At 43.4% G+C, this 57,671-nt stretch carries 45 protein-coding genes and 3 pseudogenes (1 of these 48 running past the window's edge); 16 read left to right on the forward strand and 32 right to left on the reverse strand.

Features of this window, described 5'->3' with window-relative positions; genetic code table 11:
• The 7 genes and pseudogenes from IQ457_RS08080 to IQ457_RS08110 form a co-directional block, all read left to right on the forward strand.
• Positions 1-199, forward strand: a 199-nt coding sequence (locus IQ457_RS08080) for a hypothetical protein (RefSeq protein ID WP_200662761.1), incomplete at its 5' end; no start/stop codon positions are given.
• A 755-nt stretch (positions 200-954) separates the two neighbouring features.
• Positions 955-2,180 (forward strand): annotated as a pseudogene (locus IQ457_RS08085) (IS3 family transposase).
• A 224-nt stretch (positions 2,181-2,404) separates the two neighbouring features.
• Positions 2,405-5,338 (forward strand): nuclease-related domain-containing protein, encoded by a 2,934-nt coding sequence (locus IQ457_RS08090; protein WP_200662762.1) that lies wholly within the window; start codon positions 2,405-2,407, stop codon positions 5,336-5,338.
• Between the two features lie 8 nt (positions 5,339-5,346).
• Complete coding sequence (locus tag IQ457_RS08095; protein ID WP_200662763.1) at positions 5,347-7,704, forward strand: tetratricopeptide repeat protein; 2,358 nt, start codon at positions 5,347-5,349, stop codon at positions 7,702-7,704.
• Positions 7,705-8,025: 321 nt separating this feature from the next.
• Positions 8,026-9,307 (forward strand): annotated as a pseudogene (locus IQ457_RS08100) (IS256 family transposase).
• A 105-nt stretch (positions 9,308-9,412) separates the two neighbouring features.
• A complete protein-coding gene (locus IQ457_RS08105; RefSeq protein WP_200662764.1) occupies positions 9,413-10,165 on the forward strand; it encodes an HNH endonuclease domain-containing protein in 753 nt (250 codons plus the stop codon).
• 23 nt (positions 10,166-10,188) lie between these two features.
• A complete protein-coding gene (locus IQ457_RS08110; protein WP_200662765.1) occupies positions 10,189-10,824 on the forward strand; it encodes a methyltransferase domain-containing protein in 636 nt (211 codons plus the stop codon).
• A 130-nt stretch (positions 10,825-10,954) separates the two neighbouring features.
• Here IQ457_RS08110 and ppiC read toward each other — a convergent pair whose 3' ends face one another.
• On the reverse strand, positions 10,955-11,233 hold the full coding sequence (gene ppiC / locus IQ457_RS08115; RefSeq protein ID WP_191692123.1) for a peptidylprolyl isomerase PpiC: 279 nt from the start codon (positions 11,231-11,233) through the stop codon (positions 10,955-10,957).
• 110 nt (positions 11,234-11,343) lie between these two features.
• Positions 11,344-12,336 (reverse strand): 23S rRNA pseudouridine(2604) synthase RluF, encoded by a 993-nt coding sequence (rluF, locus tag IQ457_RS08120; protein WP_191692121.1) that lies wholly within the window; start codon positions 12,334-12,336, stop codon positions 11,344-11,346.
• 415 nt (positions 12,337-12,751) lie between these two features.
• Here rluF and IQ457_RS08125 point away from each other — a divergent pair, with 415 nt between their 5' ends.
• Positions 12,752-13,747, forward strand: a complete 996-nt coding sequence (locus IQ457_RS08125) for a diaminopimelate dehydrogenase (RefSeq protein WP_200662766.1) — start codon at positions 12,752-12,754, stop codon at positions 13,745-13,747.
• A 136-nt stretch (positions 13,748-13,883) separates the two neighbouring features.
• On the opposite strand, the gene IQ457_RS08130 is transcribed toward IQ457_RS08125, so the two are convergent.
• The 9 genes from IQ457_RS08130 to IQ457_RS08170 form a co-directional block, all read right to left on the reverse strand.
• The gene (locus IQ457_RS08130; RefSeq protein ID WP_200662837.1) at positions 13,884-14,588 is read right to left on the reverse strand and encodes a DarT1-associated NADAR antitoxin family protein; all 705 of its coding nucleotides are present in this window, start codon (positions 14,586-14,588) and stop codon (positions 13,884-13,886) included.
• 248 nt (positions 14,589-14,836) lie between these two features.
• Positions 14,837-16,156: a short-chain fatty acid transporter gene (locus IQ457_RS08135; protein ID WP_200662767.1), complete on the reverse strand. Its 1,320-nt coding sequence runs from the start codon at positions 16,154-16,156 to the stop codon at positions 14,837-14,839.
• A 233-nt stretch (positions 16,157-16,389) separates the two neighbouring features.
• Entirely contained in the window at positions 16,390-17,643 is a 1,254-nt protein-coding gene (locus IQ457_RS08140) for an NAD(P)/FAD-dependent oxidoreductase (protein ID WP_200662768.1), read from the reverse strand.
• Between the two features lie 91 nt (positions 17,644-17,734).
• Positions 17,735-18,763 (reverse strand): ornithine cyclodeaminase family protein, encoded by a 1,029-nt coding sequence (locus IQ457_RS08145; protein ID WP_200662769.1) that lies wholly within the window; start codon positions 18,761-18,763, stop codon positions 17,735-17,737.
• Positions 18,764-19,031: 268 nt separating this feature from the next.
• Positions 19,032-20,318 (reverse strand): L-pipecolate oxidase, encoded by a 1,287-nt coding sequence (gene amaA / locus IQ457_RS08150; protein WP_200662770.1) that lies wholly within the window; start codon positions 20,316-20,318, stop codon positions 19,032-19,034.
• A gap of 14 nt (positions 20,319-20,332) precedes the next feature.
• A complete protein-coding gene (nhaC, locus tag IQ457_RS08155; RefSeq protein ID WP_068408917.1) occupies positions 20,333-21,793 on the reverse strand; it encodes a Na+/H+ antiporter NhaC in 1,461 nt (486 codons plus the stop codon).
• A 151-nt stretch (positions 21,794-21,944) separates the two neighbouring features.
• Positions 21,945-23,435 (reverse strand): L-piperidine-6-carboxylate dehydrogenase, encoded by a 1,491-nt coding sequence (gene amaB / locus IQ457_RS08160; protein WP_193031949.1) that lies wholly within the window; start codon positions 23,433-23,435, stop codon positions 21,945-21,947.
• Between the two features lie 141 nt (positions 23,436-23,576).
• Positions 23,577-25,082, reverse strand: coding sequence for a 2-oxoadipate dioxygenase/decarboxylase HglS (hglS, locus tag IQ457_RS08165; protein ID WP_200662771.1), 1,506 nt, complete (start codon positions 25,080-25,082; stop codon positions 23,577-23,579).
• A gap of 108 nt (positions 25,083-25,190) precedes the next feature.
• Positions 25,191-26,462, reverse strand: a complete 1,272-nt coding sequence (locus IQ457_RS08170) for a 2-aminoadipate transaminase (protein ID WP_200662772.1) — start codon at positions 26,460-26,462, stop codon at positions 25,191-25,193.
• Between the two features lie 74 nt (positions 26,463-26,536).
• Here IQ457_RS08170 and IQ457_RS08175 point away from each other — a divergent pair, with 74 nt between their 5' ends.
• Positions 26,537-26,752 carry a hypothetical protein gene (locus tag IQ457_RS08175; protein WP_200662773.1) on the forward strand — a complete coding sequence of 72 codons (216 nt, stop codon included), beginning with the start codon at positions 26,537-26,539 and terminating at the stop codon, positions 26,750-26,752.
• A 68-nt stretch (positions 26,753-26,820) separates the two neighbouring features.
• On the opposite strand, the gene IQ457_RS08180 is transcribed toward IQ457_RS08175, so the two are convergent.
• Positions 26,821-27,777, reverse strand: coding sequence for a LysR substrate-binding domain-containing protein (locus IQ457_RS08180; protein WP_200662774.1), 957 nt, complete (start codon positions 27,775-27,777; stop codon positions 26,821-26,823).
• A 229-nt stretch (positions 27,778-28,006) separates the two neighbouring features.
• Between IQ457_RS08180 and IQ457_RS08185 the strand changes: the two genes are divergently transcribed.
• Positions 28,007-28,420, forward strand: coding sequence for a hypothetical protein (locus IQ457_RS08185; protein WP_102076691.1), 414 nt, complete (start codon positions 28,007-28,009; stop codon positions 28,418-28,420).
• A 112-nt stretch (positions 28,421-28,532) separates the two neighbouring features.
• Here IQ457_RS08185 and IQ457_RS08190 read toward each other — a convergent pair whose 3' ends face one another.
• A complete protein-coding gene (locus tag IQ457_RS08190) occupies positions 28,533-28,973 on the reverse strand; it encodes an MgtC/SapB family protein (protein ID WP_102076692.1) in 441 nt (146 codons plus the stop codon).
• A gap of 291 nt (positions 28,974-29,264) precedes the next feature.
• Here IQ457_RS08190 and IQ457_RS08195 point away from each other — a divergent pair, with 291 nt between their 5' ends.
• Entirely contained in the window at positions 29,265-29,741 is a 477-nt protein-coding gene (locus IQ457_RS08195; protein WP_200662775.1) for a nicotinamide-nucleotide amidohydrolase family protein, read from the forward strand.
• Here the strand turns inward: IQ457_RS08195 and IQ457_RS08200 are convergent.
• The 11 genes and pseudogenes from IQ457_RS08200 to IQ457_RS08250 form a co-directional block, all read right to left on the reverse strand.
• Positions 29,738-30,418, reverse strand: a complete 681-nt coding sequence (locus tag IQ457_RS08200) for a DUF421 domain-containing protein (RefSeq protein WP_200662776.1) — start codon at positions 30,416-30,418, stop codon at positions 29,738-29,740. The two genes, IQ457_RS08195 and IQ457_RS08200, sit on opposite strands and share 4 nt — an antisense overlap.
• A gap of 387 nt (positions 30,419-30,805) precedes the next feature.
• The gene (gene tehB, locus IQ457_RS08205) at positions 30,806-31,372 is read right to left on the reverse strand and encodes a tellurite resistance methyltransferase TehB (protein ID WP_200662777.1); all 567 of its coding nucleotides are present in this window, start codon (positions 31,370-31,372) and stop codon (positions 30,806-30,808) included.
• A 40-nt stretch (positions 31,373-31,412) separates the two neighbouring features.
• Positions 31,413-32,087, reverse strand: coding sequence for a glutathione S-transferase (locus IQ457_RS08210; protein WP_200662778.1), 675 nt, complete (start codon positions 32,085-32,087; stop codon positions 31,413-31,415).
• Positions 32,088-32,395: 308 nt separating this feature from the next.
• On the reverse strand, positions 32,396-33,031 hold the full coding sequence (locus IQ457_RS08215) for a hypothetical protein (RefSeq protein WP_200662779.1): 636 nt from the start codon (positions 33,029-33,031) through the stop codon (positions 32,396-32,398).
• A gap of 281 nt (positions 33,032-33,312) precedes the next feature.
• Positions 33,313-33,897 carry an alpha/beta hydrolase gene (locus IQ457_RS08220; RefSeq protein WP_200662780.1) on the reverse strand — a complete coding sequence of 195 codons (585 nt, stop codon included), beginning with the start codon at positions 33,895-33,897 and terminating at the stop codon, positions 33,313-33,315.
• A gap of 57 nt (positions 33,898-33,954) precedes the next feature.
• The gene (locus IQ457_RS08225) at positions 33,955-34,884 is read right to left on the reverse strand and encodes a hypothetical protein (RefSeq protein ID WP_200662781.1); all 930 of its coding nucleotides are present in this window, start codon (positions 34,882-34,884) and stop codon (positions 33,955-33,957) included.
• A 751-nt stretch (positions 34,885-35,635) separates the two neighbouring features.
• Positions 35,636-37,681: a choline BCCT transporter BetT gene (gene betT, locus IQ457_RS08230; protein ID WP_200662782.1), complete on the reverse strand. Its 2,046-nt coding sequence runs from the start codon at positions 37,679-37,681 to the stop codon at positions 35,636-35,638.
• 330 nt (positions 37,682-38,011) lie between these two features.
• A complete protein-coding gene (gene betA, locus IQ457_RS08235; RefSeq protein ID WP_200662783.1) occupies positions 38,012-39,712 on the reverse strand; it encodes a choline dehydrogenase in 1,701 nt (566 codons plus the stop codon).
• Between the two features lie 145 nt (positions 39,713-39,857).
• Positions 39,858-41,372: a betaine-aldehyde dehydrogenase gene (betB, locus tag IQ457_RS08240; protein ID WP_207161720.1), complete on the reverse strand. Its 1,515-nt coding sequence runs from the start codon at positions 41,370-41,372 to the stop codon at positions 39,858-39,860.
• A gap of 112 nt (positions 41,373-41,484) precedes the next feature.
• On the reverse strand, positions 41,485-42,060 hold the full coding sequence (locus tag IQ457_RS08245; RefSeq protein WP_191692074.1) for a TetR/AcrR family transcriptional regulator: 576 nt from the start codon (positions 42,058-42,060) through the stop codon (positions 41,485-41,487).
• 332 nt (positions 42,061-42,392) lie between these two features.
• Positions 42,393-43,121: pseudogene (locus IQ457_RS08250) on the reverse strand (cupin domain-containing protein).
• Between the two features lie 323 nt (positions 43,122-43,444).
• On the opposite strand from IQ457_RS08250, the gene IQ457_RS08255 reads away from it, so the two are divergent.
• Complete coding sequence (locus IQ457_RS08255) at positions 43,445-44,644, forward strand: sugar transporter (RefSeq protein WP_200662784.1); 1,200 nt, start codon at positions 43,445-43,447, stop codon at positions 44,642-44,644.
• A 94-nt stretch (positions 44,645-44,738) separates the two neighbouring features.
• Here the strand turns inward: IQ457_RS08255 and arfB are convergent, their stop codons facing one another.
• Positions 44,739-45,152 (reverse strand): alternative ribosome rescue aminoacyl-tRNA hydrolase ArfB, encoded by a 414-nt coding sequence (gene arfB, locus IQ457_RS08260; RefSeq protein WP_200662785.1) that lies wholly within the window; start codon positions 45,150-45,152, stop codon positions 44,739-44,741.
• Between the two features lie 329 nt (positions 45,153-45,481).
• Between arfB and uvrA the strand changes: the two genes are divergently transcribed.
• A complete protein-coding gene (uvrA, locus tag IQ457_RS08265) occupies positions 45,482-48,049 on the forward strand; it encodes an excinuclease ABC subunit UvrA (protein ID WP_200662786.1) in 2,568 nt (855 codons plus the stop codon).
• A 139-nt stretch (positions 48,050-48,188) separates the two neighbouring features.
• Here uvrA and IQ457_RS08270 read toward each other — a convergent pair whose 3' ends face one another.
• The 4 genes from IQ457_RS08270 to IQ457_RS08285 all read right to left on the reverse strand — a co-directional run bounded on the left by IQ457_RS08270 (position 48,189) and on the right by IQ457_RS08285 (position 52,828).
• A complete protein-coding gene (locus tag IQ457_RS08270) occupies positions 48,189-48,953 on the reverse strand; it encodes an SDR family oxidoreductase (protein WP_242465392.1) in 765 nt (254 codons plus the stop codon).
• A 42-nt stretch (positions 48,954-48,995) separates the two neighbouring features.
• The gene (locus IQ457_RS08275; RefSeq protein WP_200662788.1) at positions 48,996-49,778 is read right to left on the reverse strand and encodes an SDR family NAD(P)-dependent oxidoreductase; all 783 of its coding nucleotides are present in this window, start codon (positions 49,776-49,778) and stop codon (positions 48,996-48,998) included.
• Between the two features lie 3 nt (positions 49,779-49,781).
• The gene (locus tag IQ457_RS08280) at positions 49,782-50,801 is read right to left on the reverse strand and encodes an NADP-dependent oxidoreductase (RefSeq protein WP_200662789.1); all 1,020 of its coding nucleotides are present in this window, start codon (positions 50,799-50,801) and stop codon (positions 49,782-49,784) included.
• Between the two features lie 221 nt (positions 50,802-51,022).
• Positions 51,023-52,828, reverse strand: coding sequence for an acyl-CoA dehydrogenase (locus IQ457_RS08285; protein ID WP_200662790.1), 1,806 nt, complete (start codon positions 52,826-52,828; stop codon positions 51,023-51,025).
• A 201-nt stretch (positions 52,829-53,029) separates the two neighbouring features.
• On the opposite strand from IQ457_RS08285, the gene IQ457_RS08290 reads away from it, so the two are divergent.
• Entirely contained in the window at positions 53,030-54,052 is a 1,023-nt protein-coding gene (locus tag IQ457_RS08290; RefSeq protein ID WP_200662791.1) for a GlxA family transcriptional regulator, read from the forward strand.
• A gap of 207 nt (positions 54,053-54,259) precedes the next feature.
• On the opposite strand, the gene IQ457_RS08295 is transcribed toward IQ457_RS08290, so the two are convergent.
• Entirely contained in the window at positions 54,260-55,498 is a 1,239-nt protein-coding gene (locus IQ457_RS08295; protein WP_200662792.1) for an LD-carboxypeptidase, read from the reverse strand.
• 260 nt (positions 55,499-55,758) lie between these two features.
• Between IQ457_RS08295 and IQ457_RS08300 the strand changes: the two genes are divergently transcribed.
• The gene (locus tag IQ457_RS08300; RefSeq protein ID WP_191691353.1) at positions 55,759-56,211 is read left to right on the forward strand and encodes a YkvA family protein; all 453 of its coding nucleotides are present in this window, start codon (positions 55,759-55,761) and stop codon (positions 56,209-56,211) included.
• Between the two features lie 116 nt (positions 56,212-56,327).
• Here the strand turns inward: IQ457_RS08300 and IQ457_RS08305 are convergent, their stop codons facing one another.
• Both IQ457_RS08305 and IQ457_RS08310 read right to left on the reverse strand, forming a co-directional pair.
• Positions 56,328-56,633 carry a hypothetical protein gene (locus IQ457_RS08305; RefSeq protein ID WP_191691355.1) on the reverse strand — a complete coding sequence of 102 codons (306 nt, stop codon included), beginning with the start codon at positions 56,631-56,633 and terminating at the stop codon, positions 56,328-56,330.
• 57 nt (positions 56,634-56,690) lie between these two features.
• Positions 56,691-57,248 (reverse strand): hypothetical protein, encoded by a 558-nt coding sequence (locus tag IQ457_RS08310; protein WP_200662793.1) that lies wholly within the window; start codon positions 57,246-57,248, stop codon positions 56,691-56,693.
• A gap of 286 nt (positions 57,249-57,534) precedes the next feature.
• Between IQ457_RS08310 and dnaQ the strand changes: the two genes are divergently transcribed.
• A protein-coding gene (gene dnaQ / locus IQ457_RS08315) for a DNA polymerase III subunit epsilon (RefSeq protein ID WP_200662794.1) crosses the window boundary here: on the forward strand, positions 57,535-57,671 show its 5' end (the start). It continues 1,468 nt past the right edge of the window; only the first 137 of its 1,605 coding nucleotides appear in the window; the start codon lies at positions 57,535-57,537; its stop codon lies off the right edge, out of view.

A 57,671-nucleotide genomic window follows, 5' to 3' on the forward strand; every position in this document is an offset into this window, starting at 1 on the left:
TAAATCAGCCTCCGATAAAGTCGGGGCGGTTCATAATGTAGATTATGACTACTTTTCAAACTTACTATCAACTATTAAACGTAAGTTTAAAAAAGCTTTTGGTAAAAATTTAGCTGATAAAACAGTTATTCAAAAAGATAATGACTATGAAGGCTTTGGACTTATAGTAATTCCTAATAGTATAGATTTAGATAGCTAATAATATATTGGTTATTAAACCTCTTACGGAAGCCTTACTATAAGCTCAATCAAAGTTAACCAATCCTGTGAACAGAGCTATTCTCAGACTATAAGGTACTATCTAGCATTTAGACACTGCCTATTTGAGCATAACCAATAAGGTTAAAGTCTACTTTATCGAAAGTAATGAAAACGACTATGGAGTCTAGCTAACCTGCACAGTACTGAGGAATAATTCAAGCGCCATTATTATGTTATCAATATATTTGATGAAATAGTATATATATGTCAGGATAGCAGATGTCGCAGTCGCGCACTCAAAGACTCTCAGCAATTTAACGGGTAATTTTAAGCATAGAATTAAGCAAACCAAAATACAATCACACTATTAACTTCCACAAACCTAATCCTACGGGATTTCAAGGGCTAACAATAATGAGTAAAAGATATACCGACGGTAATATCAAACGTGATTGGGGCTACATGCGTGATATGGCCAGTCAGAACGGTTTGACACTTAGGTATCATAATAAGAAGGGTGAATACCCACGTACCTTCGAGTTAGTAATTGCTCGTACCCCAGTGGGTACGGATTGTATACTTAAAAACTTATCTGTTCCTGATATTGAAGGTATCCTCAGTAATGGTCTGACTATGGAACAAACCATTATAGGTAACGCCATACGATCTAAGAAGTAACAATAATAGATGAGCTATGCTGAAGAAACCGTATAAGTAAACTTGGTAAACTAAGCACAATAATAAGAGTTTACCATGACCAAGAAAATGAGAACTTACAGCACAGAATTTAAAGCAGAAGCCGTCAAGAAGATAGCAGATAATAACGGCAATATCTCAGCGACTGCAAAGCAGCTTGGCATCGCCATGCAAACCTTATCAAACTGGCATAATAAAGCCAATCAAGGCAAGCTTGAAGGGACTGAGCAATATGATCCTGAGCTTATGAGTGCTCTTCAAGAAATAAAGCAGCTCAAGCGTCAGCTCAAAGTGGCTGAAGAGGAGCGCGAGATCTTAAATGAGGAGGGATAAAGCGAAGCACTGCTTCGCCCCGACGCAAGATGAGAGCTATGCTCGAATGAGGCGACGGCGTACTTCGCGAAAAACAGCCCGTAAAGTACGCCTTTATTAAAGACAATCAGCAGATATTTAGCGTCACTACTATGTGCCGTGTATTGAGCGTTAAGCCCTCAAGCTACTACGATTGGCTAAGTCGTGACTTAAGCGAGCAGCAGATACATCGTAATCAGTGCGAGTTACTGGTTAAAGCTGCGCACAGTGAAGCTTGTGAGCGCTACGGCTATGAGCGACTGCACGCAAAGCTGATAGAGCAAGGGCGTGATATTAGCCTATATATGGTTAGAAGTATTAAAGAGCAGCACGGCATTAGATGCCGTCGCCACAAGCGCTTTAAAGTCACCACTGACTCTAATCACAATAAGCTGGTCTATGACAACGTATTAAATCAGCAGTTTGATATGCAAAGACCGAATCAAGCTTGGGTCAGTGACATCACCTACATCTGGACAAAAGAGGGCTGGCTGTATTTAGCAGGCGTTAAAGACTTATACACTAAAGAGCTTGTCGGTTACGCCATTAATAAACGCATGACTGCTGATTTAGTTTGCCGTGCACTCACTATGGCAATCAAGAACAAACGACCTGCCAAAGGGCTAATAGTCCACTCTGACAGAGGCAGCCAGTATTGCAGCCATGCCTACCACAAGATCATTAAGCAGCATCAATTTACAGGCTCAATGAGCGCTAAAGGCAACTGTTATGACAATGCGCCGATAGAAAGCTTCTGGGGTACATTGAAGAATGAGCTGATATATCATAAAGATTATAAAACCAGATTTACAGCCATCAACGATATCATTAGATATATCGAGCTGTACTACAACCAGACGAGGCTTCAAAAGGGCTTGGGCTATAAATCGCCAAGACAGGTGTGGTTTGATTATTATCGTCAGGCTGCGTAATTAAAATCTCCCAAGTTTAACTGTACGGATTTGACGGCAGGGGTCAAGATATCTATTTTTTTGTTCTCTTTGCCCTACTACAGCTCTTTATTAATATCTCTAGGTTAAATAGCAAGTCTGATAAAACGACCTGAAAGTGCTTATTTATTGTTGCGCTACATGAGAGAGTTTTAAGTTGCCATTATAGTTTCTATGTGTGAACTTGCTATTTTTAAGGAAGAAAAATGTTAGAAGTTCGTAGAGGTTTATCGGTCAGAAGTTATGAGAACACTTTTTTTAGAGAGTTTGCCCAAAACCTGTCAATGCTCTTTGAAAGATATGGTTTGAATGGTGTACTTATTGGCAACTCTGTTTGCGCTCATTCTGAGAACCTACAGATTGATGCGCTCTTAGTCGTAAAAAATACAGTCTGCATCATAGATTTTAAAAACTTTGGAGGGACTATAAAACTTCCAGAATCTGATTCATTTGCAACAGAAGCCTGGACTAATAAGTCAAATGATACGATTAAGGGTGGCAGTCATATCAATCCATACAAGCAACTATTCCAACAAAAAAAAGCTCTCACTTGGGTTTATCATAACAGCAAACTTAAGACCGACTTAGGTAAACGCTTTAATCCTTCACATACCAAAAAAATTGTCTGCTTTCATAACCCTATCGTCCTTAATGGCAACATCCCTCCTAAAGATGAGATCGACTTTTTCATTGCCCACAAAGAAAACTACCTAGAAATCATTAAAGATATTATTGACGTAATTGATGAAGAAGTAGATCTTGATAAAGAAGCATTTGAAATTTTCAAAGATATATTCAAAGCTGAGCCTTTTTCTCTAACAGAATCCTATGACGATCCTACTGCAGAAACTCCCATCACAGAACAAACTGAAATTGATAGCTCTACGCTTTTACCTAGCCAGATTCAAGCTCTAGATATAGCAAAACAATTTTTAAATGATAAGGAAGAAAATGTACTAATACTTCAAGGCCCTGTATTCAGTGGTAAATCTTACCTTACCAACTTTATAAAAGAACTAGCATTTAAATCCGGTTTCCCACAAGTTGAATATCTAGCCCCCACCTATAAGGTTATCAAAAATTTACTTGGAGACTGTGATGATTTCAATAGCTTGTATAGCTACATATACGGCGGAAAAAGCAAAAAGGTTACAAGTGATGCTGATAATACAGATGACAATGACATCACATTCCTAGAAGTCGTTCCTATTAAAGAGTGTCATGATGACGATAATACTCTTTACATAGTAGAAGAAGCACACTTAATTTCAAATAGCTTTTCTCAATCTTTTAATAAGCAATTTGGTTCGGGTAGATTATTAGCAGACTTTATAGAGTTTCTTAAACTTAGCGAATCAAATCGTAAAGTAATATTTATTGGTGATACATATCACATTAGCTCAGGTAGTAAAGATGAGTCCTCTCTCAATGTAGATTTCTATGAACCTCACTATGGCTTTAGACCTCAAATATTTAAGATGCCATTATCTCAAGATATTTATGCGGGAAACCTTATTATTAAAGACTTAGTATCAAGCATAGACTCACAAAGTTTTAATAACCTGACCATTGATAATTCTGATGGTGTAAGTCTTTTAAATAAAAAAGAGGTTTCATACAAGGATAAGCTTGTTGGACTCATTAAGGAGAACCTCGATAGTAACTTTAAAATATTAAGTTATAGTAATAAAGCTTGCCATCAAGTTAATGGTTGGATCAAAAAATCAATTTTAAACAATGGTTCTGATCTTGCTATTGATGACCTGCTACTTATTAATAATAACTTTAACGCGCCAATATTGGGTGAGACTCCAAATCAGAACAAAAGAGTTTTTAATGGGGATTTTGCTTGGGTTGATGATATAGACAGCATTAAAACGGAAATTGTACCTATTAAAAACAAGACACCAGTCACGCTAAAATTTAGAGAGCTTCACCTCAGACACTGCGACTCAGGGCAAATATTTAGCGTTTATTCTCTTGAAAATTATCGTGAAGATGAGCTGCTCGATGAAGAGAAACTAGCGCTTACTATCTTAGTGAATATCAAATTAAACGATTATATAAAGCATAACCCTTTCAAAGGGTCAAAAGCTGAGCTTAAAATGCTTGCCTCAGAAGAATACCGTACGCAGAAAAATAGTGTGGCAAAACTAGAAACAGCCTTAGAAAATAAGGAACGCGTCAAAACTAAACTTGATAAAGAAAACATTGAACTAAGAAAAATTGAGAGCAAATATAATAATATTCATAAGCTCTATATCTCAAATAAATTAGCCGCAGATAGCTCTAGTGATTATTTTAAATATTTGAACTGTGCATTTTTACGATTTGGCTGGTGTATGACTGTGCATAAGTCACTATCTTATAAATGGCAACACATCTTATTTGATACTAATCCAGCTAATCGAGGAATAGTAAATGAAGCATATTTTAGTTGGCTATATTCTGGTTTAACTCGTTCAAATAATAAAATAACCTTAATCAACTTCACCACTATTACACCTTTTTATAAAGCAGACATAGTAGATAGAGCTGATACACAGGCTCATGCTCTACCCTATCTAATTATTGATGATTCAATTGAGGTAGTTGAGCCTGATGAATTATCTCTTAATGATAATGAATTTAAATCAATAATAGTTCAGCTGTATAGGTTTGTCGAGAAGCTAGTAAACTCTGAGAAATTAGATATTACCTCAGTTACTCATAACAACTATCAAGAAGTATTTCAAATTACAGATGGTATTAATAGTTCGAAAATAGTATTTTGGTACAATAAGAAAGGGGTTATTAAACATCAAGATCCTACTGGCAACTCAGCAGACTTAAATAAAAAAATTAATGATCTTTTATTAAATTATGAGGGTTTGAAGGATTTTGATCTCCTCAATCTAGGTTGGAGATCTCATTGCTATAAGCTGTTAAATACAAAGCTAAATGAGTACGGATACTCTATTCATTGGATAAACTCAACTAGCTATAAAGACATTATAAAAATTGCTAACGCCGAGTCTTTTGTTGGTGTTGAGTTTAATTACGATGGCGACGGTCTGTTTTCCAAAATAAATATAATAACTAGCTCTGATCAAGATATTAAAAATACAATTGTCACAGCATTACATTCTTTTAAAATTTAGGATTTAAAATGGCTCGTAGCGTAAAATCAGTATTCAAGCAGTCAGCATATCAGTCTGATGGCATGGATAGTAAGAAAGTATTTGCTCTTAGAAAAGAAGGTAAGCTACAAGAAGCTTACAATCTTGCAACCTCTTTATTAAATTCTGATAAAGATGATGAGTGGAATAAAAGAGCCATGGCTTGGGTCTTAGTGGATATCATTAAAATAGAAATTAATAAGAATCTACAAAATGCGATAGCTTTTTTCAACCAATTAATATCTCTAAAAATTCAAGATGAAGTGCTTGAAACACAGATTAAATACTTACAACCTAGGCTAGCGCCCGTAAATAGTGAGATTGAAAAAGCGAGTGCATTAAGTAAAAATGGTAATTATTTAAGTGCCCTAAATCAATTTCGTCAAATTTTTAAAAATAATACTAATCTTTTTCAGGCGCATCATGATGCGTATGGATGGGCTATCTACCGCTATTTAAAGAACGAGTCCGAATCCATCTCATCTATTGAAGTTAAAAGAATACTATTTGAATATAACAACCTTCAGTCTGAAAGACCAAGTATGCTGCACTCTCAGATACTTGCGTTTGTGATGTACTACAGTCGCTCACATCAGGGTATTGATATTTACAGGTATTTCTTAAGTTGGAATCCTGCTTATCTTAGTCAAGAAGATGTAAGACCAAGTGAGTACCAAGGAAAGGTGACGGCTGCACTCTTAGAACGGCTTGGCAAGGAATTAGTCAACTCGCCCTCTGTTATTGACTTCAACGATCTTGATAGGCGAATAAAGATACCACACAACATATCGTTGATAGACAGTTACCGTGAAAGTGTTTTTTGGTTGGCTATCAATGCCAATAAAGAAAATCGGTTGCATGACTTGTGGAATATCTTAGATGGTTATGTCAGTAACTACTCAGGCTATGGCTCAGGTAAATGGCATTCGGACATACTTGGGTTAGCCGAAAGAACAATGGTTGAAACTCAAGCATGGCGATTCCCTAGTTTCCTACAGCGATGGGGTGTACAAAACTTTCAGAGAGAAGATTGGGTTAGAGGTGTATATAACGACAAACCTACTAAATCATTGGTTGAAAAAGTACTAAGTAAGTTGGTTGAGTCAATTAAGGACAATAAAAACCCAAACGAGATACGCTGGATGCAGCCACTATTTGAGAAAGCATCTATTCATTATGATAAAGATATTTGGGCGTTAAGAAACTACGCTATGTTCTTAATCAAAATGGGTGAAACCGATAAAGCCATTCAATTATATAAAGATATTCTATTAAGCCTTAACGATCAGGCTTATGCTTGGCATGAACTCGCTAAATTATTGCAGGCAAGTGAGCCAAAACTTGCGATATCCATGCTTTGTATGGCGGTGAGCAAACAACCCAAGGAGGATTTTCTGGGTGACATTAGGCTGAACTTAGCGATGCTGTTTATCAATCAGCAGAGTTTAGGTGAGGCAAAAAGGGAATTAGAAACCTATGAGAGCCATCGGAAAGTCAAAGAATGGAAGGTATCGCAAGAATTTAATAAATTGATGCCTGGCTTGTCCGAAGTAACCGCTTTGGATTACGACAGAAATTACTATAGAAAAAATACTGAGCTTGCTGAGAGTTATATCTACAAAGATATTGCGTGGCAAGACTTCCTAGTGTTTCAGGCTTGGACAAGTACCAAGAACGACAAGAGCGATGAAATGATTGCGGTGAGTAACTTACAAGATATTGAGATAGTCATTAAAAGTCGTCGATTTAAAGCACTAAGAAACACCAAGATTAACGATGTAATCAAATGCAAGGTTTACTACGATAAAGCCAAGGAACGTCATACTGCAGTCTTGGTTGAAAAGTCAGATACTACCTATAAAGACATTATTGGTAATGCGATGGAAGCTATCGCAGTCATTGACGGTGTTAATCAGAATAGAGAGCTATTCCACTATCATCACAGCGAGGCTATAAACGGTAATATCCTATTTGCAAATTCCAATATTGAGCCTAAAGTCGGTAAGTGTATTGCCATCAAATATTTCATGCACTACAACACTAAGTTCAAGAAAAAGATGGCAAAAGTGCTTGATGCGACTGATACCAATAAAACCAACAACGCTATCGTCAAGAGTGTTTACGGTGAAGTCAGGCTTAAATATAAAAAAGATGGCAGGACACTAAGCTACGATCAAGCCCAAGGAACAGATGTGGATATCACTAATCCAAACTTTGCTTTTTTAGAAGATTATCATATCCCAAGCAGGGTAATCAAAGAGGCAGGTATTACGCACGACCAAGACGTTAAAATTCTAGTGCTGCTAAAAGAAGGTAAATGGAACACCATTGAGATAGAGAAAGTTTAGACAAATCAGTAGAGCGTGTTGAACATTGAGAATAAAATGATGACAAAAAATAGCGAACGTCTAATCTTTAGGTTCTCACACCCAAAGATTAGACGTTCGCTATGCCCCGAACCATACTCAAAGATGAATACTGGACTAGACTAAAAGCCATCTTACTAGAACTGAATAGTCATACTTCACTAACTATTTTTCGCGAAGTACGCTGTGGCCTTTTTTAGCATCCCTCGTTCCTCTTCAGCTATTTTTAATTACCGTTTGAGTTTCTGAGCCTTTCCCAAACTTTGTGTAACTGCTTATAATCCCCTAACAGGAGAATAAGCAATGACTAAGCAAACCGACCTTAAAAAACTGGCTGAGCAAATGGCTAGCAGCATGACCAGCTTTGATGACATCAAAGACTTTCAAAAGCAGCTCATGCAATCTTTTATCGACACCGCTCTAGAAGCTGAAATGGAAGAGCATCTAGGCTATGCCAAGCACGAGAAAGCAGACAAGCCCAATAAACGTAACGGTCACACGAAAAAGAGACTCCAAAGTGACAGCGGCGATCTTGAAATCTCAACGCCAAGAGACCGTCATGGTGACTTTGAACCTGCGTTAGTGCGTAAGCATCAAAGTCGTACCTCAGGTCTTGATGACAAGATCATATTCCACTACAGGCATAGCCTTACGTCTTGCGCTTCGGGCAAGTGTCTCCCAGACACTTGCTGATCCTCGCTCATACGCCAAAGGTCAAACCACTACCGAGATTGTAGAGAGCATCAAAGAGCTCTACGATGTCGATATCTCAAGTACATTGGTTTCAAGAGTCACCGATAATATCTTAAACGACATCACCGCTTGGCAGAACCGGCCGCTGAGCAGTGTTTATCCTATCGTCTATTTAGACTGCATTGTCGTCAAAGTTCGCCAAGACAAGCAAATCATCAACAAAGCCATCTACCTAGCGCTAGGTGTGGGACTTGAAGGTAAAAAAGAGCTTTTAGGCATGTGGCTGTCAGAAAGTGAAGGCGCTAAGTTCTGGCTTGGGGTTCTCACAGAGCTGCAAAACCGCGGCGTTCAGGACATTCTGATTGCCTGCGTTGATGGCTTAAAAGGCTTTCCTGATGCCATTAACACCGTCTATCCAAATGCTCAGGTTCAGCTTTGCATTGTTCATATGCTGCGCTATTCAATGAAGTTTGTCCCATGGAAGGATAAAAAAGCGGTTGCTGCTGGATTAAAAGCCATCTACGGCGCGGATACGCTTGAGCTTGCAGAGGCCAATCTTGAGCACTTCGATGAGCTCTGGGGCGGCGCATATCCTCACGTGGTTAAGTCTTGGCGCAATAACTGGGAGGGCTTAACGGTGTTCTTTAACTACCCAAAAGACATCAGAAAAGCGATTTATACCACCAATGCCATTGAGTCGCTAAACAGCGTCATTCGGACAGCAGTGAATAAGCGTAAAGTGTTCCCGTCTGATCAAGCGGCGTTCAAGGTGGTTTATTTGGCAACTCAGCAGGCGTCGTCAAGGTGGTCAATGCCGATTCGAAACTGGACGGCGGCGCTCAATCGCTTTATGATTATGTTTGATGATCGTATCAGCAGACATTTAATCTAAATCGCAGTTACACAGAATTCGGGATGGTCTCCTCAATTCAACCATCAACAGATTAGCAAAGATGAACTTATTGATATTACGAATAAAGAAGGATTTAAATACGTTTTGGACGCATTTCATGTGGTCAATACCAAAGCGGTGCAAGAACGGTTTTATGATGTGATTGATGAAGCGTTTTTTATTGATGAGCGCAAACATAATAAAGGAATACGTCTGACAGATAACTTGTTTAAATTATTCTATGTGTTTGATCACTCGGCTGAAAACCTCAATTTTGAGACAGAATCACGTTGGAATTTGGTAGAAAAAGCGTGGGAGCTTAATTTAAATAAAAATTTGATTGCAGTTGAATTTGACCAAGATACCAAGCAGCTATTTACCCAAGATACTAAACATCGTCGCATCGATATCACCAGTTCAAGAGGTGCATTGAACGGTTATCAAAAGAGCAGATGCTTTTATTGCTTTACAGAAATCAGCATTGCCTCTAATGACTCGATGCTAGCAGACGTTGACCACTTCTTTCCACATACTTTAAAACCTCAAGTAGCAAGCGCTGGTTGCTGTCGTCCGGTTAATGTCGATGGCGTTTGGAATCTAGTGCTTGCTTGCTCCGATTGTAACCGTGGTATAGACGGTAAATCTGCTCAAGTCCCTAATATTGAATTATTAAAAAGACTGCACACACGCAACGAATATTTGATTGGCAGTCACCACCCATTACGTGAGACTTTAATCAATCAAACGGGGAAAAATGAAAAGACACGCCAACAGTTTTTGCAAAAGTCTTTTAACTTCTCAAAAGAACGTTTGATTCATGTTTGGCAACCTAAACAACAAGGCTGTAGTCTGTTCTGATAATAATCAGCGATGTATAACCTATGATAAACCAATCCAATACCCTAGCCTTTTATAACAGCCATGCACACTCATTCGTTGAACAAACCATCGATGTGAATATGCGTCTGCTATATCGACCCTTTATAGCTAATCTTCCTGTTAGATTAAAAAGCAAGCAAAATATAATGGACTTAGGCTGCGGTTCAGGTCGTGACAGTATGCATTTTGCCAGTTTAGGCTTCAATGTTACTTCTGTTGATAGCAGCGCGGCATTACTTGACCTTGCAAAAGCAGCTGCTCAAAAACGTATGGACTATCAAGATGCGATTGAGTGGCATTGCGCTACTTTTCAAGGCATTATCCAAAAAAACTGGCAGCGTCGATTTACCGCTATTTGGGCATGCGCTTCATTGCTTCATGTGGCTTATGATGCGCTGCCTGAATTAATAGATGGGTTACTACACATACTGACAGACGATGGCGTTTTTTACGGATCGTTTAAATATGGCGATGATGAGTACGTGAAAGACAGCCGCTTTTTTTGCGATATGAATGAAGAACGCTGGGAAGCTATCAAGCAAAAAACCAACCATGAATTTAAAGATAAGATTTGGCTTACTGATGATCAAAGAGTAGATAGAAATGAAAAGTGGTTTAATATTATGATCAAGCAATGACAAACTTAAAATGATGCTAAGACAACTTGGTAAAACATGGTGTGAATCATAAGAAAAGCCAGACCGCTTAAGTTGTCTGGCTTTTTAGGTAACATCTATTGTCTGTATCATTAAATAAAAAGCCTAACGCTTACGTTCTATAAAGCACTTTAACCACATGCCAGCCAAATTTGGTTTTCACTAAATGCGGGGTAAAAAGTTCGCTGTTAAAGCAAACTTTATCAAATGCTGGCACCATTTGACCTTTTTTAAACTCACCTAAGTTGCCGCCTTTTTTACCTGATGGGCAAGTTGAGTGTTTCTTAGCCAGCACGTCAAACTGCGTACCTTTTTTAAGTTTGGCCATAATGTCATCAGCCAGTTCTTTGTCTTTTACTAAAATGTGTAAGGCGCTAGCGGTACGAGCCATAATGTAAACCCTTTATAAAATATCGATTATCGCGGCATTATATCACTACTGAGTTTGGTGACTAACCTAACTTAACTGCTCTACTGCATCAAAAGTCATTACCTACTGGCCTATCGTTTTGAGGACCGCGAAGAACCTCGACCTTTTGAAGGACGTTTACCATTGGCCGCAGGTTTGCCATTGCCCCCAGACTTCTTGTTATCCCCGAAAGGACGCTTACCTTTAGAACCCGCTGGTTTTCTAGCGCCATCTTTGGGGTGTTTAGCATTGTGCTTTGCTGCGCCCGCTGGTTTTGACGACTCTTTTGATTTTGATGAGGTATCAGTACGCGGTTTTCTTCGTGGCGACTTACGTGATTTCTTAGCCGCAGTATTGTCTTCTGAAGAAGAGTCTTCTATAGATTTCAGTAAAACGGACAACTCTTTTGGGGTTAAATCTCGCCAGTCTCCAACGGGAATACCCTTTAGACTCACATTCATAATCCGTGTGCGTTCAAGCTTTACGACTTCATAGCCAAAATGCTCACACATACGGCGAATTTGACGGTTTAATCCCTGTACTAGCGTAATATTAAACACGGTAGGTGCTACCTTAGTCACCGGGCACTTTTTCGTCATTCTCCCCAAAATAGGTACGCCACCTGCTAGACCTTCAATAAAACTATCGGTTATCGGCTTATTGACTGTCACCACATAATCTTTTTCATGGTTATTACCCGCACGCAACACCTTATTAACCAAATCGCCATTGCTCGTTAAAAAGATTAAACCTTGAGAATCTTTATCCAGACGCCCAATCGGGAAAATACGGTCGCTATGTCCAACAAAATCAACGATATTGTTTTTCTCAGAGCTTTCTGTGGTGCTCACAATCCCGACTGGTTTGTTCAACGCAATAAAAATGAAATCGTCTGCTTCTCGTGGCTCAATGAGTTGCCCGTTAACTTTTACCGTATCTCCAGCAACCACTTGCGCACCTACTTGAGCACGTTTGCCATTGACGTACACGTTACCTTGTTCAATAAAACGGTCAGCGTCGCGCCGAGAGCAAATACCGCTTTCGCTAATATATTTATTTAAACGAGTCGAGGAAGTGTTAAACATAAAGTGCCATTTTCACCTAATAAAAAGCTTTTTGTACTAAGAAAAAGACTGAATTGAATGAATAATCAATAACGAGATAGCTGACATTATATAGGAAATTCAGTAGCTATTTTAAGAGAGATGAACCCAAACCTGTTTATCATTACTAAAAACAACTTAGCGACTCATTGAGGCAGTCATATCATGTAAAGTCCATACTTAACCTCATCTGAAATTTAGTATGACCGCGCCCTATCACTTGTAGAAATAATCCTCTAAAATAGATGCCATTTCTAGCAATCAGTTATTCATTACAGGGCAGATTACTGCGCATACTTTACTTCTCAGTAAGTATGAATTGCATAGCATTGTTACTTGTTACGTATCACTTTAGCAGTAACGGACTGTCCGCTTCATCAACGTAAGGCTAATCATAATGACATCAATAATTAGAGTCGCCATCGCCGGTTACGGCAACCTTGGCCGCGGTGCGCAAGCCGCCATTAAGCAAAGCCCAGACATGCAGCTGGTTTGTGTATTCAGCCGCCGCGACCCTGCCTCCGTCACCCTGATTGACGACAGTGTGCCCGTTTACGCGATGGACGATATTGACCAATATAAAGACGACATAGACGTGCTGATATTGTGTGGCGGCTCTAAGTCGGATTTGCCTGAGCAAGGCCCAGCGCTTGCTGGTTTGTTTAATATCGTCGACAGTTTTGATACTCATGCCAAAATCCCTGAGTACTTTGCCGCGCTTGATACGCCTGCCAAAAAAGCCAATAAAGTCGCCATGTTATCGGTCGGTTGGGATCCCGGTTTATTTTCTATCAACCGCTTATACGGCGAAGCCATTTTACCGGTCGGCGAAACCTACACCTTTTGGGGCAAAGGCTTAAGCCAAGGACATTCAGATGCAGTACGCCGCGTCGACGGCGTCAAATCAGGCGTGCAATATACCATTCCCTCAGAATCTGCGATGGAAAAAGTACGCAATGGCGAGCAGCCAACGCTAAGCACCCGCGAGAAACATACCCGTGAATGCTATATCGTGCTCGCTGATGGCGCCGATAGCGATAGCGTACGTAACACCATCGTCACCATGCCAGATTACTTTGCCGACTACGATACCACAGTGCACTTTATTGACGAGCAGACGTTTGAGCGTGACCATCAAAAAATGCCGCATGGTGGATTCGTTATTCGCAGTGGCGTAAGCGGTATGGATAATGCGCAAAACAACCAAGTGTTAGAGTTTTCGTTAAAGCTTGGCAGCAACCCTGAATTTACCGCCAGCGTGCTCGTGGCTTATGCCCGCGCTGCTTATAAAATGAATCAAGCAGGAGAGAATGGCGCAAAAACCGTCCTCGATGTCGCGCCTAGCTTGTTATCGCCTAAAACGCCTGCCCAGCTGCGTAAAGAGTTGCTGTAAGTACTGGCTATGAATTAGAAATAAAAAAATCTCCACGCTAAAAACAAAAAGCACCAAGCCATGCAAGCTCGGTGCTTTTTTATGCTTAACTTTCTTTATACTTAGTAACTTAATTAAAAACACCCATCACAGCAGACTATTTTTCCAGAAGTTTAGCCGTATTACTGACTTTAAAGTCATGGTATAAATCATAAAATACAATCGGGTCTTCGACGCCATCAAGCAATCCACGTTTATTGAGCGCGACAAACATCGCTAGCGAATAGGCCGCACAATGGATAGATTTTTTGGGATTAAACTCACGATCGGTAAAGGCCTGATACTGCATAACCTCCTCATGTAGCTGAGGATTTTGCTTGAGCGCATTGACATACAGCCAATCATAAAACGCAGTCAATGGCTCAAGACTCCACTCCATGCCAAAATAGTCATAGCCAATCAGCTCACCAGAGGTTGTTAAACGCTCGTCTTTTTTGGCCTGTCTTGGTGCGACGGTCAGTAAGTCAGGATACGGCCCACCGTGCTCGAATACTTTACTGGCTTGCAAAGCATTTTCGACACTATAGGCTTGACCGTCATGCTCATTGGTAATTTTTAAGCTTAATGGACTGAGCGGGAAACTCAGTTTATTGCCAGATTTGCTAGACAGCTCTAAGATATGGTTAAAGCCATATTTTTTGCGAATGACTTGATGCATATCATTGATGGATTTTTTCTTTTGTCTGCTGGCAAACCCCACGTGGCGCTCAAACCTTACCATGTCCGTTTTGACCAAATTGTCACTATTGACTCTAGGCATAAAGACCGGTTGGTGCTCTACCGCGTTTGGCGTTTGTTCCATAGGATTCTGTTTTTGTTGCATGGCAATACGCCTTATATCAATGGTCTGGTATAAATATTTGGTTAAGAGAATTGATATGCTGCTTTATCAATGCTGCTTTAAGCGATTCATTTAATTTTAGGATAGCTATGATACCCCATTAGAGTGCGCATTTCATGGGGCGATATTGTTTTTTGTGTGAGGCGTTTTTGTTTTTCAAAAAAAAGCCTTGCCTATAAACTAGGTAAGGCCATCACTTACAATCTTAGTTATAAAAACAACAACCCCAGCCCAATCACAACACCGCTGACAATCAGCACAATGACACAAAAACCCATGATATCCTTGGCTTTGAGTCCAGCGATTGCCAAGGCAGGCAACGCCCAAAACGGTTGAATCATATTTGTCCAAGCGTCACCCCACGCTACCGCCATCGCAACTTTGGCTGGATCACTACCGAGCATCTCCGCCGCCTCTAACATAATTGGCGCTTGCACGGCCCATTGTCCGCCACCTGAGGGGACGAAAAAGTTAACCAGTCCTGCGCTTAAAAAAGCATAAAGCGGGAGCGTATCCACTGTCGAAACGTTGACAAACGCTTCTGACATCACTCCGGCTAAACCAGAAGCCGTCATCATACCCATAATCCCCGCATAAAACGGGAATTGGACGATAATTCCGCCCGCCCCTTTGATCGCTTCTTGTATGGCAATCAAATACTTACGCGGCGTTCCATGGAATATAATCCCAAGGAATAAAAACATGAAATTCACCAAGTCGAGCGTTAGAGCAAAGCCGTTTTGGACAAAATAATAAACGATAAAGGCAATACCCAATAAGCCGATGACCATGGATAAAATCCAACTATTCTCTAAGCGCTCCGCTGGGGTCATCTCTGACTTTGCTGGAAGCGCTTCAACGATAGGATCTACAAGAAGTTTTGGATCTACCGTAATCGTATCTTCTTTTTTCGGCATCATCAGACGGTTTAATAACGGCACGATAATGACCAATGCCGCGACGATAATTAAGTTATAGCTCGCAAAAATGGTAGCACTCGTTGGAATCACCCCAATTTTATCGACGAAGGGATGGCCTTCTGTTGCAATGGATAACGGAATCGAGCCAGAGAAACCTGCATGCCAAATGATAAAACCAGAATACGCACTGGCAATCAGCAAACGGTAATCCACATTTTCGACCCGTTTGGCCAACTCTTTTGCGAATAACGCGCCAATCACTAAGCCAAAGCCCCAGTTTATCCAGCTAGCGGCAAGGGATACCAAGGTGACCAATATAATCGCGCTACTGGGCGACTTTGCAAAGCTGGCCAGTTTGCCCAGCGCTTTTTTAAATATCGGGCTACTGGCCAATACATAACCTGTGACCAACACCAACACCATTTGCATCGAAAACGCCAGTAACGCCCAAAATCCTTCGCCCCAAAACGCCACCATCTGTATCGGTGAGGAATCGGTCAGACCCAAGCCCATGGCAAAAATAACCAGGGTCAAGATAATGACAAACAAAAATGGATCGGGTAAATATTTCTCCATTAAGCTGTTTGAGAAGCGTGTAATCCCTTTCATTTTTAAACTCCTTTTTTATTTACAATTGCACGTCTTTCCTAAGCCTAATGTTACCTCATTTCTATTTTTTTAGGGTGTTTGAATGACTATCAATAATATTAACGGCACGCCATAAGCGCTACGATAGAGCACCGTATCTTGCTTATTAATCAGTAAGAATGGAAATAAAATGCATGATGCAAGAAGGAAAGATAGGAAAAGCAGCAAAGGGAGGAAGTCGCTGCGGAAAACGGTTAAAAACTAGCAGTAAAACGATGACTACTAAAGGGCTTAGCATCGATAAATAACGGCTTATTATGAATCATTTCTTCGATAAGGCGCCCTGTGACAGGCCCCAATGTCAACCCTTGATGAGCATGACCAAACGCAAACCACAGGTTATCGTGTTTTGATGCACGGCCAATCACCGGCTTCATATCTGGCATACAAGGCCTTGTCCCGCACCATGCTTTAGCCTCCACGGCATCTTCAAGCGGCACAAGCTTTCTTGCATGAGTCAACACGGCTTCTAGTTGGGCGAATTTTTTTGGCGCGTCTAAATTTGCCATTTCAGCACCCGTGGTAACTCTGATGCCTTGCTCCATTGCACCCATCACAAACCCTTTATCGACATCGAATAAGCTATGTGAAAGGGCGTTTTTGGGTGTGATCTTAAAATGCTGGTGGTAGCCACGCATAGGAAACATCGGTATGTTATAACCCAGTGGCTTGATAAGCTCAGCTGACCAAGGCCCCGCCGCAATGACGACATGCTGACAGACGTAGGTATCATCGCCGCATACAACTTGCCAGCCTTCTGACGTTTGCATGATACCTGTCACGGTTAACTGCTTAACCTCGCCCGCCATCGCTGCAAAATTTTTTGCATAGGCTTTTACAAGGTGACTGGGATTTTTTATTTGCCACGAGTTTTTCCAGTGGATACCGCCAATATAATCGGTAACGTTTAGATTTGGCTCTAGGGCTTGCAGCGCTACTAGCGATAGCACTTGATACTCTACGCCTTGCTCTGCAGCCTTTACGGCTTTGCTAATAGCTTTTTCAAAATCAATCGAATGACGATGAAGCTCAATCCAGCCTATTTTACTGACCAGCGCTTCTGCGCCAGCCGCTTTAATCATCGGCTCGTGCTCATTGGTACAATGCTTAATCAGCGTCGCCCATTCCTTATCGATGACTTCGATATTTTTTGCACAAGAGTGTTGCCAGTACTGAAATAAAGGGCGCTGAAAACCATAAATTGCCGACCAACGGTAGCGAATATCAGTACGGTTATTGGGCAATACGCTAAAAATCTCTTTAGCACTTCGCGGAAAGGGTTTGGTATTGACCGCTTCTCTGGTGATAATGCCCGCATTGCCATAGGAGGTTTCTTCTCCTGGGGGCTTTTTATCAAGTAAGAGTACCTGCGCGTTGTTTTTTTGCAGATGCCACGCGATAGAAGTTCCTACAATGCCTGCCCCAACTACAATCACGTCATAGCGCATATCAATATTCTTCGAGATCGTTAGACCAAAATAAAATCGTTGTCTTAAAAATCGTTGTCTTAAAAACTGTTACCTTATTAGCAGCCAGCTTTTATAAAGCAACAAACTGGCCCAAATCGTCTTTTTTGGCCTTTTGAGCAACCTTTAACGCGACGGCGGCATCGAAGCTTGCCGCGCCAACCGACTTAAACAGCGTGATACCTTTATTGGCATTTAGGTCAATTGTGACTTTTTCACTGATCAAATCACTTAGCGTTCCCGTCAGCTTATCCCACGTCCAAGTACTATCAGCGTCTTCATGAGCTTGGATCAGATCACCCGCTTCATGCAAGCCGCCCTCGGCGTCATCGATAATGACAGACGTGCTGGCTTCTATCACCGAATTGCTCACTTCCTTCATCGATGCTTGATAGGCGCCAACGGCATTGATATGAGCGTCGGCTTTTATCTGCGCCGCTTCGAACAAGCCTGACGTCGCGCGCGTTGCCAAATTGATAATATCGGCGTCTAGAATCGCCGCTTCGATATCGTCGCACACCGTAAAATCAACGTCCCATTGTGGATAGTCTTTTTTAAATTTCTCCTGAAATTTATGCGCGGTCTGCTCGGTTCGGTTCCAAAGGTTCACCTGCTTGATATTTGGACGTACGGTAAGAATAGCATTAAGCTGTTCATACGCCATACCGCCCGTACCGACCACTGCTGCCACCTGACTATCGGGATTGGCTAAATATTTAGTTGCGATACCAGACAGCGCTGCGGTGCGTACTTGGGTGATATAGACCCCATCCAAAAAGGCCAACATCTCTCCTGTGTCATTGTCGGAGACCGTAACATTGGCCATGGTTGTCGGTTTATTGCGCTTAGGATTGTCTGGGCAGATAGTAACCAGCTTGACGATTGCATATTCATTAGTACCGTCAAATACCACTGCCGGCATGGATAAATGGCTGCCTAAGCTCTTCGTACTGCTTTCCTCAAAAGTTGGAATGACAAGGCGTTCAGGCGTTTTGACCCAAGTCGGATGCTCGCCTTGCACGTTGAGTAATTCCTCAATCGCCTCAATTGCCATCGACATGGTCAGCTGTTTTTTTACCGTATGAATGTCTAAAATTCGCATAATGTTCCTTAAACTGCCCTGTAATTTTATTATTAACAATCCCTAAATGTGACATTAAAAAACCTAACAATCAACCCGCCATTTATTAAAGCTTTTATCACGGTTTATAATGTTGTTTAGGGCAAGTTTTTTAACCTCTCATCAATAAATAATCTTAGCGATAAGCTTAAATGTATGACTTATAACGACGGCCATATTGGCTATGATATTTATAAGTATTGGGGCAAATTTTAACCAAGTAAATAACCACACTATGTAAATAAACATGCTATCTGATAATTTTAAGGCATTGACCAGCATGGTATAAAGTCAGCCCCAATTCCGTAAAGCCAGATTTAACACCTGCAAAAGGGATTTTCGCTTCTTCTAACGTCTTAAATGGAATAGGAATACTGTCTCTATTACCAGTCAATATATACTCAGCAAAGCATTTACCCATGAGCGTACCGGTAGTAATACCGCGACCATTATAGGCCGTCGCGGTCAGCAAACCTTCATCGGGCTCCATCACGCGAAAGATATGATCTTGGGTAAAGCCAAAGCTACCGCACCATTCATATTGCCAATTAAAGGCAGGCAGATCTGGATAATAGCTCTTTTGCACCGCATTGGCCCACGCTTGATAAAAGGATGTTGGTTTCATTTGCGTCCCACCAACCGTGCCCAATAATAGGCGATTGTCATTATCACGGCGGAAACTCGATAGCGCCAAGCGGGTATCCCACGCCCCTGTTTTATAAGGTAAAATGCGCTCTGCCGCCTCGCCGCTCAGTGGTTCAGAGGCGATTTGATAGTAATAAACCAGATAAAAAGTTTTCTTAATTTCTGTCCATTCACCTTCGCTGTAAGCATTGGTAGCGATGATGACGCGCTCAGACTTGACGCGCGCTTTGGCGGTTCTTGCATACCAATGACCGTCCACCTTTTCTAGTGCTTCAACGCCTGAATGCTCATAGATCGTTACGCCAAGATTGGTAGCGACTTTGGCAAGCCCTCTGACATACGCCAGCGGATTGATGGTACCTGTGCGGTGGTCTAATAAAGCTTTATTAATACTGGTGGTACCGCAGTATTCATGGCATTTGCTGCCAGTCAATACCTCAACATTGGCACCGCGGCGGCGCAGCTGCTCGTATCTGATATCGACATCGATTTCACCTTTGGCATTATGCGCCATGTGAAGGTTGCCCGCTTGGGTGGCTTGGGCGTCGATATCATAGCGTTTGATTAGATCAAACACCAAACTTGGTGCTTGTCCAAGCGCTTGGGTCAAACGCTCACCGGCCACTTCACCCAGACTGATATTCAAGTCATCAGGGCGCGCCCAAGTTCCGGCGTTCACGAGCCCAACGCTTTTTCCTGAGCCGCCACTACCGATGGTTTGGCTTTCAAGTAAGACAACCTTGACGCCTTTTTCAGCCAGATGAATAGCCGCCGACAATCCAGTATATCCGCCGCCAATGATACACACCGCCGCTTGGGTATCGCTACTCATTTGGCGATAAGCGTCAATATTCGGCGCGGTCATGTTCCATAAACACTGCTCTTGCAACATACTATATTCCTTTATTAGCGCGCTTCATTGACAGAAAAAGCAACGTCAACCTTTTTTACTTCAGGCTCTTCGCGCGGTATAAATTTATCAAGGAACGCCCATAACAGTCCAAATAAAGGCGATAACCAACACGCAAAAGCAAAAGGTGCATAAGTCAATGTTGCTATCCCAAGTGTCGCTGCTACAAAGCTACCACCCATATTCCACGGGATAAGGGGAGACAAAAGCGTACCCGCGTCTTCGATAGAGCGCGTCAAGGTTGTGCGCTTATAGCCCATATCTTTATATTTGTCTTGTAATAAACGCCCTGGCAAAACACAGGTCGTGTAAACATCACCAATCAGCGTACCGACACTCAGCACACTGCCGTACGTCGTAAAAACCAACCCCAAACGCGATTTTACGAAATGGTTAATTTTCGCCATGATGGCTTTGAGCGTACCGTAGTGCTCAAGCGCCCCAACAAAACCCAAAGCAAATATCGTTAAGCTGATCACCCATGTCATCGACATAACGCCGCCCTTTGACAACAATTGATCTACCACTTCAAAACCCGTCTCACTGACAAAGCCATTTTGTAAAACATTAAAAACATCACTCACGCCCACGCCTTGCATAAAGACGGCAATCACTGAGCCTACCAGCACCCCGCTTAATACGGTCGGTATCGCTGGCATTTTCATCACAGCGGCGACAATAACCACTAACGCTGGCAATAAGGTGATGATACTTAAATTGTAATTGGCCGCTAAGTTATCCTGCAATGCACGAATAGAAGACAAATCGATACTATCGTCACCATAACCCATGCCAATCCAAGCATAGAGCGCCAAAGCCGTAATCATGGCGGGCACGGTCGTCGGCAGCATGCCTTTGATATGATCCCAAAGGTCTACACCCGCCGCGGCCGGGGTTAAGTTAGTGGTATCTGATAGCGGTGACATTTTGTCGCCAAAAAAAGCACCGGAGACGATAGCACCACCTGTCAAGTGCGCAGGTATACCAAGCCCCATACCAATTCCCATCATCGCAAGACCCACGGTACCAACCGTGCCCCACGAGGTACCCGTAGCGACAGAAATAATGGCGCAAATAAGACAAACGGAAAATAAAAACGAGGAAGGCGAGAAGATACTAAAGCCGTAGTACAGAATGGTCGGCACGGTTCCGGCGATAATCCATGCGCCGATGAGCATACCGACGCCCATCAGGATAATCATCGCTGGCAAGCCGATTTTAATGACCTTTAAAAACCGCTCTTCCATACCTTGCCAACTACGGCCACGCAGTTTCATAAACAAACCGGTGATTAAAATACCGCAGGCTAAGGGTATGTGAGGGGTGAAATCTTTAAAGACGAAAAACTGTATCATCAGAATGATGGCAGTCAATACAAGCGGCGCGATATCAAGTAAAAAGCTAGACGACGGATCATAACCGTCTATATCGGGGTTATGCGTTTTATCATCGATCATAATAGTTCTACCTTCCTTAGTAGTCGTCGATGGGAGTGGCAACCAATCCTTGATTGCTTATTATTTTTGGTCTGCCAAGCTTCTATAAAGTACGCTTGGCAGTTTATTGATAAATACATCAAATTAGCAAAAGTCTGTACTCACCTTTTTATTAACCAAAGCTAATGCCTTGGGCAAGTGGCAACTCTTTTGAGTAATTGATGGTATTGGTCTGACGGCGCATATAGACCTTCCATGCATCAGAGCCAGATTCACGGCCACCGCCGGTTTCTTTTTCACCGCCAAACGCGCCGCCAATCTCAGCGCCACTGGTACCGATATTGACGTTGGCAATACCGCAATCACTACCGCGGTCACTGAGGAAAGTTTCCGCCTCACGCAAATCATTGGTAAAGACGCATGATGATAGGCCTTGTGGCACATCGTTTTGCATCTCAATCGCTTCAACAAAGTCTTGATAGGTCATGACATACAGAATCGGCGCAAACGTCTCACTTCTGGCGACATCGTTTTGCTCGTCAAACTCGACAATGGCAGGCGTTACGTAATAGGCGTTAGGATATTTGTCTGCAAGGACGCGCTCGCCGCCCGTGACCGTGCCGCCCGCTTCTCGCGCCTTTTTCAACGCTGCTTGCATATTATTAAAGCTGTCTTCATCGATAAGCGGACCGACCAGATTGCCCTCTAGTGGATGACCGATGCTAACAGTTTCATAAGCGGACTTGATGCGCGGTAGGATGTCGTCTTTGATAGAGTCATGGACAAATAGGCGGCGCAATGTCGTACAGCGCTGACCTGCCGTCCCAACCGCGGAAAATAAAATGCCGCGTAACGCTAAGTCTAAATCGGCACTTGGTGCCAAAATCATGGCGTTGTTGCCGCCAAGCTCAAGCAAGCATTTACCAAAACGGTTGGCAACTTTTGGCCCGACTTCTCGGCCCATACGCGTACTGCCGGTGGCGCTCACTAAAGCAACATCTTTATGCTCAACCAAGGCGTTACCGACATCGGTTTTACCGAGTAAGACTTGCGATAGATGGTCTGGCGCATCGCCAAATTTGGCCAAGGCTTTTTCAAACAGTGCCTGACAGGCCAAAGCGACAAGTGGGGTTTTTTCTGATGGTTTCCAAATCACAGGGTTACCGCAGACGATAGCCAGTGCGGTATTCCAAGACCAAACCGCAACGGGAAAGTTAAAGGCTGAGATGACACCAATCACCCCGAGCGGATGCCATGTCTCACGCATGTGGTGGCCTGGGCGCTCTGACGCAATCGTCAAACCATAAAGCTGACGCGACACCCCGACAGCAAAGTCGCAAATATCAATCATTTCTTGCACTTCGCCTAGGCCTTCTTCTTTAATCTTGCCCGCTTCAAATGACACCAGCATGCCCAAGTCTTCTTTATGCTCGCGCAGCACTTCACCGAGCAGGCGCACCAGCTCGCCACGTCTTGGCGCAGGCACCACGCGCCATTCTTTAAAAGCTTTTTTGGCATTGGCAATCTTGGTGTTGACCTCATCAACGCTGTCCAAGGTTATGCTGCCAATCACCGAGCCATCAATCGGGCTATTGACGTCAAAATCACCATTTTGATATTGCGCTTCTTTGACGCCCATTGCGGCCATATACTGCTTGATCATAGTCCATCCCTTTTATTAATTTATACTTCCTTGAAGACTTATTAACTTAACTTGCACCCAGCTAAGTTGCAAAATAATTAATTTCGTACTGCCATTCCTTTTTGGAATGCTCATTAATAGTTCCACTTATCTATCACTGTTTTAGATAACGCGTTTTAAAACTTTACTATTTAGTTGTCCCAAACACGCTTTGAGACTTTGCGCTTGCAGCGTTTGATAAAGCTCAAGCTCATCGTAAACCTGAGCGCCCAAAGCATTCTCAAACGCTTCTTTATTAGTATGAACTTCACCCTTACTCTGCTTGCCGCTGTGTTCGTCGTTTTCATTGCCGTTTGCACTGTCGTTTGTGCTGTCGTCATGCAGATTGGACTGAAAAATCCCCGCCGCACTGACGGGTAAAAAATCCTCATAAACGATAGGTTCTAGGCGAATCATTCCTTGCTCAAGCAAATCAGTAATCACTTGCTTTGATATAGAATCATTTATACTTTCTACTTCTAAAGAATCTAGTGTCTGTTCAATGTCAGCAACGACTATATCTGCATCGCTACCAACTGCTTGATAGTAAAAATACGCCAAACCTTCATCATGCAGCGTTTGATAGTCATCAGGAAACGCTGCAAATGCACTTTCTAAAACCTGATAATACTCCGAAGCGTTATCGGCATTTGGCGTTACAGCTAACTGGCGGCGAGCTTGGCTAAGCAGTTGGTCGTACAGCGCTCGGCCTTTGGGCGTTAAAGCCACGCCGCGCTGCTCAATCTCACCAAAGCGCGCAGTATGATGCCCCGTTTCATAGCCGCCGTTAGGGTTTTTAAAGCTAACCGCTTCTTCTAACGCTTTAAAACTGGTCTGACGCAATAAAATAGGACATCTCCGTCTCGGTGGCCCTTCTATAATGGCTTTTGGTGGTATGCCTTTTGCTCGCATACCTGCTTGTACCGCATCGATATCTAAGGTTCGAGGCGTCAGATGGTTGATATGCGGGCCCTTAAAACCGACGACATCAGCAATAAGTCCGTGTTGGCTTAATAGTTGCTGATAAAGCACTTTTGAGACGGGCGTATTGTCATGCCAGCGAAAGGTTTCTAACGCTTCTTTAACAAATTGCTTAGCGTCTTCCGCCGTCAACCCGCCCTGCTCCTCAAAGCGCTCAATCAAGCTAATAACATCATCTGTAAAGATAGTGCGCTTATCCAAAGCAGCTATCGCTTCCTGTTTTAATGCTTCATCATCAATCAAATCAAGGCGCAATAGAGAAGTAAAAACGCGAAAGGGACTTTTATTTAAAGAGGATGTCTCAAGCGCTCGAAACGCCGTAGAATGCACAGGCACGCCAGCGGGCGCCAAATCATAGTAACCAACGGGGTACATGCCCATCACCGCAAACAGCCTGCGCATCATGCTTAGCTCAGCGGCGGTGCCTAATCTAATCGCACCGTGGCGCTCCATATTTAGCCTATCAATCTCTCCGGTGTGCTCAAGTTGCTCCCTAATTTCAGGCTGCTTATTTAATACTTCGGTATTTACTTCGCTCACCAAATCGATGAGGTCACCATATAACGGCACTTCTTTTTGGTACATCTCTGACATGGCGATAGAGAAATCGTGGCGAACATCATCATTATTGATAAAGGTAGGGTTCACAAGTATGTATCCTTTTTAATTAAGGTATTTTTTTAGATAAAAACAGTCGTCTCAGAAACTCTCAGACGCTCTCAGCAACTCACAAAAACTCTCAGCAGTTCACAGACACTATAGCTTTGGCATTTCATTAGGAATATCGCTTAGCACCGCCTTTAAAATATCAAGACCCGCTGTTAGGGTTTCAGGTTCTATGGTTAGCGGTGGCAATAAGCGAATAATATGTCGATGCTTACCACTTGGCATCAACAGCAAGCCCTGCTCGCGCGCTTGTGTTAAGACATGCGCCATCACACTTGGATGCGTGCCATAAGTTGGGTGACGCAGCTCGATACCACGCATCGCGCCAACTCCTGTCAGTCCATATAGCCATGCAGAGAGGTTTTGCTGCTGCCATTCATTGACAGTACTTTCAATGGTGTTGGCATAATGCTTAGCTGATTGCCAGACTTCATCGTCCTGCATGATATCCAAAGTAGCATTTGCCGCCGCACACGCCACTGGATTACCTGAATAGGTTCCGCCCAAGCTCCCTTTTGGCAGACCATTCATCACGCCAGCTTTGCCGACTACCGCTCCAAGTGGCAAGCCGCCGGCGATACTTTTACCGAGCAATAGCAGGTCAGGCTCAACCCCTAAATGCGTAAAGGCAAAAGGCGTACCTGTGCGACCATACCCCGACTGAATCTCATCCATGATGAGTAAGATGCCATGCTCATCACAAAAGCTGCGTAGATATTGGGCAAACGTCGCTGATAGCAGCTGAAAACCGCCCTCACCTTGGACGGGCTCGACGATAATGGCACCGATATTAGCCACATCAGTCTCCACCGCAAATAGACGCTCTAAAGCCGCGATCGCTTGCTGATCGCTGATATCGTTATCAGGACTAGGAAAAGGAATATGGTAAACACCGCCGGACAATAGCCCAAGCCCGCGCTTATAAGGCGCGACCTTACCATTTAAATTAACCGCCGCCAGTGTACGCCCATGAAAACCACCATCGAAGGCAATCACGCCAGTGCGCCCTGTCTGCATACGGGCGATTTTTATGGCATTTTCGGTGGCTTCTGCGCCGCAGTTGGTGAGCATGCCTCCAAGCTCACCTTTAATAGGAATCCATTCACACAGTCTTGGCATAAAGGTTTGATACGGCTGATGAGCGGCGGCGTTATAAGCATAATGAATCAGCGCCTGCGCTTGAGAGATAATCGCGCTGACGATATGAGGATGGCAATGACCAAGGTTTAAGACCCCAATACCGCCGACAAAATCAATATAGCAACGGTCTTTATCGTCCCAAACGTTGGCATTTTTACCTTTGGTTAAGGTCAGCGGATGCACCATCGTAAAGGCATCAGTGACGTTGTATAGCTGCTCCATGGTGGTCTCTTATCTTCCTTGATGAGAGATTCATTTGAGCAAACTGCTACCCTATCAGCAAACGAATAATAGTTGTGATGTCATTCCTTTTTGTCATTGCCATGCTTATTATTGCCATGCTTATTATTGCCATGCTTATTATTGCCATGCTTATTATTGCCATGCTTATTATTGCCCTGCTTATCACTGCCATATTTAACATTGACAAAAAAACCGGCTCAAGGCCGGTGCGTTGCTATCTTTTCAAACGGTACTTTTCAAACTTTGCGTTTACTAACTGTACTTTTTAACCTTGTTAATAGCCAAAGGATTAAAAGATCACAGGGTTAATTGCTAAAAAGTTCCAATCTGTTTTACATTACAAGATAAAATCCAAGTCTGGCGTAGGCTCCTTTGACTTAGCAAGATAAGCTGAAATCCACTCTACAATGACCTTTATTTTATGCGAGTTGCCCATGGCTAAAGGGTAAGACATATAATAAGCTCCCCTGCCTTTTGAGGCATAGCGCCACGCCGTCACCAGAGCGCCTGATTGTAGCTCTGGCGCAACCAAACGCAGTGGCACCAATGCGATACCATAGCCAAGTAATGCCGCCGAAATAGTCGTATGAAAGGTGTCAAAGCGCGGGCCGACAAAGGTACCATCGATACGAATATCCTGTTGTCTAAAATATTCATACCAAGCGCTAGGGCGTGAGCTGAGTTGTAATAACGTGCAATTATCTATATTGCCTATATCACCCATGCATGCGGCTTTGTCTGTTAAATAATCCGGATGACAGACGGCGACATTATACTCATCAAACAACTTAATCGACTCCATGCCGCCCCAAATCCCATCGCCATATAAAAACGCCACATCAACGTTTTGATCTTCAGAAAAGAACGGCCCCGCCAGCTCTTTAATGGTTAAATTAATCAGTGGATTTGCTGCTCCAAAGCCGTTTAATGCAGGCATCAGCCAGCGCGAGCAAAAAGTTGGATGCGAGACGATTTTCAGTACTTCTGAATTATCGCTGTTTGACATTAAGCTGGTAGTCGCCGCCTCAATATGTTTGAGGATTTCCAGCACTTCTAAGTAGTAAGTCTTCCCAGCCGGCGTTAAAGAGATGCGATGCGGGGTGCGATAAAACAGCGACAAATTCAGCATTTCTTCAAGCTGCGCGACTTGCTTACTGATAGCGCTTTGCGTCATGTGCATCTCTTGCGCCGCATTGGTAAAGCTTAAATGCCGCGTCGCCGTCTCAAAACATTGCAGCGCTGTGGTCGAAGGATACCTTCTAAAAGCAAGTGGGGTTTTATTATCGGGATTCATAATGTATTTTTTTTAGTTACTTATAAATTATTTTAAAGAATATATGATACACAGATTGACAAACCTTTACCTTTATTCACCTGAATTTTTTAAGTTTCTTTATTATATTTAGGCATACTGTCAGTTTAATTATCAGGTTTTTCAATAATCAAGCATAGTCGAATAAACCGCTAATCTGGCTAAATCTTATTATAAGCGGACAATCAAAAACAATAACAAGGATATAAAAATGAAAACATCAGTAACGCCTAAAAAGCTTCAAAACAAACTATGGATAGCCTTATTAGCCAGTGTGATTGGGCTTAGCGCTTGCAGCAACGAAAGAGAAGATGCAACGGATGTTAGTACAGAGCCTGATACTGCCGACATGACCACGACCAATGACAACGTCCAGTCTACCGATACGCAAGCTGACGAAATGGCGCCTGTAGCCACTACGACAGACAACGAAACCTCGACCACCACGGCGACCACTTCTACAGACACTACCGCCACCTCTACTGACGCGACCGAGAATGATGGAGATCAAACCTATTATTCTGGCGTAGATGGTACAGAAGATGAAGAAAAAGGCGTTGATGCTGTGGTTGTTAATGAAAACAATCCAAACCTCGATCAAACACCGGCAGAGGGCGTGCAATAAGTTTAAGTTTGTAAACTGCATAGCCATACGCAATAGATAAGCGAGACCATCATGGTTCTCGCTTATTTTATGTCTAATATCTTTTATCCAATCATATTAAATAGCTTAACTATCAATCTTTGCGCCTATGCTTTGGCTTAAAGGGTTTGGAGAATTGCAAAATGATAAATCCAACAACTGAGAGGATAATGGCAATTTCATAGCGCCCATAGGCGACCGAGATACCAATTGCCGCTGTATTCCATAGCCCAGCGGCGGTTGCCGTGCCTTTTGCCCCATTCTCGTTTTTAAAAATAGCCCCACCACCAATAAAACCCATACCAGTTATGATCGCATACATGATACGAGCTTCTGCGTCCGAGCCTTGATAAATATCCATACCTACCAACATAAAAGCGCACGAGGCAATCGTCACCAAAGGAAAGGTTCTGAGTCCCGCACCATTGTCTTCAAGCTCACGATTAAGGGCAATCGGCAGCGACAGTATAAAAGCAATGCCAAGCTGAAAGGCATGGTAGGTTAAAATCTTCATACTGATATCAAATGCAAACATAGCTATCGCCTAAAAGTCCGTTTAAAGGGTCATCAATCTTATTTAAAACCCAGTCTCTTCAGACTAAGCTAAAAACCGATTTCCTATCAAATATTTTATACTATATAAAGATATTACAAGAACTAATCCTAAAGCTAAATAACATTTAGTGAAGAAAGGTAAGTTTTAAATAATAGTTACGCAAATTCATCAATCCATAAATTGAATAATTACGAGCAAAGTACTGTAATAGTTTAAGTGAATAGTGGTTGTTTTTATTTTACGAGCTTTAATAAAAAAAAGGAGGCAGGCGTGACCGATAGTTGTGCAAAATTACTCGCTGATAAAGGATTGACGGTGGTCTTTATTGAAAGCGCGACCGCGGGCTACTTAGCGCATCGCTTTTCTGTCAGCCCATATTCTGGTGATGTATTGATGGGAAGCCTAGTATGTTATGACGTTTCGATAAAAAAGCAGATATTAAAAGTACCTAGCCAATTAATTGAGGACTGTACGCCTGAGTCGTTAGAAGTGACGCGTGAGCTGGTCATCAAAGCCAAAAAAATGTTTGAGGCCGACTTACATGTTGCCTGTACGGGACTGTTAAAGCCTAGCGGCTCTGAAACCGAAGAAAAACCCGTCGGCACGTTTTTTTATTGTATCGGCTATCAAGGCGAGATTTATGATTTTCGCAGCCTGTGCCACGGCGCTCCTGAGCAGAAGCTACGCAGTATAAACAGCCTTATTTGTAAAAGTATTATTGAGGTGGTCACCAGTCATACTGCTTAATTTACAAACTTGGTATTGAGCGCTTTCGCCCATCCTTTTGACTGATGACAGCGATGGCAGACTTCATCTAGCATTGAGATATTCTCGATATAACCGCAATGCATACAGGCATAAGACTGTCCCTTTTCTAACACTTTTGCTGCCTGAAATTCTTTAGGAAAAATGGGTAGCCCATACTGAGTTTTCTCAGGCTCAAATAACAACACGCTAAAATCGCCATCCGTTTCGAGCAACCCTACTTGAACTTGGCCTAGATGACGCACGCCTTTTTGGCGCATTTCTGAAAAGAACTCATCGTGCGACATTTTGCCCTTTTTGACGTCCTCTAAGACCAATAAACCATCCTCGACAATACAAGTCGGCTTACCTTCTAAGATAAGCTCAAAAATTTTGTACCTTGTCGAGCACCAAGTAAAAAACCGATAAAGTAGCAAGACAATACTCATGATAAGCACTGCTTGAATCAGCGGCAAATCTTCTGTAAACATCGGGTCGCCTGCGATAGAGCCCAATGACAAGATAATGGTTAATTCAAAAATAGAGAGTTGGCGGATGCCGCGTTTGCCCGTAAAGCGTAATAATAAAATAATCAGGCAAAACATGATGATGGTACGTATGGCGATTTCTGCCGCAAAAGACCAGGTGGTGTCATAAATAAAAATACTGAACCAATCCATGTTATTTTCCATTATTTTTTATCGTATTGTTTTTTTATAGCGTCACTTTTCTAGCCATGAGTATATTAAAACGACAACTGCTCTGATGTATAGAGGCGGGCTGCTATAAAATAAACACAGAGCTACTGGTATTCATTTTGCGCAGCCTCTGTCTGCGTAGGCACAGCAAGCAAGAAAAATGAATACCAGTAGCGCATTATCATACTTGTATTAACTTTATTTAGGACTAACTATAGAGCGTTTGTTATTGCTGTATAGGCTTGTAAAATTTTTAATTAAAAAAGGCTGCTAACGCTATGGTAAATATAGCGTAAACAACCTTGTGAATTGACAGTATGACTAATGTGATCTGATTAAGATTTATTGTCTAACATCACTTAACATTGCTTAACTGGGCTTACGTGCCAACATGGTGGCAAACTGTAATTGCGCGCCATTATGCATGGTGCCGACGTCTTCATTATATTTAATCAACTCCCAGCCCTGATACATGTCGCGTAATTGTCCTTCGTCTAAGGTAAATGGAAAATTAACGGGACATGGATAGGCTTGAGTGTTCATGGCACAAACAATCAAATTATAACCACTAGCCTGCGTATGCGCCTGCATATCGGCAATGACAGCGTCAACGCGCGCGGGGTCAAGAAACATCAGGGTCACCGTACAGCTGATAAAACCATAATCGGCATCAAGGCTGGCACGATTGATATCGTACACTTCGGCTTTGAGGTTTGTAAGCCCTTCTTGTTTAACAATGTCTTGTAGCATATTGATAGCGCTAGGATTGGCATCTATCGCCGTCACATTAAACCCAAGTTGGCTAAGATATAAAGCATTGCGCCCATTTGAGCAGCCCATATCGAGCGCATCGCACGGCTCAATAATCTGGCACGCTTCTACGACTTCACTATGAGCAGGATTCAAGCCGTAGCGGCTATTGAGATCAACGGTCATGGCAACCTCTTATATGTAATTGAGAGATTTTATCATAGCACTAATGACAATCGATGAAAGCGGCAGGAAAAACCACCACGTCATCTTTTTCTTGCCAGGGCGCAAACTTGGTCATCGCTTGCAAAAAAAGTGGATGGTTGAGCCAGTCTTGTAGCCAGCGCTGCAAATTTGGATAAGGTAAATCGTAAAAAACCTTGCGATTCACATGCGCAAATTGACGAACAAACGGCATGATACCGATATCAGCGATGGTTATACTCTCCCCTAGCAAATAAGGATTTTTGATTAATAACTCCTCTAAAATCTGTAAAAAAGCTTCACCCCGTTGTCGATACTCTGCTTGGCTCATCTCAAGATGCCGGTCGGCGTATTTATAGCGATCGAGCCAATATTTAAACTCATTGTCGTTTTTATCAATCAGCGCATTTGCTTGCGCCAAGGTCTGGGCAGCAAGCAACCCTTGCGCATCTTGCTGTTCAAGCGCCCATGTCATTATCTCTCTACTCTCTTCAATCACTGTGCCATTTAAAAGCTGCAGCACAGGCACCGTACCTTTGGGGCTAATCACGAGCATTTGCGGCGGCTTATTTTTTAATGTTATCTCGCGCAGCTCGACCTGTAGCCCCGCAAACAACAACCCAAGGCGAGCGCGCATGGCATAAGGACAGCGCCGAAAAGAGTACAGACGAGGATAAGAGGAAGTCGAGGGAGTCATAGACGTGTTTCGCAGTTTGGTTAATCTTTATCGTTTTAGGCTTAAAAGTTATTATTTCAGGATTAATACATGTGTATTTTAGAAGTGATTGTGACAGTTTTGATGTTGATATTACTTATCATAACAATGACCACCCTTGCCTTCAATGGCAGGCTTCAATCTTAAAAAGCCTTACTTAATACAAAAAAGCCTCGCTATCATAAAAGGATAGAGAGGCTGATGTTTAAGATGATTTTTAATATGACATTTAATTTAAAGCATTGTAAGGATAGTTTTTTGAAATTATAGTTTTAGTTTTGCTTAGGCTATTACACACTTTTAGATTTTGGTAGGTCGTACTCGATTCTCTCGACCTCTTTATCTTGCAGTTCCATAATCAAGTAATAGCCTTTTATAGCGCCATCGTACGGCACATTAGACCCACGCTCTTGATAATGCGTGCGGATACGCTCTTTAATAATACTTTTACGCGCAGCTTCATCCAGTTTGGCAAATCCGCTTGGCAAATCTACCTGAGTCCAAAGTGCAGCGCCCCAACGAGACAGCCAATTGGCGTTGTCATCAAACTTAAAATCAACATCGGCGTATAAACGATAGCGAGGCTGCGGCACCGCACCCTGTGCTATCTCGTCCTTAATCTGAGCAATATCTTCTGCAAATGGCTCATAAGGCAAATCGAGTACCGAAAATAACTCTGCTAAAAACTCATCGGCGCTAAAGTATTTATCCATATAGCTGCCGTCAAGGCCAAGATGCTTATTGGACAGCACATGACGCAGGCGCTCGCAAGCAGGCATGGTATGCTTTAAAGGGTAACCCATGGTTTTGACAATATATTGCGCGCGATATTCTAACGTATCTATTTGCGCGATGACGTATTGTGCGAGAGGATGGCACGGCTGAAAACGGCGGGTAAATTTGGATGGCTGGGCAGATTGGCTCATGATGATGAAGACCTTATATTCCTATAACTCCGACGAAAAAGTATAAAATCAGGCACAAATGAGGATGTCGGAGTACAGGCTCATGCGCTTTACCAGGATTGTTTTATATCGTGCTGGAAGTTGCAAGGTTTGTACGCCGCCACCAATCGCAATCTTGATGAGTTGCAATAAATGACGAGGACAAAACTGTTAAACCCACGATAGTTTATTCAATGATGATAGCACATCAGTCCATCAAAAATAAATACGCGATCATGACTTCTTTTTAATCAGCAAATATTCTAATCTTCCCCATGATACGTCGCCTCATCCATCCAAACGATAGGATCTTCACACAGATGGACCAAGTGATACCAAATATCACTGCTACGAGCGATACGGTGATGACCGCCGTCAAAATAATCGACTTCCCAGCTATCCGGTAGATTAACCAAAGTTCGCCTAGCAACCGCTACATCCAAACTCTCATCTTCGACTTCCACCATGACCCGCATCATCTCAGTGTTTGAGGTCGGAAACGACAGTTTCATATCCACCACGGCTGGAATACGGTCCGCTAAAACGTCACTTGGATAAATACAGGGCGCAATTAAGAGCGCCCGCAGATTGTATTTATGGGCAAAATGATTGGCAAACCACGCACCAAGCGAATGCCCTACCAGCACCACGCGTGTATACTGTGCTATTTTCTCACGAATTAGATCATCGTAAATTTCAAATATTTCTGCAAAATGCTCGCGGTAATTGACCGTTTGACAATATTTCGGCTCGCGCGTGATACACGTATATTTACTGATCTCGCAACTTGAATCAAGACCATGAAAAAACAATAAAAACGTGTCGTTATTTTCGATAGGAAACATCATAGCTTTCTCCTTTTTTCATTGTTATTTAGCGTTATTATTATTAATTTGGTCTATTATTTAAGCCGCTTTTTGATTGGCAATTTGCGCTTGATATAAACTCAAAATCTCCTCACAAGCTTGCATTGAAGTATTTTTTGCAAAGCTCTTACCAAACCAAAAATCATAAACCGCTTGGATAATGGCTTTTACCGCTTCAGTATCTTTTGGTTTTTGCGCTGTTAATTTACACGCAATATCTTTTGCTTGAATATCGGACTCATTGTAGAGCGCACTCCAGCCTACACAATAGCGATAGAGCACATCATTAATAGCCAAGATAAATATAGCGTCAGCCACGCCATATCGAGTGATAAACTGCTCTAACATCGAACAGCGCTCGTCATAGAGTAAAGGCTCTATCGGCATCTCATTGCGCTCAGTCACATACTCACTGCTCACTACGTGCGAGGGCTTACTAAAGTCCTCCCACAGCAATGGATAAGATCCACCAATTCCGCCCTTCTCTACTACGTTAAAACGCCAAATACCGTAATGCGTATCAATGCCTTTGGTATCAATGCCCTTATAAGGCACATCGATAAACCACTGCATCAGCGCATCGCTATCATAAATGATATGCGTACTGCCAATACGCACCGCTTGTTTCGGTAAAACGTCCGTATATAAACAGTCGATATCATCGCTATAAAGTTTTACTTTTTCTACGTTTTCAGCACTGACATCACCGAGCTTAGCCCTTGCCTCACCTATGTTTCGGCACAGCCGAAACGGCGCGACAAAGCTCAAGGTATCATCGGTATTATTGACAAAATATACATCATCTTCATAATTGTTTATCGGAACCGTCTCAAGATAAAATAATGGGCTTTTACGTACGCGCCCTTTCTCATCACTCGCCAGTGCCGTTATTCCAGATAGTTTTGCGCCATCCGACCACTGCACATTGTCTATACGTTTTTGCTCAAATTGATAGGTTAACTTTGTCATCGTTTTATCCTTATTATTTTGGCATCCAGTTTTGATTTTTGATTGCTTATCGCATTATTTTCTATATTTTTATTTCGTATTTTCTTTGGATTCTTTTAAGCGTAATTTTAAGCCAACCGAGTCTGCTCGCCATTTGGTTAAATGACGTCATTAGCTATAAAATTAGTTAAGTTAATTGGTTTAGGTACGTAGAATTTTTTATGCTTGATTGAAATGTTAGCCGTAGTTTTTCATTATCGTAATGCTATTTTTTCTCGTTATTGTTTTTAAAAATTAACATTAACAGGCGTTTTTCTGTTCAGTTTTTCTGATTTTTAATCAATATTTTGGGGGGGGTTAGGTTTGGATTTTTTCAGGCATGATTGTTTAGGATTAAACGAAAATAACACTGTTTAAAAAATACTGTTCAAAGGACATTATTAAACATGCTTGCTAAAGACAACTCAGTTAAAAAGTGAAGCGTTGCGCCCCGAGGGTTAACGGTTTGTCGTGTTATTTTTGCCTGACTCAATAACTATAATATAAAACCTGATGAAAATAAAGCGGCTAAAAAAACTGTGCGACAACTGCTGTCGTCCAATCACTTATTACTAGGTTTATCATTAAACGCAATATCTGTTGAGCTAATTTACATAAAAAACCCCATAAGCTATATGCAACTTACGGGGTTATCTTTTGCCAAATGATTAATCATATCTCTAACATCTAGCAAGCCATATACTGGCGTTTGATGAATGATTTAATAAATGAATTAACGCTCTAAATGCAGATACTGCATATGACATTCGTACTGATGCAAGATATCCACCAGCACTTGCTCTTTGGTATAGCCAACCAAATCATACTCTTGCGAGCCATCACTTAAAAATACCTCAGCACGGTAATAAAACTCGGCCTGCTTACTGGAAGTATTGAGGGTAAAGTTTGGTCGCTCAGCTTTGATGAGATTGACTTCATAAATAAAGTCATCTTCATCACCATGCCCGACGCGCAGTTTTACCCCATCTATCTGACCGTCATCTTCGTCGGTTGCAGCATCGATATTTTTACCAATGCTGGCCAAATTTCGGATATCCAGTGAGGTTTTAAGACCACCTGCTTTTAGCTCGTTTTCTACCTCAATCATGGCAGGTTTAACGACCGTCTGTAAAAAGCGTTCGACTTGCTTGTGACTTGGGAAACTGACGATACGCTGCAAGCGCGCTTTCCAACCTTTACCACTATCGAGCACGTTTGCCGTGCCAACGGTACTGGCTTTGCGCTTGTTGCCCTCTTCTTTTAGTGATTTCCACATAGCCATCATGTAAAGCAGCAAAATAAGTGAGAACGGCAGACCAGCAATGACGGAAACCGATTGTAGCGAAGTAAAACCACCCGCAAACAGTAAGCCCAAAGTAATCAAACCCGTAGCTGCCGCCCAAAACAGGCGTAACCAAACAGGCGCGTCGGTATCATTGGTCATGCCTTTTGAGCTTAGATTTGCAAGCACTAAAGCGCCTGAGTCCGCTGAGGTCACAAAAAATATCAGACCAATAAATACGCCTGCCAATGAAAAAATATCACTGTAAGGGAAGTATTCAAACAAGGCAAACATACCCATCGCGGCGTCATTGACGGCGATTTCACCGAGCTCAGTTGCGCCATTGGCGACCAAATCTATCGCTGAATTACCAAAGATAGAGAACCACGCAAAAATAAAACCAAGCGGGATAAACATCACGCCAAAGACAAACTCACGCAAAGTGCGACCGCGGCTAATACGCGCGATAAACAAACCGACAAAAGGCGCCCAAGCGACCCACCATGCCCAGAAAAATATCGTCCAACCTGACTTCCAGTCAGCGCCAGCGCTGCCATCATAAGCATAGACATCAAAGGTTTTAAAAATAATCGTTTGGAAATATTGCCCAATATTTTGGGTAAAGGTATTGAGCAAATAAACCGTATTACCTAGCACCAATATGGCCAATAGTAGCAATATCGACGACAGCATATTAAATTCGGATAAACGGCGCACACCTTTTTCAACGCCTGTCATCGCAGAAATAGCGGCAGCAACAACCACGCCTAAGATAATCAGGCTCTGCACCATTTTGCTCGATTCGATACCGAAAACATGTGTCAAGCCGGCATTGGCCTGCAATACCCCAATACCTAAGCTGGTGGCGATACCCATCAAGGTACAGACGACGCCAAAGGTATCAATACCATCACCAAGCCAGCCTTTGATTAAGCGCTCACCAAATATCGGTGTCAGCGGTGAACGTAGCGCCAATGGCATGTTTTTACGATACGCAAAGTACGCCAATGCCATACCAATGAGCGCATAAATACCCCAACCATGAAGACCCCAGTGTAAAAAGGTTTGCGACAGCGCTTCACGCATCGCTTCAGCACTGGCAGGCTCTAAGCCCGTATGCGGTGTGAGATAATGCATCAACGGCTCAGAGGCACCAAAGAATAATAAATCAATCCCGATACCCGCGGAGAATAGCATCGCCGCCCATGCTAAAAAAGGAAACTGAGCTTTTTCGTGATCTTGTCCCAGCTTGATATCGCCGTATTTAGAAAAACCAACAAACAAAGCGAAAATACTATAAGCGGCAACCACCAGCATGTAATACCAGCCAAAACTCTCTGATACCCATGCCATACTGGCGCTTAATAATGCCTCACTATAATCTGGCAAGGCAATCGTCCAGATAATCAATAAAATAGAAATAATAGCTGAACCTAAAAAAACCGTCTTATTTAGAGTCAGGGGTTTCGTCGCATCTTCTGATGGCGAGCTGTACATAAAAGACCTCAATCGGTAAATGAAACAGGGTCTGATATTGCTTTGTCCGTCATAGTCTTATGAAACTTAAACTCATAAGGTATTTATCACCGCATGACGCACAAAGCAGTACCAATTAATAAAAACTGAAAGATAAACGATTAGAAAAACAGCGACGCAAATGCTAAGTAAATTTAACCTCAACGGTTTTCATCTCTATAAACATATGCGCTGATAAAAAAGACCTTTACTACGAAAGGCCTTTTGATAGAAATGGACTTATATTATTTATTGTTTATTAGTTCGCGCAGTTGCCTAAATACTCGTTTAGGCATTCATTTAAAAAGGCGTTTAAACGACAGAGTTATAAACGCGCATCGGCTCGGCTCTGAGCGGTGCACCATTGGCGACATAATAATCTGCTGTTGAACGTGGCAACTGCACACCGCGCATCTTATCGACGATTTTTTCAGCCAGCATAATGGTGGTTGCGTTCAAATTACCACTGATGATATTTGGCATAATCGACGCATCGACCACGCGCAAGCCATCGATACCGTGCACTAGCCCTTCACCATTGACTACCGAATCATTACCCTCACCCATCGCACAAGTACATGATGGGTGGTAAGCCGTCTCGCTATGGTTGCGGACATACTCATCCAACTGCGCATCGGTCACCAGATCATCAGTTGGCGCAATGGCGCGGCCGCGATACGGGTCAAGCGCTGGTTGATGCATAATCTCACGAGTGATACGCATCGCCGCGCGGAACTCTTGCCAGTCCTGCTCATGCGACATATAGTTAAATAAGATACTTGGATGCGCGCTTGGATCTTTTGAAGTTAGCTTGACGCGGCCACGACTCGGTGATCGTAGTGAGCCCACATGCGCTTGGAAGCTGTGCGATTTCACCGCACTACGACCATCGTAACGCACCGCCAATGGCAAGAAGTGATACTGGATATTGGGGTGCGTAAATTTCTCATCAGTACGGATAAAGCCGCCACCCTCGAACTGATTGGACGCGCCAAGACCAGTACCATTAAACAACCACTCAGCACCAATCGCAGGTTTATTCCACCATTTATTGGCAGGGGCAATCGACACGGGTAGCTTACATTCGTACTGCATATACAGCTCTAAATGGTCTTGTAGATTATTACCGACACCCGGCAACTCTAAAACCTCATTAATACCCAAGTCTTTGAGCCACTGACCAGGGCCAATACCAGAGCGCTGCAATAATTGCGGCGAAGCGATAGCACCTGATGAGACGATCACTTCACGAGCGGCATAGAATTTTTTGGTTTGACCTTGATGCTCAACCTTAACGCCGACCGCGCGCTTACCATCGAATAAAATCACATCGGTCAAGGCACCGGTCAAAATCGTGATATTGCTACGTGGTTTAGCACGGTCGAGATACCCACGTGCCGTTGATGCGCGGCGACCATTAGGCGTGACAAAACGATCCATTGGGCCGAAGCCTTCTTGCTGATAGCCGTTTAGATCCTCTGTACGCGGATAGCCTGCCTGCACGCCCGCTTCAATCATCGCTTCAAACAGCGGATTGACCCCAGGTTTTGAGGTGGTCATTTCTACCGGACCACCGACGCCATGATAGTCGTTTTCGCCTGCGTCGCAGTTCTCTGATTTTTTAAAGTACGGCAAGCAGTCGAGATACGTCCAGTTCTCTAAGCCCTTGATTTTGGCCCAGTCGTCAAAATCGAGCGCATTACCACGGATATAGCACATGCCATTGATGAGTGATGAACCGCCCAGCCCTTTACCGCGGCCACAGTCCATGACGCGGTTATTCATATATGGCTCAGGATCGGTTTTGTAGCCCCAGTTATACGTAGTGCCTTGTAGCGGCATCGCGAGCGCCGCTGGCATCTGCGTACGAAAGTCTAGTCGATAATCAGGTCGACCAGCTTCTAATAGCAACACCTTAATGTTGGCATCTTCGGTCAAGCGCGTGGCCAGCACGTTTCCGGCTGAGCCTGCACCGACAATGATGTAGTCATATTCAGGTGTGGTTGATGTCATAAAACGCTCCATAATAGTAAAAATACGTCATGTCATCAGTAAGCTCAAATCATGCCGGCGTATTTACCTACATGACGTGCTTACTAACGACAGCTTTCTTTGTACATTAAAACAGGTGGTTAAAACACAGGCAGTTAATAAACCATTAAAATACCGACTCAAACTTACCCAGCTCTACTTGGATAGATTTGGTCTGCGTATAGTGTTCAAGGGCTTCGATGCCGTTTTCGCGGCCGATACCTGAATGCTTATAACCGCCAACTGGCATTTGCGCAGGCGACTCGCCCCAAGTATTTAGCCAGCAGATACCCGCCTCTATCTGTCCGATGACGCGATGCGCGCGGGTTAGATCTTTGGTTACCACCCCTGCCGCCAAGCCGTACTCGGTATCATTGGCACGGCGAATGACTTCTTCCTCAGTCTCATAAGTCAATATCGACATCACAGGGCCAAAGATTTCTTCACGCACGATAGTCATGTCATCGGTGCAATCAGTAAACACCGTTGGCGCGACATACGCGCCTTTAGCCAGCTCGTCTGTCGTCACTCGCTCACCGCCCGCCAATAGACGCGCACCGCCCGCTTTACCTTGCTCGATATAACCAAGCACTCGCTCCATATGCGGGAAGCTAACCAATGGCCCCATATTGATGCTCTCGTCCAGCGGATTGCCGAGCTTGATACGCTTAACACGCGTCAAGATTGCCTCTTCAAACTTGGATTGTAGCGCTTTTGGGATAAAGACGCGCGTGCCATTGGTACAGACCTGACCTGTACTGTAAAAGTTCGCCATCATGGCAATATCAGCAGCGGTATCGATATCGGCATCGTCGAAAATGATCAATGGTGATTTACCACCAAGCTCCAAGGTTACGTCTTTAAGCGACGATGATGCGGCGCTTGCCATGACTTTTTTACCTGTTGGCACGCCGCCTGTGAATGAGACCTTGGCGATATCAGGATGCTGGGTTAATGCTTCGCCAACTTTATAATCCCCTTGCACGACGTTAAAGACGCCGTCTGGTAAGCCTGCTTCGGTGAAGATTTCTGCCAGTTTTAGTGCCGTTAACGGTGTGACTTCTGAGGGTTTAAAAATCATCGCATTACCAGCAGCCAATGCTGGCGCTGCTTTCCACATCGCAATTTGAATCGGATAATTCCACGCACCGATACCTGCTACCACGCCGAGTGGCTCGCGGCGGGTATAAACAAAACTGCTATCACGTAGTGGAATCTGACGACCCTCTAACATTGGTGCAAGACCCGCATAATACTCAACGACATCAGCACCAGTGACGATATCGACATACTTGGTCTCAGAAAGCGCTTTACCCGTGTCTTTGGTTTCGAGCAATGCTAATACATCATTACGCTCGCGCAATATCGCAACTGCGTTTAATAAAATCCGGCCACGCTCAACCGCGGTCATCGCTGCCCACACTTTTTGACCTTGTTGCGCGGCTTTTACCGCCTCATCGATTTGCTCAGTCGTCGTTTGTTGAATGATAGCTAACACTTCACCTGTCGCTGGGTTGATATCTTCGAAAGTTGATAAAGAATCATCGACCGCCAAATAGCGACCATTGATATAAGCGGTCTGTGTTTGTGTTAAGTCGATAATATCTGTTAAGTTATTTATGATTGTCTGAGTAGCTGTCATAAGTTTTCCTTAGAGCGACGGGTTCGCTTTATAAAAAAGCTTTTTTATAAAGTCTTAAAAACAATGTCGTCATGGATTAAAGGTGAAAAATAAAAGTGGTTTGTATGCATTTTTAAGCGTCAAAGTCACGCTGCGTCATAGTTATCAAGCGTGTACGTATTGAGGCTTTGTCCGAAATATCGATACCCGAAAAGTCAGAGAGCCAAATTCCATCAGCAACCAGACGCACCATACATAGCGTTTCGGTATTGTCCGTGGCAGCGTGTTTTTTTAGCTGCTCGTTTGACCATTCAGCCCAGCGTTCGCGCAGCATCCTATCTCCTAGCATCAAGACATATAGCGTGGCTTGGCTATTAAACTCGGCTTGACCTTTTTCGCCCAAACTGATGGTGGCATCGATATAAGCGCGGGTAAACGAGCCGTAGCTGACCGGATCTTTTGCCATCGCTTGATTGACTTCCGCCTCAAACTTAGCCATCGCGTCATAAAACACCTCTAAGATGAGCGCGTCCTTGGTGGCAAAATGATGCATCACCCCGCCTTTGGTCACGCCGACGGCATCGGCTACCGATTGGAAGGTCACTTTAGACAAGCCCTGCTCCAAAGTGATGCGCGCTGCCTCATCAAGCAGCGCCCGCCGTATAAGCTCTGGCTGTTTTTTACGTTTATGAGCGTTTTGAGTTTCCATTTTTATCTCGATATTAGCGCGTCAGTTTAACTAAAAGTAAATTTGGCTTTAAAAGAATGTGTTTTATTAATACAGAAGGAAAAACAGTTTTTGATAAAGAAACCGTACAGTCGGTATTTTACAGAAATAAAGCAGCAATGTGAAGGGCAGATATGAACCGAGGAGTTACAGAACATTATTTTAATAATTTTCTGTATTTTATAGCTGATTATATGTAAAGGGTGTCAAAGCTATTTTTCAGAAAAATAGTTCTGACGCCTTTTTTATAGTGAAGCAGTAGCCTATAAACCATTAAAGTCGCTATTAATAATTGCTAAATCTACGTTTGCGTACTATTTTTCTTCTACTTTAGCGCCAATGACTTTAGACAGGTGACCAGTTTTGAGATAAACCGTAGCACCGTGTATGCCTGCTTTTATTTGCAGTTTTTCACCCACTGGCAAACGTAGCCAACCACCGCGAGTATAGGTTTTAGCGTCATCTGTAAGTTCAGTATCTATCAGCTCACCATCTAGCACCAGTATCTCAGCGCCGCCTTTGATTGCATCGGTAAATATTGTGTCGATAAATACTGTGTCGGTAAATAGGGCTTCATTGGCCTTTAAACGCTGTAAGCTGACCTGTTCGCTGTCATCTGAGAATAACTAACAGACCTCACGATTGTCCTGTATTTGCCAGTTTGCCCAATCGTTAGTATCGATAGCAACATAACGTGTTTCGGTGGCTAGCATTTGCCAAAGTTTGACAAAAATAACGGCGCCTTCTTTACTATACGGCTGATGGCCAGAATTTGGTGGATTGCGTAAGTACCAGCCTGCTGGATAGTCGATATCATCTGCCGAAAAAGTCCCAGACAACACCAAAATCTCTTCGCCGCCCGGATGCATATGATGCGGAAAATAGGACTCAGGCGCATAGCGGACGATACTGGTAGCACGGGCTTTTTCTGCGCCGACGCGGTCGAGCATGACACGCTCGACGCCGTTTTGCGGTGATGGCACCCATTGATAGTGTTCGGGTGCCAATGCAGCACGGCGAGTAAAATCTGCATTAATCAGCATAAAATAGTTTCTCGAGATTAGATTTAATGCTGTAGATTATCCCCTGATTTACAGCGGCTGACAAACAAGACACTGTTCTTATTATTAAAAAATCGTATTTACGCGGTTCAAAGTAAGTTTATAGCGCATAAATGCTTAACCTGAACAATCCTGCCAAGATTCTTGCTAATTATCAAAAAATTACTTTAACTGCTGCTTCTGACTTGGTATCTTGCTCTCCTTCTTTCTGTCACTACGACGTATCTTTGCCATCTTATTAAGCTAATGAGTGATTGTTAAGCCACTTTGCTGTATTAGCGCCTTCTTTATTTGTATTGGATCATATGAAACATAACCTTGAGGTGAGCGCAAATGCTCGCCGCACTCAGTATTTCCAAGTATTTTTGATGGGCGTCAGCGCTTTTATTATGAATACTACCGAATTTGTCCCCGTTGCCCTATTAAGCGACATCGCCCATGATTTTTCTATTACCACGGCTGAGACTGGCTGGATGTTGACGCTATATGCGTGGATTGTCGCGGCGATGTCATTGCCATTGATGCTGCTCACCAGCCATTTTGAGCGTAAAAGCTTACTTTTGGGCTTGTTTGTGGTGTTTATTGCCAGCCACGTCTTATCCGTATTTGCGTGGAGCTTTGATGTATTGCTGATTAGCCGCGTGGGTATTGCGCTATCACACGCGATATTTTGGTCCATCACCGCCGCGATTGCGATACGCGTAGCACCGGAAGGTAAAAAAGCACTGGCGCTTAGCGTGCTTGCAACCGGTACTTCATTGGCGATGGTGCTTGGCGTGCCTCTAGGACGCTTAGTCGGTCAATGGTTTGGCTGGCGAGCGACCTTTGGCGGTATTGGCGTGATTGCTTTTATCGTCTTTATCTTGCAAGCAAGGCTCTTACCAACGTTACCCAGTATGTTTGAAGGCTCGTTTAGAAAAATTCCAGAATTGCTTAAGAATCCGTTATTGGTCTGTTTGTATTTGCTGATTTTATTAGTCTTTACCGCTCACTATACCGCTTATTCTTATATCGAACCCTTTATGCGACAGGTTGGCGCTATAAGTGAAAACGCTGCGACTGTTGTCTTGCTATTATTTGGGGTAGCAGGGATTGCGGGCAGTGTGATTTTTAGCCGTTGGGGTGATCGTTTTAATACCAGATTGATGCTGATATCGATCATATTAATGCTGCTATCTATGCTGGTACTATTGTTTGCCGTGACTTCTATCTGGGCGCTGAGTTTCATTGCATTACTGTGGGGCGCGGCGCTGATGCTGCTGATTATCTCTATGCAAGCCAAAGTCATTATGGTTGATGTCACTGCCCAAGACATGTTGATGTCGATGTTCTCAGGGATTATTAATTTAGGCATTGGCGCAGGTGCGCTGTTTGGTGGTTATGCGGTGACGCATATTTCTATATCAAGTGTCGGCTATGTTGGCGCGGCTATCGCCAGTGTGTCGCTGCTCTTGATGTTATTTATGATAAAGCGCTTTCCTGAATTAAGCAGAAGACTTGGTTAGCTAAAAATTTGATAGTAAATAAGCCTATAAAAAATGCCAGCCACTTAAAGGGGCTGGCATTTTTTTATTTAAAAATATTAAGCAAGCTGCTTAATTAAAAATCCACCTTGCCGCGTAACGCTTTGGTCTTACCGCGCTGGGTTTTTTCATCAACACGTTTACGTTTGGCGTTCCGGCTCGGTTTGGTCGCTTTGCGGGTTTTATTGACATGAGTGGCTTTTATAATAAAGCTTTGCAGCCGCTCCAAGGCATCAATTCGATTGCGTTCTTGGGTACGAAATTGCTGCGCTTTAATAATAAGCACACCTTCTTTGGTGATTCGACTGTCTTTACTGTCCAATAAACGCTGCTTAATGACATCGCTTAAGCTTGAGGCATGAATATCAAAACGCAGATGAATCGCAGACGAGACTTTATTGACGTTTTGCCCGCCTGCCCCTTGCGCGCGTATGGCGCTAATCTCTACTTCGCTGTCATTCAGGCTAATGGTATTGCTGATAAAAATCATAAAATGCTTTTATAAATGATTGATAGATAAGCTTAATGATAAAGCATTCCCAGTTAACGCGCCACTTGCCCGCTTAATAGCGACCAAAACGCCGTATTTCTTAACCTCTATAATCTGCAATTTATCGGGTAAACCTTATAAATGTTATCGTTTGACGTTGCTGTGTCTATCCTCTGTCTATAAAGCGTAAGCCTGCGCAGGGTTTTGATTTTAAGGTGATAGGATGACGTTAAGCAGACACGATATTAAAAGAACACCGTATTAAATAAATACGGTATTGTTGAATCAAAGCGTTAACAAGCCGATTTTAGTCAAAGGAATAGCGTTGTATGACAACCAATAATAAGAAATCTAATCATAAGAAATCTAACACTTCTCTCAAAAATCACAGCCTTGCCGCTGATGAAAGCATTCAGGTCAGGGGCGCACGCGTTCATAACCTCAAAAATGTCGATGTGGATTTACCGCGTAATGCCTTGGTTGTTTTTACTGGCATATCAGGCTCAGGCAAATCGTCACTGGCATTTGGTACCTTGTTTGCTGAGTCGCAACGCCGCTACCTTGATTCGGTATCGCCTTATGCCAGACGCCTGATTGATCAAGTTGGCGAGCCTGATGTCGATTCGATAGAAGGCTTGCCGCCTGCCGTCGCGCTGCAACAACAACGCGGTACGCCGTCGGTACGTTCATCGGTTGGTAGCGTGACGACGATTTCAAATGGTCTGCGCATGCTGTACTCGCGAGCGGGTGAATACCCTGTTGGGCAAGACATGCTATATGCCGATGCCTTTTCGCCAAATACGCCAGAAGGTGCTTGTCCTACTTGCTCAGGTATTGGTCGCGTGTTTGAGGTCACAGAAGATTTGCTCGTGCCTGACAAGACAAAAACCATTCGAGAACGCGCCATTGCTGCTTGGCCACCAGCATGGCAAGGGCAAAATCTGAGCCGGATATTGACCACACTGGGCTACGATATCGACAAACCTTGGGATACCTTGCCCAAGGAAACCCGCGATTGGATTTTATTTACCGATGAGACCCCAGAAGTGCCCGTTTACCCAGAGTACAATCTCGAGCAAGTACGCGAGGCGATTAAAAAAGGCGAAAAACCCAATTATAAAGGCACCTATGCCAGCGCAAAAAATTTCGTCTTACATTCTTTTGCTACGACCCAAAGTTCACGTACCAAAAAACGCGTGGCGCAGTTCATGCAAATTTCAGAATGCCCAAGCTGCCATGGCAAAAAGTTAAAGCAAGAATCGCTGTCGGTTAAATTTGCAGGGCTTGATATTGGTGAATTGTCACAATTAACCTTGACTGAACTGGCGCTTAAACTTCACGACGCTGCCAATAAAAAACTCAGCGATGATATGCCTGACCGCGAAAAAGCCATCGTCGCCAAGCGTATTGCTAGCGATATTTTATCGCGTGTAGAAGCGTTAACCAGACTTGGGCTAGGTTATTTATCACTTGAACGCACCACACCTACCTTATCGCCTGGCGAGCTACAGCGCCTAAGACTTGGCACCCAAATTCGCTCTAAACTATTTGGCGTGGTTTATGTGCTCGATGAACCGTCCGCTGGCCTGCATCCTGCCGATACTCAGGCGCTATTAGGCGCTCTAGATGAACTGGTAGCGGCGGGTAATTCATTATTCATTGTCGAGCATGATGTCAGCGTCATTCGCCACGCCGATTGGATCGTCGATGTCGGACCAAAAGCCGGCAGTCATGGCGGTGAAATCATCTATAGCGGCCCTGTCGCAGGCTTGCGAGATGTATCTGATTCTTATACAGGGCAATATCTTTTTAGTAAAGACACAGCAACTCAAAAGTTAAAAACCGAGCAACCAAGACGACCTAATCATTGGCTAAAACTTGCTAATATCGAGCGTAATAATTTACAAGGGCTAGATGTGGCATTTCCTTTAGCGGTATTAACCACAGTGACGGGTGTTTCAGGTTCGGGCAAATCGAGTTTGGTCAGTCAAGCGTTGGTTGAACTGGTCTACAATGCGCTAGGGCAAAAAACCGTGATTGAAGCACCCACCGATGAAGCGGCTTTACTGGAGCAAGAACAAGAAACACCAATAGGCGGAGAGATAGTCAGTGGTATGGAGCACATCAAGCGCTTAGTCACTGTTGACCAAAAAGCCATCGGGCGCACACCGCGTTCGAACTTGGCCACTTATACTGGACTGTTTGACCATGTGCGCAAATTATTTGCCGCCACCAAAGAAGCAAAAGCAAGACACTATGATGCCGGACGTTTCTCATTTAACGTTAAAAAAGGACGTTGCCCAAATTGCGAAGGCGTCGGTTTTGTCAGCGTTGAGCTGCTATTTCTGCCAAGTGTTTACTCGCCTTGCCAAGTGTGCCATGGTCAGCGCTACAATGACGAAACCTTAGAAATTACTTATCAAGGTAAAAACATCGCTGAAGTACTCGATTTGACGGTCGAAGCCGCTGCTGAATTTTTTATTGATGATGCCCCAATCATGCGCGCCTTAGACGCCTTGCTAAAAGTTGGGCTGGGCTATCTAAGGCTTGGGCAACCAGCGACCGAGTTGTCTGGTGGCGAAGCACAGCGTATCAAGCTTGCTACCGAACTGCAGCGTACCCAGCGCGGCGATACGCTGTACGTGCTCGATGAACCAACGACTGGCCTCCATCCTTCTGATGTCGCGCTGCTGATGGCACAGTTAAATGGGCTGGTCGCAAGCGGTAATACGGTGATTATGGTTGAGCACGATATGCAAGTTGCTAGCAACAGCGATTGGATTATCGATATGGGCCCGGGTGCTGGCGATGAAGGTGGGCTTATTGTCGCAGAAGGCACACCTAAAGAGGTGGCGAAATCCAAAGACAGTCGCACTGCACCTTTTTTATTGACTTAGTATTGATATAATAATGCAAGAAGTGAAATGGCTGAATAAAAATATCAGTATAAAAACATCGGTATAAGAAAACCGCATGACTATGAAAGTCATGCGGTTTTATATTTAAAAAACTAATTTTTTAAACATGCATTGCTAACTAAGCAAGCATACCACCATCGACAACCACGGTCGCACCCGTGGTATAACTTGAAGCATCAGACACAAGATACAATACCGTACCCGCCATCTCATCAGGATTAGCCACACGCCCTAATGGAATCGCATGTAACGCCATTTTTAAGACTTTATCATTGGTGGTCAAGGCCGAGGCAAACTTGGTATCGGTTAACCCTGGCAATAACGCATTGACGCGAATATTTAACGGACCACATTCTTTGGCAAAGGCTTTGGTCATGCTAATGACAGCCGCTTTAGTAATTGAGTAAATACCTTGCTTGTCACCTGCGACCAACCCATTGACCGAAGCGGTGTTTAAAATCACCCCGCCGCCCTGCTCGCGCATCATTTTCCCCGCTGCCGTCGACATAAAGAAATAACCGCGAATATTGACCTCTACGGTCTTATCAAAAGCGGCTAAATCGGTATCTAGAATATGGCCATAGTAAGGGTTTGCCGCGGCATTATTGACCAAGATATCAATTTGACCAAATTCGCTTTTGATATGCTCAAAAATCGCCTCAATCTGCGCCATATCGCCGACATGACAAGCAAAGGCACTGGCTTTATGACCGTCAGCTTTGATGCTATCCGCGACCGCTTGGCACGCGTCAATTTTTCGGCTAGAGACAATCACATGCGCGCCTCTTGATGCCAATAAGCGGGCAATAGATTCGCCAATACCACGGCTCGCACCGGTAACCAAAGCAATCTTACCTGTTAAATCAAATAAGTCTTTCATCATTATTCCTTATATTTTTGAATATTTTAATAAATACTTTTGATGTTAAGCCAACATGCCGCCATCAAGGGTAAAGGCATGACCATTCATAAAGCTACTTTCATCACTTGCCAGCCATGCAATGGCGCCAGATACTTCATCGACATCTCCCAAACGGCGCATTGGGCTGGCTTTGATGGTGGCTTGCTGGGCACGCTCGTCCATTTTCGCCATGGTATTACGGACCATCGGCGTATCGATAAAGCTTGGGCAAACGGCGTTAAAGCGAATATTGACGCGCGCATATTCATGAGCAGCAGATTTGGTCAGCCCCATGACACCATGCTTCGCAGCGCTATAAGCTGACAGTAGCGGCGCTGAACGTAAACCAGCAATCGAGGCCACATTAATCACATGACCACCGCCATTAGGTGCCATGCAAGCAACAGCAGCGCGCATACAATGCCAGACGCCTTTTAAATTTACGGCAATATTACGATCAAAGTCCTCGTCACTTAGCTCATGCATCGGCGCCGGTTTATGGTCAATACCGGCATTATTTATAACCACATCAAGGCCGCCAAGCGTTTCCATAGCAAAAGCAAAGAGCGCGCGCACTTCATCACCACTACTCACGTCAACCTTTTTAAAGACGATACTATTGCCCGCGGCTTGCCCTTGCTGAGCAACACCTGCACCCATCTCTTCGGCCAAATCCCCAATGACGACTCTCGCGCCGCGACTGGCGAGCAGTAGCGCACTTGCCGCACCGATGCCAGACGCGCCACCGGTGATTAAAATACGTTTACCAGTGACGTCTGATGCAATTCCATTTGTATTCAATGTCATAATTTATCCCTCTACCTTAAGTACCAGTTTACCGAAGTTTTCACCTTTAAAGAGCATCATCAGGGTATCTGGGAACGTCTCGATGCCTTCAACGATATGGTCTTTTACTTTAATGTCGCCTGACCCAATCCAGCCAGCAATATCTTTCATCGCCATCGGATACTCTTTGATATTATCAAAGACGACGATGCCTTCCATACGTGCACGATTGACCAACAATGACAGATAATTTGATGGCCCTTTGACTTCTGTGGTGTTGTTATATTGGCTAATCGCCCCGCAAATCACGATACGCGCATGCAGATTAATTTGCGTGAGTACGTCATTTAAAATATCGCCGCCCACATTGTCAAAGAAGACATCGACGCCGTTTGGACAGGTTTCTTTTAACGCTTTTTTTACATTTTCATTCTTATAGTCGATTGCCGCATCAAAACCCAGCTCATCGACTAAAAATTTACATTTATCAAGACCGCCTGCGATACCCACAACGCGGCAGCCTTTGAGTTTGGCAATTTGCCCAACCAAGCTACCAACCGCGCCCGCCGCGCCAGAAATAACCACAGTCTCGCCAGCTTTTGGTGCGCCGGTTTTTAATAAGCCAAAATAGCCTGTCATACCCGGCATACCGAGCACTCCTAAGTAATAAGACAACGGCGCAAGGTTTGGATCGACTTTATGTAGCCCTGTGCCATCGCTGACTGCGTAGGACTGCACGCCATTATGACCTACGACATAATCGCCGACGGCAAACTTCTCATGTTTACTTTCGATGACTTTACCCACCGTTCCTGCACGCATTACCTCGCCAATCTGTACGGGCGGTATATAAGATTTGGCATCGTTTAGCCAACCACGCATCGCTGGATCCATCGAGATATATTCAATTTTTATCAGCAGCTCACCATCTGAGATAGTCGGCAAATCTGTCTCGGTATATTCCCACGTATCAGCGCTTGGTGCGCCAATTGGTCTTGCTTTTAAGCGCCATTGTTTATTAATCTGTTTGTTATCAGCTGTCATTATTTATTCCTTTAAATTTTTATAAAAAGCCATTGGTATCGTTTGCTTAAAAAGAGTTTATTCAAAATAAGCCAAATATATTAAAAAGCGTTCTTCTGGGATAAATTTTTCTCGCTTGCTGTGCGCTTTGCACTCTAGAGGCTTCGAAAAATTTACCCCAGCATCACTTTTAGCATCCTATTAGTAGATATTGTTATGTTAAAAACTTACCAAACAATCCCTTAAAACCATTCTGCTTGCATATCGGTACAGACCGCATTGTCGTTATTTAACAGTTCGATATCGCGATTGATTAAGGGCAATTCCCAATCGATAAAGTATTTTGCTGCTTGGATTTTGCCATGATAGAAGTTTTGCTTATCAACGTCGGCCGTATCATTTAATAATTGTTCCGCTTTACTCGCTTGGCGAATCCAAATCCAACTGACCACGATAGAGGCAAAGATATTCATCAATGCTTGTGCATTACCCGTCAGCGTGATTGCTTTTTCTGTTTGCAGGATTTTACTTAAATGCACCAATACTTCATGCAGATGACCCATATAAGGCATCAATTTACCGGAGAGTTTGGCGGTTTCTGACGTAGTAATATTCTCTAGGTCTTGGGTAATTTCACGTTTGAGAATTTGAATACCAAGACCCTTGTTCTGCCATAACTTACGAAATGACAAATCTAGTGCCTGTACGCCATTTGTGCCTTCATGAATGGGATTGAGACGGTTATCACGCCAAAACTGCTCGGCTTGATACTCACGTGTATAGCCTGCGCCGCCCAATACTTGGATACCCAAATCATTGGCTTTCGGCCCATATTCAGATGGCCATGCTTTGAGTACTGGCGTCAGCAGGTCTAGCAACTCTGTCAATTCATTTTTTAACGTTGCATCTTCACAGGTATTGATACGGTCAATCAGATTTGAGCCATATAGACAGAGTGAAATACCGCCCTCGCTATAGGCTTTTTGCGCAAGCAACATACGTTTGACATCACCATGCTGAATGATTGCCGTTGCCGCATCTTCAGGCTTATTATTAGGCGCAATTCTGCCCTGCGTTCTGTCTTTGGCATAATCGAGCGAATATTGATAACCGCGATAGCCAATCATCGCTGCACCAAAGCCAACTGCAATACGCGCTTCGTTCATCATTTTGAACATATAGCGCAGGCCAAAGTGCTCTTCACCGATAAGATAGCCGTGACAATCACCTGCGTCACCAAAACTTAACGCCGTAGAAGTCGCACCGCGATAGCCAAGTTTATGAATAAGTCCGGTTAAATGGACGTCATTACGCTCGCCGACTGATAAGTCATCATTGAGTCGATACTTGGGTACGGCAAATAACGAAATACCTTTGACGCCAGCGGGGCCACCCGGCACTTTGGCTAATACCAGATGCACGATATTGTCAGACAACTCATGATCACCCGCTGAGATATAAATCTTGCTGCCTTTGACGCGATAGCTGCCATCGTTTTGCTTCACTGCCGTGGTTTTGATATCGGCAAGTGACGAGCCAGCATGCGGCTCAGTCAATGCCATGGTGCCAGTGAATTCACCGGTTAACATTCGCGGCATAAAGGCATTTTTAATCTCATCACTGGCGAAATGAGAAATGACATTAATCGCCGCCGTGGTTAAAAACGGATAAGCGGTGGTTGATGGGTTGGCTGCCATAAAATAGCCTGCTACTGCCGTCATCACGGTTTCAGGTAATTGCATGCCACCATCGTCAAAACTATAACGACCTGCGATAAATCCTGACTCGCGAAAGGCGTCAAAAGCGACTTTGACATCGTCTATCATGCTGACTTTTTTGCCATCAAACTGGGGCTCGTTCTTGTCGGCGACATGGTTATGCGGTAAAAACAGCTGAGTGGCGATTTTATTGGCGGTGCCCAATACCGCATCAAAAGTTTCGCGGCTGTGTTCTGCAAATTTTGCATGCTCGGTTAAATGTTCAGTGCCCAATACATCGTAGAGTTGGAACGGTAATTCAAAGTCATTGATCAGTGTATCTGCTGCCATAGTCATTTCCCTATTATGATAATGATAAATAAGCGGTGATGAACAAGTGATGCATTGATATTAATCTAATTTAACGCCTTACCGTATTGTCATTTATGACATAATTATGGTCAAATAAGACAAAATTAATATGCTAATTTGGGAAAAACTGCTAATAAACTGACATTTTAAATACGTCTTTTCATAGGAAAATAAGCACTTATGCCCTACTTTAAACCCTTTAACGTCATCATTGTCGGTTTCGATGGCGTGCTCGGCAGCGCTTTGACAGGCGCATTAGATTTATTTTCATTTACTGGTGTCAGCTGGCAGCGCTTTTTGGATGAAGAAGTAGAACCAAGATTTAATGTGCAAATTGCCAGTCTTGGCGGCGTTGATATCAGATGTAGCAACCGCTTAATCATGCAAGCGCATTGCGATATTCAGGAAGTCACAGAGTGCGACTTATTATTAATTCCAACCATTGGCGATTCCATCGATAAAGTCTTGAGCCAAAATAACGCTCTAATTCCGCATTTGCAGCGACTGGCAAATACCAAAGCCGATATCGCTAGTAACTGTAGCGGCGCGTTCTTTTTAGCAAAAGCAGGCTTGCTCGATGGCAAAGTAGCTACCACCCATTGGGGTTATGCCAGTAAGTTTAAGGCAGATTTTCCACTGGTTGATTTGCAAGAAAACCAATTTGTCACTCAATCAAAAAGCCAGTCAAAAGAACAATCGGGCAATATATTTTGTGCGGCAGGCGGTAGCGCCTTTTATGACTTGGGATTATTGTTAATCGAGCGTTATTGCGGGCGTGAAATTTCTACCCAAGTGGCAAAAACTCAGATTATTGATAGTAAACGCGGTAATCAAAACAGCTATACTAATGTGACATTGCATAAACCGCATGCAGACCAGCTGGTTCAGCAAGTACAAGAGTTTATTGAGGAAAACTTCAAACAACCCATTCAAGTTAGCGGTTTGGCAGCGATGGTCAATATCACCCCGCGCACACTGAATAGACGCTTTCAATCCTGCGTGGCGATGCGCCCGATTGAGTATATTCAAGCAGTGCGCATTGAGCAGGCAAAGCGTTTATTAGAATTGAGCGATGTGACGATTAAATCACTCGCGGAGCAAGTTGGCTACGATGATATCTCCTCATTTACGCGGCTGTTTAAACGCGCGACTGAGCTGACCCCAAAAGAATATCAGGATAAATTTTCACGCTTGGCGATTTAACTTGATAGTAGACTTTTTAGAAGTCATACGTGGCTGCAATAAATTTATCACAGCAACAATTTTTATATCATTCATTGGATATAAAAACGATACAGCGAGATGAAACGTTGTTTTTCGCAGCCTCTGTCGGCGTAGGCACAGCACGCAAGAAAAACAACGTTTCATTGAGCGACTTGATAGCTACGTATCTGATTTATTTGGATTTGACTATAGGCTTAAACTTTTTTGCCACAAACCTTCGACATAAATGGCATCAGCTTTAATCGTTGGATAGTCGCTAAACATCAATTGATAGCCGCCCGCAGTATTTGTGCTTATCTGACACGTGGCTCCCAGTGGAAAGCTGTGTTTTTGGGCAATATGACCAAAGCGCATGCCGCTATAAATCGGCAATCCTGTTAGCTGATGCAATTGACGAATCACGGTGGCGACATCATAACGCTTATCATAACTGTCCTCACCGCTACCCGATAACGCACCGAATACAATCGCTTGCTGACCTTTAAACACCCCTGCCAAATACAAATCATAGAGCATGCGCTCGATGCGGTAAGCTTGCTCGCCGACGTCTTCTAAAAATACGATACCATCTTTGATCCGTGGCAAATACTCACTACCTGCCAACGCCGATAACACGCTGAGATTGCCGCCCCAAATGGTGCCGGTTAGCGTTTTAGGTTCAGTGTTTGTCAAAATACTGGGTAAATTTACACTGGTTAAAGACGCATCTGCTATATTAATCGTCAAATTAGAATTGGTTAATGCTTCTACGAATTGGCGACAGCTGACTTGATCCGGTTTGGTTTTGCCAAACTCGCTATAAAGCATTGGCGCCGCAAGCGAGCTCATGCTACCTTTTGCCAGTAGCGCACACTGGATCGCCGTCACATCGCTAAAGCCCGCCAGTATCGTACCGCGCTCCTTCATAATACGCCCAAGCGTTGACCAATCCACCATTGGTAATACTCGCACTGCACCGTAGCCACCACGTACCCCAAGTAGCAGTTTAGGTGCTTTTATCGCACCCGTAGCGATGTTTTGCAAGTCACTGGCTCGCTGCGAATCCGTACCTGCAAAGCGCAGATACTGCCGTTTGATAGTCGCCGGATTGTCCACTTTAAAACCCGCACAAGCCAAGCGCTCTAACGCCAATTCATTCCGCTCGTCACTACCACCGACATTGGAGCTGGCAAAAAGCCGCGTTTCAATCGTTGGGACGATACATCTTGCTTGCGCTGGTTGTGCCTCACCTTTAAAAGACAAATGCTCATCTGAAAACGCTATTGGTAAATCATCCTTGGTAAGCTGCGTGCCGCTATCTTGCTCAATAGCATTTGTAGCCAACGCCCGAGTGATATTTTGCGTCGCTAGAAGCCCTGCTCCGGCACCAATACCAACGTGACGTAAAAACTGGCGACGATTTAACTTGGATGATATCTTAGTCATGATGCTACCTTTTTTACCGTTTAATTGCTGCTTACCCTAGCAACCATTATTGAAACAAAGCGCGTATTATAACGCAGGTTGGGATACTATTTAGTACTCGAGCAGTATAGAACGCTTAAGTCAGGAGCATTTGGCATTTTAATAGACAACAAAACGATACAGAGTTACTTACCGTCTTATTTGGCTACAGACCCGACTCTTGCTATAGTAAAAAGCGCTGAACAACAAACAATAATGATAGATATAAAAGGATTATAAAGATGGCTGAGCAAGAAAGTGCAAAAGAGAAAGACAATAAAAGTCTGATCGATAGTATTAAAATCATCTTAGGTAAAGAAGATAAGCTGAAGGATCAACTCGAAAAAGAAAAAGGTCTTGAGAGTTATGCTAAGGATTTGCTGTTGCTGATGAGCTTAGTCAAAGACTACTATAAAGGCAACTATCGCAATATCCCTTATAAAACCATTTCAGCAGCCGTGGTTGGACTGCTTTACGTGATCAACCCTATCGATATCATTCCTGACTTTATCCCCTTTATCGGTCATATCGATGACGTCTTGGTACTCAGATTTTGTCTGAAACTTGTAGAAAAGGATTTGGCAAAATACAAAAGCTGGAAAGATAAGCAAACAGAAGCTAAAGACGACAACTCAAAGCCTAACGATAAAAAACTTGAAGATAAAAGTAAAAGCTTAAAAAAAGCAGATAAATAACCTGATAAGCAATCCCATAAAAAACACGGTCAATGACGCCTGCACTGACCGTGTTTTTATAGGCTTAAAATAGAAAATTTTAAATATATTTAAGCACTCAGCCTTTTAATTTTTTATTAATCAGGCACATCATAGCTTGGCTTTTCTGGATTTAGACCAAACGAGTAGACAAAGGTGCCTATAAGGCTATTAATGATAATAAATGGCAAGTCAATAGCCACATGGCCGAGTAAATAGCGACCGATGAGCCATGACACAATCAGCATAATTACGAAAAATGCGCCGAGATAGCCCAAGATAGTGGGATGTTTGAGATGATAAGGCTGCTCAGGTTTTGGCTGTTTATCGAGGATATAGGTTCTTACTGCCCAACCGGCCGCGTAACAAAATCCGCCTAACACCACATAACTAAAAAAATTCATATTGCCCGACTCTGATTAGAGGGTTGTTTATCATAAATACTGCTTTATAAAGGCCAATTACATACTGTCATTGACGTTATCAATAACGATATTGGCGTGAGGATTGGCTAAAATATCGGTATTAACGTCATCACATTCGACGCGATAAATGGTGTTGGCACCGCGATAAATGTAAGACAAGTACTCACTATCTAGTAGCGGATCGATATTGGCATAAACAGGCTTCACATGCGCCAACACCAGCACTCTGTCTGGACGACCAATCACCGCATCGACATTATCAGGGTCGATAGAAAAATACGTCGGGATATCACTTTTTGCAAGCACTTCTAACGGTTCAGCGTCATCCCAAACGCGCTTAGCGCTAGCAGGCTCTTTCATTTGCATGACCCAACCGCCGCCCTGTTGGCTGACTTTTATTTGCGCTGGCTCATCATGGCTGACCGTATAGCAGCCTGCAAATATGGATAAATCCGCTGGCGCCTCAGCTTTTTTGGCATCAGCCGGCGTATTACTGTCATTACAGGCACTCAAAAACAGCGCGCTACTTGCGACCAGAGCAACCATTAAAGGCGTTAATTTTTTATTCAAAACACTCGAGCTTACGGACATCATCGATTTATCCTGCATTGGTACATAAAAGCTTATATTGTGCATATTGCGCTAAGGTATGTCCGCACAATCACTGCTATTTTAACAGAAAACGGCAGCGTTACCGCTATGATATGTGCTTTTGCCCTTTTATGGTTTTTATTCCTAGCAGTATCTGATAGATAAGCGAGATTAGATAAGCAAGATTTGCTATACTCAACCCTAAAATAGACGGTGCTAGCTTGCGTAAAGATAACGCTAGAAACCCTCTTTGCTCGATGTTTATTACTTATTAGGCTCATACTTTTTTATGTCAGAAAACTCTATTTCAGCGCGTTCATTTAATACGAGCAATCCGCTCGCTGCCAAAGCAAATATGACGGTTGCTTATACCGACGGCGCTTGTAAAGGCAATCCGGGTGCTGGTGGTTGGGGCGCGCACCTAAT

This window comes from Psychrobacter sp. M9-54-1, assembly GCF_016613355.1.
Taxonomy (GTDB): Bacteria; Pseudomonadota; Gammaproteobacteria; order Pseudomonadales; family Moraxellaceae; genus Psychrobacter; species Psychrobacter faecalis.

What these genes read in the sequence shown, in the direction of transcription:
- IQ457_RS08090 (WP_200662762.1), top strand. Translation starts at nt 2,405, where the DNA reads ATGTTAGAAGTTCGTAGAGGTTTATCGGTCAGAAGTTATGAGAACACT.
- IQ457_RS08095 (WP_200662763.1), top strand. Translation starts at nt 5,347, where the DNA reads ATGGCTCGTAGCGTAAAATCAGTATTCAAGCAGTCAGCATATCAGTCT.
- IQ457_RS08110 (WP_200662765.1), top strand. Translation starts at nt 10,189, where the DNA reads ATGATAAACCAATCCAATACCCTAGCCTTTTATAACAGCCATGCACAC.
- ppiC (WP_191692123.1), bottom strand. Translation starts at nt 11,233, where the DNA reads ATGGCTCGTACCGCTAGCGCCTTACACATTTTAGTAAAAGACAAAGAA.
- rluF (WP_191692121.1), bottom strand. Translation starts at nt 12,336, where the DNA reads ATGTTTAACACTTCCTCGACTCGTTTAAATAAATATATTAGCGAAAGC.
- IQ457_RS08125 (WP_200662766.1), top strand. Translation starts at nt 12,752, where the DNA reads ATGACATCAATAATTAGAGTCGCCATCGCCGGTTACGGCAACCTTGGC.
- IQ457_RS08130 (WP_200662837.1), bottom strand. Translation starts at nt 14,588, where the DNA reads ATGGAACAAACGCCAAACGCGGTAGAGCACCAACCGGTCTTTATGCCT.
- IQ457_RS08135 (WP_200662767.1), bottom strand. Translation starts at nt 16,156, where the DNA reads ATGAAAGGGATTACACGCTTCTCAAACAGCTTAATGGAGAAATATTTA.
- IQ457_RS08140 (WP_200662768.1), bottom strand. Translation starts at nt 17,643, where the DNA reads ATGCGCTATGACGTGATTGTAGTTGGGGCAGGCATTGTAGGAACTTCT.
- IQ457_RS08145 (WP_200662769.1), bottom strand. Translation starts at nt 18,763, where the DNA reads ATGCGAATTTTAGACATTCATACGGTAAAAAAACAGCTGACCATGTCG.
- amaA (WP_200662770.1), bottom strand. Translation starts at nt 20,318, where the DNA reads ATGTTGCAAGAGCAGTGTTTATGGAACATGACCGCGCCGAATATTGAC.
- nhaC (WP_068408917.1), bottom strand. Translation starts at nt 21,793, where the DNA reads ATGATCGATGATAAAACGCATAACCCCGATATAGACGGTTATGATCCG.
- amaB (WP_193031949.1), bottom strand. Translation starts at nt 23,435, where the DNA reads ATGATCAAGCAGTATATGGCCGCAATGGGCGTCAAAGAAGCGCAATAT.
- IQ457_RS08170 (WP_200662772.1), bottom strand. Translation starts at nt 26,462, where the DNA reads ATGGAGCAGCTATACAACGTCACTGATGCCTTTACGATGGTGCATCCG.
- IQ457_RS08180 (WP_200662774.1), bottom strand. Translation starts at nt 27,777, where the DNA reads ATGAATCCCGATAATAAAACCCCACTTGCTTTTAGAAGGTATCCTTCG.
- IQ457_RS08185 (WP_102076691.1), top strand. Translation starts at nt 28,007, where the DNA reads ATGAAAACATCAGTAACGCCTAAAAAGCTTCAAAACAAACTATGGATA.
- IQ457_RS08190 (WP_102076692.1), bottom strand. Translation starts at nt 28,973, where the DNA reads ATGTTTGCATTTGATATCAGTATGAAGATTTTAACCTACCATGCCTTT.
- IQ457_RS08200 (WP_200662776.1), bottom strand. Translation starts at nt 30,418, where the DNA reads ATGGATTGGTTCAGTATTTTTATTTATGACACCACCTGGTCTTTTGCG.
- tehB (WP_200662777.1), bottom strand. Translation starts at nt 31,372, where the DNA reads ATGACCGTTGATCTCAATAGCCGCTACGGCTTGAATCCTGCTCATAGT.
- IQ457_RS08210 (WP_200662778.1), bottom strand. Translation starts at nt 32,087, where the DNA reads ATGACTCCCTCGACTTCCTCTTATCCTCGTCTGTACTCTTTTCGGCGC.
- IQ457_RS08215 (WP_200662779.1), bottom strand. Translation starts at nt 33,031, where the DNA reads ATGAGCCAATCTGCCCAGCCATCCAAATTTACCCGCCGTTTTCAGCCG.
- IQ457_RS08220 (WP_200662780.1), bottom strand. Translation starts at nt 33,897, where the DNA reads ATGATGTTTCCTATCGAAAATAACGACACGTTTTTATTGTTTTTTCAT.
- IQ457_RS08225 (WP_200662781.1), bottom strand. Translation starts at nt 34,884, where the DNA reads ATGACAAAGTTAACCTATCAATTTGAGCAAAAACGTATAGACAATGTG.
- betT (WP_200662782.1), bottom strand. Translation starts at nt 37,681, where the DNA reads ATGTACAGCTCGCCATCAGAAGATGCGACGAAACCCCTGACTCTAAAT.
- betA (WP_200662783.1), bottom strand. Translation starts at nt 39,712, where the DNA reads ATGACATCAACCACACCTGAATATGACTACATCATTGTCGGTGCAGGC.
- betB (WP_207161720.1), bottom strand. Translation starts at nt 41,372, where the DNA reads ATGACAGCTACTCAGACAATCATAAATAACTTAACAGATATTATCGAC.
- IQ457_RS08245 (WP_191692074.1), bottom strand. Translation starts at nt 42,060, where the DNA reads ATGGAAACTCAAAACGCTCATAAACGTAAAAAACAGCCAGAGCTTATA.
- IQ457_RS08255 (WP_200662784.1), top strand. Translation starts at nt 43,445, where the DNA reads ATGAAACATAACCTTGAGGTGAGCGCAAATGCTCGCCGCACTCAGTAT.
- arfB (WP_200662785.1), bottom strand. Translation starts at nt 45,152, where the DNA reads ATGATTTTTATCAGCAATACCATTAGCCTGAATGACAGCGAAGTAGAG.
- uvrA (WP_200662786.1), top strand. Translation starts at nt 45,482, where the DNA reads ATGACAACCAATAATAAGAAATCTAATCATAAGAAATCTAACACTTCT.
- IQ457_RS08270 (WP_242465392.1), bottom strand. Translation starts at nt 48,953, where the DNA reads ATGATGAAAGACTTATTTGATTTAACAGGTAAGATTGCTTTGGTTACC.
- IQ457_RS08275 (WP_200662788.1), bottom strand. Translation starts at nt 49,778, where the DNA reads ATGACATTGAATACAAATGGAATTGCATCAGACGTCACTGGTAAACGT.
- IQ457_RS08280 (WP_200662789.1), bottom strand. Translation starts at nt 50,801, where the DNA reads ATGACAGCTGATAACAAACAGATTAATAAACAATGGCGCTTAAAAGCA.
- IQ457_RS08285 (WP_200662790.1), bottom strand. Translation starts at nt 52,828, where the DNA reads ATGGCAGCAGATACACTGATCAATGACTTTGAATTACCGTTCCAACTC.
- IQ457_RS08290 (WP_200662791.1), top strand. Translation starts at nt 53,030, where the DNA reads ATGCCCTACTTTAAACCCTTTAACGTCATCATTGTCGGTTTCGATGGC.
- IQ457_RS08295 (WP_200662792.1), bottom strand. Translation starts at nt 55,498, where the DNA reads ATGACTAAGATATCATCCAAGTTAAATCGTCGCCAGTTTTTACGTCAC.
- IQ457_RS08300 (WP_191691353.1), top strand. Translation starts at nt 55,759, where the DNA reads ATGGCTGAGCAAGAAAGTGCAAAAGAGAAAGACAATAAAAGTCTGATC.
- IQ457_RS08305 (WP_191691355.1), bottom strand. Translation starts at nt 56,633, where the DNA reads ATGAATTTTTTTAGTTATGTGGTGTTAGGCGGATTTTGTTACGCGGCC.
- IQ457_RS08310 (WP_200662793.1), bottom strand. Translation starts at nt 57,248, where the DNA reads ATGATGTCCGTAAGCTCGAGTGTTTTGAATAAAAAATTAACGCCTTTA.